The sequence below is a fragment of the Pseudoalteromonas sp. 23_GOM-1509m genome, assembly GCF_000518425.1.
Taxonomy (GTDB): domain Bacteria; phylum Pseudomonadota; class Gammaproteobacteria; order Enterobacterales; family Alteromonadaceae; genus Pseudoalteromonas; species Pseudoalteromonas tetraodonis.
Genome location: NZ_KI912435.1, coordinates 78,570 through 136,240 on the forward strand (window position 1 = coordinate 78,570; position 57,671 = coordinate 136,240).

At 41.0% G+C, this 57,671-nt stretch carries 43 protein-coding genes and 2 tRNA genes (1 of these 45 only partly in view); 18 read left to right on the plus strand and 27 right to left on the minus strand.

Annotated elements, in window-relative coordinates:
* Nucleotides 1-4: 4 nt before the first annotated feature.
* From N523_RS0117915 to N523_RS0117925, 3 genes are all read left to right on the plus strand, one after another.
* Nucleotides 5-80, plus strand: a tRNA-Lys gene (locus tag N523_RS0117915).
* A gap of 150 nt (nucleotides 81-230) precedes the next feature.
* The gene (nadA, locus tag N523_RS0117920; protein WP_016899824.1) at nucleotides 231-1,271 is read left to right on the plus strand and encodes a quinolinate synthase NadA; all 1,041 of its coding nucleotides are present in this window, start codon (nucleotides 231-233) and stop codon (nucleotides 1,269-1,271) included.
* A gap of 170 nt (nucleotides 1,272-1,441) precedes the next feature.
* Nucleotides 1,442-1,531: transfer RNA gene (locus tag N523_RS0117925), tRNA-Ser, on the plus strand.
* Between the two features lie 278 nt (nucleotides 1,532-1,809).
* Here the strand turns inward: N523_RS0117925 and N523_RS0117930 are convergent.
* The 4 genes from N523_RS0117930 to N523_RS0117945 all read right to left on the minus strand — a co-directional run bounded on the left by N523_RS0117930 (nucleotide 1,810) and on the right by N523_RS0117945 (nucleotide 6,427).
* Entirely contained in the window at nucleotides 1,810-3,981 is a 2,172-nt protein-coding gene (locus tag N523_RS0117930; RefSeq protein ID WP_028835785.1) for a M3 family metallopeptidase, read from the minus strand.
* Nucleotides 3,982-4,225: 244 nt separating this feature from the next.
* Nucleotides 4,226-5,107, minus strand: coding sequence for a c-type cytochrome (locus tag N523_RS0117935; RefSeq protein WP_028835784.1), 882 nt, complete (start codon nucleotides 5,105-5,107; stop codon nucleotides 4,226-4,228).
* 287 nt (nucleotides 5,108-5,394) lie between these two features.
* Complete coding sequence (locus tag N523_RS0117940) at nucleotides 5,395-5,784, minus strand: DUF2750 domain-containing protein (RefSeq protein WP_028835783.1); 390 nt, start codon at nucleotides 5,782-5,784, stop codon at nucleotides 5,395-5,397.
* Nucleotides 5,785-5,848: 64 nt separating this feature from the next.
* Nucleotides 5,849-6,427: a TetR/AcrR family transcriptional regulator gene (locus N523_RS0117945; protein ID WP_013464648.1), complete on the minus strand. Its 579-nt coding sequence runs from the start codon at nucleotides 6,425-6,427 to the stop codon at nucleotides 5,849-5,851.
* Between the two features lie 173 nt (nucleotides 6,428-6,600).
* Here N523_RS0117945 and N523_RS0117950 point away from each other — a divergent pair, with 173 nt between their 5' ends.
* Nucleotides 6,601-7,644 carry an alkene reductase gene (locus N523_RS0117950; protein WP_028835782.1) on the plus strand — a complete coding sequence of 348 codons (1,044 nt, stop codon included), beginning with the start codon at nucleotides 6,601-6,603 and terminating at the stop codon, nucleotides 7,642-7,644.
* A gap of 59 nt (nucleotides 7,645-7,703) precedes the next feature.
* On the opposite strand, the gene N523_RS0117955 is transcribed toward N523_RS0117950, so the two are convergent.
* Complete coding sequence (locus N523_RS0117955) at nucleotides 7,704-9,443, minus strand: PAS domain S-box protein (RefSeq protein ID WP_028835781.1); 1,740 nt, start codon at nucleotides 9,441-9,443, stop codon at nucleotides 7,704-7,706.
* A gap of 402 nt (nucleotides 9,444-9,845) precedes the next feature.
* Here N523_RS0117955 and N523_RS0117960 point away from each other — a divergent pair, with 402 nt between their 5' ends.
* The 6 genes from N523_RS0117960 (at nucleotide 9,846) to recD (ending at nucleotide 23,412) form a co-directional block, all read left to right on the plus strand.
* Nucleotides 9,846-12,119, plus strand: a complete 2,274-nt coding sequence (locus N523_RS0117960; RefSeq protein WP_028835780.1) for a TonB-dependent receptor domain-containing protein — start codon at nucleotides 9,846-9,848, stop codon at nucleotides 12,117-12,119.
* A 68-nt stretch (nucleotides 12,120-12,187) separates the two neighbouring features.
* Nucleotides 12,188-13,318: an alkaline phosphatase family protein gene (locus tag N523_RS0117965; RefSeq protein ID WP_028835779.1), complete on the plus strand. Its 1,131-nt coding sequence runs from the start codon at nucleotides 12,188-12,190 to the stop codon at nucleotides 13,316-13,318.
* On the plus strand, nucleotides 13,315-14,376 hold the full coding sequence (locus N523_RS0117970) for an alkaline phosphatase D family protein (protein WP_028835778.1): 1,062 nt from the start codon (nucleotides 13,315-13,317) through the stop codon (nucleotides 14,374-14,376). The genes N523_RS0117965 and N523_RS0117970 overlap by 4 nt, the downstream gene beginning before the upstream one ends.
* 168 nt (nucleotides 14,377-14,544) lie before the next feature.
* Nucleotides 14,545-17,844: an exodeoxyribonuclease V subunit gamma gene (gene recC, locus N523_RS0117975; protein ID WP_028835777.1), complete on the plus strand. Its 3,300-nt coding sequence runs from the start codon at nucleotides 14,545-14,547 to the stop codon at nucleotides 17,842-17,844.
* Nucleotides 17,831-21,397, plus strand: coding sequence for an exodeoxyribonuclease V subunit beta (recB, locus tag N523_RS0117980; protein WP_028835776.1), 3,567 nt, complete (start codon nucleotides 17,831-17,833; stop codon nucleotides 21,395-21,397). The genes recC and recB overlap by 14 nt, the downstream gene beginning before the upstream one ends.
* Complete coding sequence (gene recD, locus N523_RS0117985; protein ID WP_028835775.1) at nucleotides 21,394-23,412, plus strand: exodeoxyribonuclease V subunit alpha; 2,019 nt, start codon at nucleotides 21,394-21,396, stop codon at nucleotides 23,410-23,412. Before recB ends, recD begins: the two co-directional genes overlap by 4 nt.
* 13 nt (nucleotides 23,413-23,425) lie before the next feature.
* Here recD and N523_RS0117990 read toward each other — a convergent pair whose 3' ends face one another.
* The gene (locus N523_RS0117990; protein WP_013464657.1) at nucleotides 23,426-24,058 is read right to left on the minus strand and encodes a trimeric intracellular cation channel family protein; all 633 of its coding nucleotides are present in this window, start codon (nucleotides 24,056-24,058) and stop codon (nucleotides 23,426-23,428) included.
* A 141-nt stretch (nucleotides 24,059-24,199) separates the two neighbouring features.
* Nucleotides 24,200-25,489, minus strand: a complete 1,290-nt coding sequence (locus N523_RS0117995; RefSeq protein WP_028835774.1) for an amidohydrolase — start codon at nucleotides 25,487-25,489, stop codon at nucleotides 24,200-24,202.
* 324 nt (nucleotides 25,490-25,813) lie between these two features.
* Between N523_RS0117995 and N523_RS0118000 the strand changes: the two genes are divergently transcribed.
* Both N523_RS0118000 and N523_RS0118005 read left to right on the plus strand, forming a co-directional pair.
* Nucleotides 25,814-26,872, plus strand: a complete 1,059-nt coding sequence (locus N523_RS0118000) for a hypothetical protein (protein WP_028835773.1) — start codon at nucleotides 25,814-25,816, stop codon at nucleotides 26,870-26,872.
* 64 nt (nucleotides 26,873-26,936) lie between these two features.
* On the plus strand, nucleotides 26,937-28,001 hold the full coding sequence (locus N523_RS0118005; protein WP_028835772.1) for a hypothetical protein: 1,065 nt from the start codon (nucleotides 26,937-26,939) through the stop codon (nucleotides 27,999-28,001).
* A 48-nt stretch (nucleotides 28,002-28,049) separates the two neighbouring features.
* Here the strand turns inward: N523_RS0118005 and ttcA are convergent, their stop codons facing one another.
* The 11 genes from ttcA to ccoN form a co-directional block, all read right to left on the minus strand.
* Complete coding sequence (ttcA, locus tag N523_RS0118010) at nucleotides 28,050-28,964, minus strand: tRNA 2-thiocytidine(32) synthetase TtcA (protein ID WP_028835771.1); 915 nt, start codon at nucleotides 28,962-28,964, stop codon at nucleotides 28,050-28,052.
* 92 nt (nucleotides 28,965-29,056) lie between these two features.
* On the minus strand, nucleotides 29,057-29,983 hold the full coding sequence (gene uspE, locus N523_RS0118015; RefSeq protein ID WP_028835770.1) for a universal stress protein UspE: 927 nt from the start codon (nucleotides 29,981-29,983) through the stop codon (nucleotides 29,057-29,059).
* Between the two features lie 107 nt (nucleotides 29,984-30,090).
* A complete protein-coding gene (locus N523_RS0118020) occupies nucleotides 30,091-30,828 on the minus strand; it encodes an FNR family transcription factor (RefSeq protein ID WP_013464664.1) in 738 nt (245 codons plus the stop codon).
* A gap of 42 nt (nucleotides 30,829-30,870) precedes the next feature.
* Nucleotides 30,871-31,542 carry a sulfite exporter TauE/SafE family protein gene (locus N523_RS0118025; RefSeq protein WP_028835769.1) on the minus strand — a complete coding sequence of 224 codons (672 nt, stop codon included), beginning with the start codon at nucleotides 31,540-31,542 and terminating at the stop codon, nucleotides 30,871-30,873.
* On the minus strand, nucleotides 31,535-31,702 hold the full coding sequence (ccoS, locus tag N523_RS0118030; RefSeq protein ID WP_008109812.1) for a cbb3-type cytochrome oxidase assembly protein CcoS: 168 nt from the start codon (nucleotides 31,700-31,702) through the stop codon (nucleotides 31,535-31,537). Before ccoS ends, N523_RS0118025 begins: the two co-directional genes overlap by 8 nt.
* Complete coding sequence (locus N523_RS0118035; RefSeq protein WP_028835768.1) at nucleotides 31,699-34,071, minus strand: heavy metal translocating P-type ATPase; 2,373 nt, start codon at nucleotides 34,069-34,071, stop codon at nucleotides 31,699-31,701. The genes ccoS and N523_RS0118035 overlap by 4 nt, the downstream gene beginning before the upstream one ends.
* A gap of 8 nt (nucleotides 34,072-34,079) precedes the next feature.
* On the minus strand, nucleotides 34,080-34,571 hold the full coding sequence (locus N523_RS0118040) for a FixH family protein (RefSeq protein WP_013464667.1): 492 nt from the start codon (nucleotides 34,569-34,571) through the stop codon (nucleotides 34,080-34,082).
* A gap of 149 nt (nucleotides 34,572-34,720) precedes the next feature.
* Nucleotides 34,721-35,755, minus strand: a complete 1,035-nt coding sequence (gene ccoP, locus N523_RS0118045; protein ID WP_013464668.1) for a cytochrome-c oxidase, cbb3-type subunit III — start codon at nucleotides 35,753-35,755, stop codon at nucleotides 34,721-34,723.
* Nucleotides 35,752-35,937: a cbb3-type cytochrome oxidase subunit 3 gene (locus tag N523_RS0118050; protein ID WP_010389598.1), complete on the minus strand. Its 186-nt coding sequence runs from the start codon at nucleotides 35,935-35,937 to the stop codon at nucleotides 35,752-35,754. Before N523_RS0118050 ends, ccoP begins: the two co-directional genes overlap by 4 nt.
* A gap of 6 nt (nucleotides 35,938-35,943) precedes the next feature.
* Entirely contained in the window at nucleotides 35,944-36,618 is a 675-nt protein-coding gene (ccoO, locus tag N523_RS0118055) for a cytochrome-c oxidase, cbb3-type subunit II (protein WP_013464669.1), read from the minus strand.
* Nucleotides 36,619-36,630: 12 nt separating this feature from the next.
* Entirely contained in the window at nucleotides 36,631-38,064 is a 1,434-nt protein-coding gene (ccoN, locus tag N523_RS0118060) for a cytochrome-c oxidase, cbb3-type subunit I (protein WP_013464670.1), read from the minus strand.
* Nucleotides 38,065-38,401: 337 nt separating this feature from the next.
* Between ccoN and N523_RS0118065 the strand changes: the two genes are divergently transcribed.
* The 3 genes from N523_RS0118065 (at nucleotide 38,402) to N523_RS0118075 (ending at nucleotide 43,508) form a co-directional block, all read left to right on the plus strand.
* On the plus strand, nucleotides 38,402-38,830 hold the full coding sequence (locus N523_RS0118065) for a hypothetical protein (protein ID WP_013464671.1): 429 nt from the start codon (nucleotides 38,402-38,404) through the stop codon (nucleotides 38,828-38,830).
* A 755-nt stretch (nucleotides 38,831-39,585) separates the two neighbouring features.
* Nucleotides 39,586-42,033, plus strand: a complete 2,448-nt coding sequence (locus N523_RS0118070) for a TonB-dependent receptor plug domain-containing protein (protein WP_028835767.1) — start codon at nucleotides 39,586-39,588, stop codon at nucleotides 42,031-42,033.
* A gap of 107 nt (nucleotides 42,034-42,140) precedes the next feature.
* The gene (locus tag N523_RS0118075; protein ID WP_013464673.1) at nucleotides 42,141-43,508 is read left to right on the plus strand and encodes a hypothetical protein; all 1,368 of its coding nucleotides are present in this window, start codon (nucleotides 42,141-42,143) and stop codon (nucleotides 43,506-43,508) included.
* 23 nt (nucleotides 43,509-43,531) lie between these two features.
* Here N523_RS0118075 and N523_RS0118080 read toward each other — a convergent pair whose 3' ends face one another.
* From N523_RS0118080 to N523_RS0118105, 6 genes are all read right to left on the minus strand, one after another.
* On the minus strand, nucleotides 43,532-43,786 hold the full coding sequence (locus tag N523_RS0118080; RefSeq protein ID WP_013464674.1) for a hypothetical protein: 255 nt from the start codon (nucleotides 43,784-43,786) through the stop codon (nucleotides 43,532-43,534).
* Between the two features lie 16 nt (nucleotides 43,787-43,802).
* Nucleotides 43,803-44,639 (minus strand): peptidoglycan binding protein CsiV, encoded by an 837-nt coding sequence (locus tag N523_RS0118085; RefSeq protein WP_024601382.1) that lies wholly within the window; start codon nucleotides 44,637-44,639, stop codon nucleotides 43,803-43,805.
* The gene (mfd, locus tag N523_RS0118090) at nucleotides 44,639-48,112 is read right to left on the minus strand and encodes a transcription-repair coupling factor (protein ID WP_013464676.1); all 3,474 of its coding nucleotides are present in this window, start codon (nucleotides 48,110-48,112) and stop codon (nucleotides 44,639-44,641) included. Before mfd ends, N523_RS0118085 begins: the two co-directional genes overlap by 1 nt.
* A gap of 50 nt (nucleotides 48,113-48,162) precedes the next feature.
* On the minus strand, nucleotides 48,163-49,056 hold the full coding sequence (locus tag N523_RS0118095; RefSeq protein WP_028835766.1) for a carbon-nitrogen hydrolase: 894 nt from the start codon (nucleotides 49,054-49,056) through the stop codon (nucleotides 48,163-48,165).
* Complete coding sequence (locus tag N523_RS0118100) at nucleotides 49,053-50,108, minus strand: agmatine deiminase family protein (RefSeq protein ID WP_028835765.1); 1,056 nt, start codon at nucleotides 50,106-50,108, stop codon at nucleotides 49,053-49,055. The genes N523_RS0118095 and N523_RS0118100 overlap by 4 nt, the downstream gene beginning before the upstream one ends.
* Before the next feature lie 114 nt (nucleotides 50,109-50,222).
* On the minus strand, nucleotides 50,223-50,831 hold the full coding sequence (locus tag N523_RS0118105; protein WP_024601385.1) for a PilZ domain-containing protein: 609 nt from the start codon (nucleotides 50,829-50,831) through the stop codon (nucleotides 50,223-50,225).
* Nucleotides 50,832-51,131: 300 nt separating this feature from the next.
* Between N523_RS0118105 and N523_RS0118110 the strand changes: the two genes are divergently transcribed.
* Genes N523_RS0118110 through N523_RS0118120 form a run of 3 tightly spaced genes read left to right on the plus strand, consistent with a single transcriptional unit; the run spans nucleotide 51,132 to nucleotide 55,804 of the window.
* Complete coding sequence (locus N523_RS0118110) at nucleotides 51,132-51,689, plus strand: RNA polymerase sigma factor (protein ID WP_013464680.1); 558 nt, start codon at nucleotides 51,132-51,134, stop codon at nucleotides 51,687-51,689.
* On the plus strand, nucleotides 51,686-52,762 hold the full coding sequence (locus N523_RS0118115) for a FecR family protein (protein ID WP_024601386.1): 1,077 nt from the start codon (nucleotides 51,686-51,688) through the stop codon (nucleotides 52,760-52,762). Before N523_RS0118110 ends, N523_RS0118115 begins: the two co-directional genes overlap by 4 nt.
* Nucleotides 52,763-52,771: 9 nt before the next feature.
* Nucleotides 52,772-55,804, plus strand: a complete 3,033-nt coding sequence (locus N523_RS0118120; RefSeq protein WP_028835764.1) for a TonB-dependent receptor plug domain-containing protein — start codon at nucleotides 52,772-52,774, stop codon at nucleotides 55,802-55,804.
* Nucleotides 55,805-55,869: 65 nt separating this feature from the next.
* On the opposite strand, the gene N523_RS0118125 is transcribed toward N523_RS0118120, so the two are convergent.
* The 3 genes from N523_RS0118125 to aceK all read right to left on the minus strand — a co-directional run.
* A complete protein-coding gene (locus N523_RS0118125) occupies nucleotides 55,870-56,313 on the minus strand; it encodes a ferritin-like domain-containing protein (protein WP_024601388.1) in 444 nt (147 codons plus the stop codon).
* A 171-nt stretch (nucleotides 56,314-56,484) separates the two neighbouring features.
* Entirely contained in the window at nucleotides 56,485-57,423 is a 939-nt protein-coding gene (locus N523_RS0118130; protein ID WP_028835763.1) for a LysR family transcriptional regulator, read from the minus strand.
* 16 nt (nucleotides 57,424-57,439) lie between these two features.
* Nucleotides 57,440-57,671, minus strand: the 3' portion of a protein-coding gene (aceK, locus tag N523_RS0118135) for a bifunctional isocitrate dehydrogenase kinase/phosphatase (RefSeq protein WP_028835762.1). It continues 1,487 nt past the right edge of the window; the window shows 232 of its 1,719 coding nt (coding positions 1,488-1,719); the start codon falls outside the window, past its right edge; the stop codon is at nucleotides 57,440-57,442.

A 57,671-nucleotide genomic window follows, 5' to 3' on the forward strand; every position in this document is an offset into this window, starting at 1 on the left:
GAGCGGGTCATTAGCTCAGTTGGTAGAGCAGTGGACTTTTAATCCATTGGTCGATGGTTCAAGTCCATCATGACCCACCACTTCTGGTACACTTTCTTCGATATAAAATATTTCCGACTATCTCCCTAATTTTTATTTATAAACTGCCTTGTTAGATTGCTATTATTTAGTGTTCGTTTCTCGTATAATTTGCGCTATTAATTACACTGTAAATAAAGTGGTCGAGAACAATGAGTTTAGCTCAAACTATTATGCCAGAAGGCTATATTTTTCCTCCTAAGCCAGCCCCGTTAACACAAGACGAAAAAGGCGAATATAAAGCGCGAATAAAACAGTTACTGCAAGAAAAAAACGCGGTGCTTGTTGCTCATTATTACACTGATCCCGAAATTCAAGCACTTGCTGAAGAAACAGGCGGTTGTGTAGCCGATTCACTGGAAATGGCACGCTTTGGCGCTAGACACGAAGCCGACATGATCATCGTCGCGGGCGTACGTTTTATGGGTGAAACCGCTAAAATTTTAACCCCCAATAAAACTGTCGTTATGCCCACCCTTGAAGCAACCTGTTCATTAGACATTGGTTGCCCTGTTGATGAATTTTCAGCATTTTGTGATCAACACCCAGATCGTAAAGTTGTAGTGTATGCGAATACGTCTACTGCAGTTAAAGCGCGTGCTGATTGGATTGTTACCTCATCGTGTGCACTTGAAATAGTAGAGCACTTAGATGAGCAAGGCGAAAAAATTATTTGGGGCCCAGATAAGCATTTAGGCAGCTATATTCAAAAGAATACCGGTGCCGATATGATCATGTGGAACGGCGCATGTATCGTACATGACGAATTTAAAACCAAAGCCTTAAAAGACATGAAGGCATTGCACCCAGATGCGGGCGTACTTGTGCATCCAGAATCACCGGCTGAAATTGTTGAACTCGCTGATGCAGTTGGCTCTACTAGCCAGCTAATTAAAGCCGCTCAAACAATGAGCAATAAAAAGTTTATTGTAGCCACCGATCGCGGTATTTTTTATAAAATGCAGCAACTATGCCCAGAGAAAGAGTTTTTCGAAGCTCCAACGGCCGGTAGCGGCGCTACGTGTAAAACTTGCGCTCACTGCCCATGGATGGCAATGAATGGCTTACAAGCGATTGAGGAAGCACTGATTGATGCTAGCGGCAAAGAAGTATTTGTTGATATGGACTTACGCGAAGGCGCACTTAGATCGTTAAATCGCATGCTTGATTTTACAGCCAATATGGCAAAATAATAAATGGCAATATAACGCATTAGATAAAGGCGATACTCAGGTATCGCCTTTTTTATTTGCTTCTGAGGAGTTAGTTTGATTATTGAGCAGTTAAAAGCGTGATGTTAAAAAGGCCTTGCACCAAGCAAGTGTATTTCATACTATAGCGCGCTGTTGCACTGCAACATTGTGGAGGGATGGCTGAGTGGCTGAAGGCGCACGCCTGGAAAGTGTGTTTAGGTTAATCCCTAACGAGGGTTCGAATCCCTCTCCCTCCACCATTATTTTTATATTAGGGCGCTTTTAGCGTCCTTTTTTGTGCCTGTAATAACACTAAACGTGTTGGCTTTGTACATGGCGTTTGTTTTTACGCTGGTGCTTTAATGTATACATGCTCGGCTAAGGTTAAACAGGTTTGGTAAGTGGGGGGCGTTTAGCTGCTTGGCAATTATTATGTAGGGCATACCCATAAAAATAGGTGAGGGCGTTTGAAGTTTAATGTATTAGCATAAAGCAGAGCTTAATGGCTATGTAGCCATCAAGCTCTACTAACAGCTTGTTATTCAACCGTGGCTGTTAAACCACGACGTTTAAGTAAGGCTGATGTGTCTGGCTCTTGGCCACGGAATGCTTTAAACGATTCCATAAGGTCACGCGAGTTACCGACTTCTAAAATTTCTTTACGGTATTTGTCACCTAGTTCACGTTTTAAGCCTCCTTGCTCTTGTACATAAGCAAATGCATCAGCAGCTAAAATTTCACTCCACATGTAGGCATAGTAGCCTGCAGAGTAACCCCCTCCCATTGAATGAGAAAAGAATGCAGACTTATAACGCGGCGGCACAAATGGCACGTTAACGCCGTGTTTTGTTAAAACATCTTGCTCAAATTTTTCAATATCTTGCAGTGGGGCATCTGCTGGTAATGAATGCCATTCCATATCTAATAAAGCGGCAGATACATATTCTAACGTATCAAAACCTTGGTTAAAGCTTCTTGATTTAATTACTTTTTCAAGTAATTCATCCGGAATCGGCTCGCTTGTTTGATAATGTTTAGCATAGTTAGCAATTACTTCAGGGTGCATTGCCCAATCTTCTTCAAACGTAGACGGGAATTCAACAAAGTCTCTTGATACTGATGTACCAGATAAGGTTGGGTATTTTACTTTTGAAAGCATACCGTGCAGGCCATGGCCAAGCTCATGGAACATAGTGGTTGTTTCATCGTAGCTAATAAGTGTCGGCTCACCTTTGGCGCCTTTTTGAATGTTCATAACATTCACGACAACAGGTTTTTGCCCATGCAAACCAGACTGTTTAACAAACGAGCTCATCCATGCGCCGCCACGTTTACCTTCACGCGCAAAATAATCAGCAAAAAAGATAGCTAGGCTTTCACCATTTGCGTCAAATACTTCATATGCTTTTACATCTGGGTGATACACAGGTAGATCGTTACGTGGCTTAAATGTAATGCCATACAAACGATTCATGGTAAAGAATACACCGTCTTCTAATACACGGTTAAACTCAAAATATTCTTTTACTGCTTTTTCATCAAGGTTGTACTTATCTTGACGAACTTGCTCGGCATAATATAACCAATCCCATGGTTTAAGTTCGAACTGCTCTGCAGATGCATTTATTTTTTCTTGAATATCAGCAGCTTCTAACGCTACATTTTGAGTTAGCCTTGGCACCATGCTAGCAAACATATCAAATACAGCTTGTGGTTTTTTAGCCATTTGCGACTCTAAACCAAATTCAGCCCAGCTGTTGTAGCCAAGTAACTTTGCTTTTTGTGCTCTTAATTTAACTAGTTGCGCAACAATGTCGCGATTACTAAATTCACCATCTAGCGCGCGCTCTGAAGATGCACGCCACACTTTCTCGCGTAAATCACGGTTTTGTAATGAAGCTAAAACAGGCTGGCGAGTGGTATTGGTGATTTTAATTAAATACTGCCCTTCGTGGCCGGCTTCTGCGGCTGCATTAGCAAATTGTTCAATTTGACCTGCCGATAAGCCAGCTAACTCTTTTTGGTCTTTTACGATGACAACATTACTTTTACTTAGCGCAAGTAAGTTTTGTGAAAACTGTGTCGTTAAGGTTGATAGCGATGAGTTAATATCACGTATTTGCTGCTTTTGTTCATCATTAAGCTGAGCGCCTGAGCGCACAAAACGTTTATAGTAAACGTCTAATAGTCGTGTTTCTTGCGCTGTTAATGCTAAAGAGTCTGTTTTTTCAAAAAGTGTGGCTACTTTTTTAAATAACGCATCATTTAAAAAGATGTTGTCTCTGTGCGCTGCAAGCTTTGGTGCAAGTTCTTTTTGAAGCTCACGACGCGCTGGGTTTGAGCTAGAGCCTGCAAGGTTGTAAAAAATGCTGCTTGCACGCGTTAATAACTCGCCACTTTGCTCAAGTGCCACGATGGTGTTTTCAAAAGTCGTAGGGGCTGTATTATTAATAATGTCTTGTACTTGCGCCATTTGCTGCGCCATACCTTGATTAAAGGCAGGTAAAAAATGCTCATCTTTGATGACTGCAAAGTCAGGGGTTTCGTACTGTAGTGTGCTTTTTTCTAATAATGGGTTGGTAGCTTGTTGTGCTTGCGCTGAAATACTTTGCGCAGTTGTTTGTTGTTTGTTGTCAGCGTTTACATTTGGCTCAGAGCAGCCCGAAAGTAATAACGCCGAGCTGATTGCCGTGGCGAGTAAAGTTTTCATATTTACATTCTCTTATTATTGTAACCAGTCGTTACCTTGTCATTAATCAAGTAAGAGTACGTTGACTTAAATGTAACTACACTTAGGTTGCGATAAAGTCTGAATTAACTGCGACGAGCTGTTAAGTTATATGCCCCATAGTGCATTTTTTGACGAGCGAGTAAAATATAAAGCAGTAAATAGGAGGGGCGTTGAGTGACTTAAATACGCCAGTGATGTTTAATTTATTTACTTATCTAGTTACTTATCGACGCACGTCTTTTGGTGCGCCACCTTTTGGCCAGTCATTCGCTTTATTGGCAAAAATAGGGCGTTCTAAATGTGAAAAGTAATAAGCAATATCGACAGCTTGTTGATCACTTAGAATGCCTTCTTGACCCAATGGCATATTGCCCTTTATAAAAGCGGCTGCGGTATACGTACGTGCCATGCCTGCGCCATCGTTAAAAGAATGACTGCCCGCAACAGCAGGGAACATATAGGTATCATTGGGGTATAAACCTTGAGCATCCATTTGATGGCAGCTTGCACAATGTTGTGCGTAAAGGTTTTTTCCGTTATCGGCGTTTGGTATTAGCTCTTTATTAATAGTGACAAAACCTGTGTTGTCTTGCAGATCGTTTTTGTTTTTTATATTTTGTGATAAAAAGTTCATGTAGCTGACAATAGCCTGCATATGCACTGAATTAGTAGGCAGTGGCTGGCCGTTCATGGAACGTTGAAAACAGCCATTAATTCTGTCTTCAATGGTGTTTATTTTTGCATTACGTGAACGATACTTTGGATATACCACATTCATGCCCACATAAGGCGCGGCTTTAGCTACACGCCCTTCATTAAGATGGCAAGTGCTACAATTGAGCTTATTATTTACGTTATTGGGAAGTTGTTTATAGGTATCAATAATTAATAAGCGCCCATAACGAATTAAATCCGACTCAGGGCTGGCATCGAGCTCATTAATAGCGGGCGTTACTAGGGTATTAGGGTGATTTGCTGATAAGTTTATAATTGTGGGCGCATTACTTAACGCTTTTTGCACAAGTGATTGTGTTTGCGCTTCTTGTGAGTATACGGGCAAAGTAAATAACGTCGCGAATACAACACTAAAATGAACTTTAAACATAATTAAAACCTAAATAAAAAAGAGTATTTAAACGACAGTGCTCATTATTACTGTAATGTGGCTGAGTGTTTTTAATACCGCTGAATTGGTAAGGTGAATCAGTAAAACATGACCCGCTATCATTAAAATATAGTTAACGATTACTTAAAGGGTTAATAATTTAGTTGGTTTAATTATTCTATGACTACGTTGAGTCGCAGTTAATACGCGTAGGATTGCTAATAAAAAAGGAGTTTTTTCAGGGGAATTGCAAAGCCATTTTATTTTAAAATGGCTTTGCGGAGAGTTTAATACTTTTTTGGTTTAGCGCTGAGCTGGGCTTGAAACTCATCAGGGAATAAAATTGTGCCGTCGTCTTCTTCGGTAGGGAACACGGCCACCAGTAAGTCGTCTTCTTCAAGGCCAGGTGTCCAGCGGCTAAACCAATCGTTTGTTGGAATTGCTTTAGGTGTACAGCCTTGCCATTCGCCGGTTGCCCAGGCTTGTGCGAACTCTCGTGTTGGCCATACCGGCACGCAATCGTCGTCCTCGTTAGTGAGCATTACGCAGCCGTCGTCATCGTTTAAAATCCACACTTGCTTAAATTGCTGCACGGTTTCGTACATGTATGCGAGTCGTTTTTTTGCGCCAAGGCCTAAAATTACGTCGTCTTGCTTAGATAAATTGTCGGTGGTCATTTTTGGCTCTCTCTCACTGTGGAGTATACAAAGAGCAGCGAGCTGCTGCGCTTTAAAATTTAGTTTAGCTGATGGCTGCTAGTAGCTCATTGGCTAGTTGGTTTAGTGCGTCGGGGTCTTGATTTGTTAATGCGTAGGTGCGTAATCCATATATACCCATAACACAAAATCGTGCCAGCTCTATGGCACTGCGGCCATTGGTAATTTCTTTATTATCAATTGCTTTTTGTAGCTGCTGCGCAAAGGCATGCTCGTATGCAGTTAAATTAGTACGCAGTACGTGGCAAATTTGTGGATCGTTACCCTCTACCTCGCTAATGCTTTTTGTGAGCAGGCACACTTTGGTTGCTTCACCGTCAACGCATTCTTGCACAATGATATTAAGGTATTGTTTCAGCGTATCTAAAATACAACTGCTGTGCTCAAAAAGAGCAGTAAATTGAGTATTACGATCGGTTTGGTATTGCTCAGTAGCGGCTAAAAAAATGCCTTTTTTACTTCCAAATGCCGCGTATAACGAGCCCGGATGTAAATGGGTTGCTTGAGTAAGTTTTTGCATACTGGTTTTTGCATAGCCATGAAGCATAAACATCGCCATTGCTTGGCGCAGTACAAACTCTGTATCAAATTCTGCAGTTCTCATAATGACTCTTCTCGTTGGCAGAGTAGGTAAAGCGAACTCTCAACAATAATCCTACCTTAAGCAGCGTTTAGGTAAAGCAGTTTACGCAATCTTGAACAAAGTTTCAAAATTATACTTGAATATTCATTCAAGTGACCTTATCTTGAATGTACATTCAACAAAGGATAAACATTATGTCGACAGACTTACTTTCACCTTTTAAATTAAATAACAGCATTGAACTGCAAAACCGCGTACTAATGGCACCACTAACTCGTTGTATGGCAGATGACAATTTAGTGCCTACACAAGCTATGGTTGATTACTACGCTCGCCGTGCTGATGTAGGATTAATTATTAGTGAAGCAATTATTATTCGTGCCGATGCACAAGGTTACCCAAATACACCGGGTATCTTCACTAATGAACAAGTTCAAGGTTGGAAAAAAGTCACTGACGCCGTGCATGCCAATGGCGGTAAAATGTTCGCGCAATTATGGCATGTTGGCCGTGTTGCTCACCCTCACTTTTTTGGTGGTGATGTTCTGGCGCCATCGGCGATAGGGGTTGAAGGTTCAGTACCGCGTATGCGTGAGCTAACTTATATTACGCCAAAAGCTGCCACTAAAGATGATATTAAAGGCTTAGTGGCTGACTACGCTAAAGCGGCAGAAAACGCGATGGAAGCAGGTTTTGACGGCGTGGAAATTCATGGTGCTAATGGTTATTTAATTGACCAATTTTTACATTATGCGGCAAATGAGCGTGATGACGAGTATGGGCAAACACCAGAAAATATGTCTCGTTTTGCACTGGAAGTAACCGATGCAGTTATTGATGTTGTAGGTAATGAGCGTACCGCTATGCGTTTAACACCAGGTGCCTACTTTAATATGAGCGAAGATAACCGTGATAAAGCAGTATTTGACTACTTATTACCTGAGCTTGAAAACCGCAAACTAGCCTATTTACATGGCGGTATTTTTGACGACAGCATGCGTTTTGATTCACTAGAAGGTAAATCAACCTCTGAATTTTTACGAGCTGGTTATGCAAGTACCTTAGTGGGTGTAGGTAGTTATAGTTTTGAAACTGCCAAACAAGCGATCAACGATAATAAATTTGATTTAATTGCCATTGGTCGCCCGCTTATTGCTAACCCAGACTACATTAGTAAAATTAAAAACGGCGAAGAAGTGACACCTTATAGTGATGAGATGCTTGCTGAGTTAGTTTAAGTTTTAAAGAGTTCTCACTAATAAGCCCACAAATGTGGGCTTATTACTTAAAAGCGGATTCATGAATCTATCTTTTTGGATAATTCTGCAAGCTCTTGAATTTTAGTAACCGTTTCTTTTATGTAGCCGTTTATTTCTTCAGAAGATGCCTTTGAATTACCTGCAAGAGTTCTTACCTCGTCAGCAACAACGGCAAAACCGCGTCCCATTTCACCTGCTCTTGCGGCTTCAATAGCAGCATTGAGTGCAAGTAAATTTGTTTGCTCTGATATTCCATTAATTGTTTCTACTATTTTGCTGATGGTTTGGCTTATATCTAATAATTCTTTCATTGATATTTGAGTTTGATTAACTGCTTTTTTTCTTTCCGTTATGTTTAAACCTATAAACATATAACTAGTGGTTTGACCATTAACATCACGAAGAGCACATATTCTCGCATCAAAGGCACTGTATTGATTATTTTTTTCAAGTTCAAAAGTTTTTGAGATATGTTTGTTTTTGTCTAAAAATGCTTTTTCTTCAACGCTGAGATCAGAAATCAGATTTTTAGCAAACTCTTCTACAGAAAAATTGGGTTTTAATGCCGTTTTTAGTAATTCGTTACAATCAAGTACTTCACCATGAAGAGACACTTGCAACATAGCTATAGACTCGCCGATAGTTTCTAGTTTGTTTGTGAAATCAAGCGCCATTTGCTTTACTTCAGATATATCAGCTTGAATTGCAATGTAATTTTCTAATTTCCCTTCTCTTATTACTGGGTTGATAGATAGCGAGGTCCAGTAAGCACTCCCCGATTTTTTATAGTTTAATATTTCTCCATAAAAAGGAGTTCGATTTTTAAGATGTGTGCGTATCGTTTCTATCATGTTTTTGTCAGAATCTTTGCCTTGTAAAAAACTGCCTGGTTTCTTACCTTTTACTTCACTTAAAGCGTATCCTGTTAAACGTTCAAATCCATTGTTTACATATTGAATATAGCCGTTAGGATCGGTGATTATTACCGCGTTGTCTGTTTCGTTTGCAACAAGTGACAACATCCGTTGTTCTTCTCTAGTTATTACTTCTTGCGTTACATCTTTGATAAAAGCCGTGTAAATAACGCGATTAGCTAATTTTATTTTCGATAGCGATAATCGCCCCCACACGGTTGTTCCATCTTTGCGTTCAATTTCAACTTCTCTACTGGTACCAACTATTTTATCGACACCTGTGTCTCGGTTTGCATTTACAAGCTCATCATGGTTATGTTGTATTGCATGGGGTACTAGCATTTTTACATTGTTTCCCATTACTTCTTGTTTACTGTAACCCCACAGTGTTTCTGCGGCTTTGTTATACAAAGTGATACAATTATTTTCATCAATACATACAACTGCATCAAGGGCTTGCTCTAACGATTGCTCATTGATTTCTTTTGCTTCACGCTCTGCTGATATATCTCTTATAAAAGCGGTGTAATGTTTGTTGTTATTTACTTTCACCTGAGAAAGCGCTAATTCGACCCAAATGCGACTTCCCGATTTAGTTTGTAACTCAACTTCTCGGTAGCTGCCAACAATTTTGTCTTGCCCGGTTTCTCTATGATGATTTACATAGTCGTCGTGGTTTGTTTTATGTTCGTCAGGGACTAGTTTTCGTATGTTGTGACCGAGTACTTCATCTTCTGTGTAGCCCCATAATTTTTGCGCGGCTTTGTTATAAAAGACAATATTGTTTTTTTCATCTATGGAAACAATTGCCGTAATAGACTGTTTTAATGCTTGCTCAGCGCTATTAGCGAAAAAATTAAACATAGTGCAGCTACCTGTAATTAAAGCGTTAATAAAAAGATAGCCCAGGAAAAGCTGATTGCAAAATTGGTTTTTAACTTTGTATAAAACCGTGTTTTTGGGCTAAAAGTTATCACTTTATGGGCTCTTAACTCTTTATATCTAAGTTAAATAAGATTTTGATCAATTGCAGTTAGAAAGAGTGAGAAAATTTTATGACTTTAGAGAGTCCCTTGGCTTTTGGGTGCTGTTTTAGTCTGATTGCTCTTAATTACGATGTGCTTGATTTGATTACTTTACGTCATAATTAACTCATATTTGTTTAACCTGTTTGTCAATAAAATTGCCCCTCGTTGTCATACTTAAAAAATAGACTGTGCCCGCTTTCATAATTACCTTTTATAATTAGAATCAAATGGGACAACAATGTACGCTTTAAAAAATAAATCGATTTTGAGCATGGCTGTGGCCATGGCGGTATCAACTTCAGCTTATGCTAACGATAACGTGATAGAAGAAGTAACTGTTACTGCAAAACCAACCAGTTATGCAAACAACGTTATTGAACCTGCGATGCTAGAACAACAAAGCTCGGTATCGAGTGTGTTATCGGTAATTGATAACCTGCCAGGTATTAGCATAAACGAAGGCGACGCATTTGGTGGCGATGATTGGTCAACAACCATTACCATGCGTGGTTTTAGTATTGACTCTAACCAACAGCAATTAGGTATGACGATAGACGGCATTCCTAATGGTGGCTCTAATTATGGTGGCGGGGCTAAAGCGAATCGTTATCTCGATAGCGAAAACTTGGTGACAGTGGAAGTTGGCCAAGGTACCTCAGACATTAAATCGGCCTCATTAGAGGCATTAGGCGGTACTTTTAATTTTGTAAGTAAAGCACCGAGTTTAGATAAAAGCACCACCTTTGCTTATACCTCAGGCAGTCACGATGCTTCGCGTTATTATGTTAAGCACGAAACTGGCACCATTTTCGATAATACCCAAGCGTACGTGAGTTACTCACAAACCGATACCAGCCGCTGGATTGGCTCAGGCAGCAATGGCGGAAAAGATAACCAACACGCTGAAGCGAAATTTGTTACCACCCTTGATGAGCTAACTATTACAGGGCGCTTATCGTATGACGATGTAAGCGAGAGCAACTACAATAGCGTGAGCCTAGAGCAATTTGAACAAACCCCTGATTGGGATCAGCTAACATGGAACTGGACAGGCGTTCCGCACTTTGACCAAATGTTTGCAGAAGGTTGGGGCACCTTGCGTGAAAATACTCTAGGCTATTTAAAATTTGAATACGCGATTTCTCCAACATCATTATTAACCGTTAGCCCGTATTATCATAAAAATTCTGGTCGTGGCGATTGGATCCCACCTTATTTAACGTCCCCTGTAGATGAAAATGGCAACCCAACCACCGAGGGGGGCACAAACGCAGGCTCTTATGGCTTTACAGATAGCAACGGTAATCCACTTGCGCCGAACGCAGGTTGTATCGCAAGTTTAAACTGGCCGTGGGAGTCGGGCCCTGAGCTTAATCCTGCGTGTTACGACGCTGATGCAACGCCTGTTATGTCTTATCGTCATACTCATTACAATAAAGATCGTTTAGGGGTAACTGCTAATTATCAAGCTAGCTTTGGCATGCACGATATAGAAGCGGGTTTTTGGTATGAGCAAAGTGACCGTGATGAGTCGCGTGATTGGCATAAAGTAATCGATGCCCGTATTTATCATCATTTTGATAGCACCCCATACTGGACGCAATACAAAAACACCTTTGAGACTGATACGCTTAAATGGTATGCACAAGACTCAATGGCATTTGGCGACCTTACCTTAAACCTAGGGGTAAAAAAATACTTAGTGGATATAGAAAAGTATGACCACTATAAAAACGCCACAACAGCTAAAGTAAACAGTGATTCAGACATTCTATTTAGTGGTGGTATTTTGTATCAGCTAAATAGTAATACTGAGTTATTTACCAGCTATAGCGAAAACTTTGCCGCCATTAAAGACGGTGTGCTTGAACGCGATAGCTCTGACTTATCAGCAATTAAGCCAGAAACCGCTGAAAATATTGACCTGGGTGTGCGCTATCAAAATAATGCACTTAAATTAACAGCAACGGCCTATTCAATTGAGTTTGATAACCGCATCACCTTTATAGCACCTGGCAGCGACACGGGCGGTATAGACTACACCATAGGCACAAACGGCTCGTACCTCAATGTGGGCGGTATTGAGTCCAAAGGTTTAGAGCTGTCAGCAAGTTATATGCTTAATAATGAGTGGAATGTATATAGCTCATACACCAATAATAGCTCTGAATACAAAGGCGATGCGCCAGGCTTTGAAGCTGGAGGCAAAGTAATTGACTCAGTGGATGATTTATTTGTGCTATCAACCGATTACTACAGTGGCGATTTCCGCTTTGGTTTATCGGCTAAATACACCGGTGAGCGTGGCGATGTAGATAGCTACACCGTGCTTGATTTAAACGCAGGTTATTCAGCCGAAGTTAACGCAGGCCCGTTTAAAGCCGTTGATATTGCCTTTGTGGTTTATAACATTACCGATAAAAGTTACTTGGCAGGTGGTACGGGCAATGGGAGTACTTACTTTATCGGCTCGCCACGCACAGCAGCGGTTACATTAACGGCTACTTTTTAAACCTAAAGTAATCTTATATAAGCCCATCATCGATGGGCTTTTTACTATATAAAGTTGATGAGAACACCATGAAAAGCATGATAAAAATTATCGGGTTAAGTTTAATTTTATTGTTTAATAATGTGGCATTGGCTGCTCAACAAAATGTAGTGTTAGTCACCCTTGACGGCGTGCGCTGGCAGGAAGTATTTAATGGTGCCGATAAAAACCTGCTCAATAATAAAGAATTTGTTAAGCAACCAGCACAGTTAAGCAATGAATTTTGGGATGAAAGGGTGCAACAGCGCCAGCAATTATTAATGCCGTTTTTAACACAAACGATTGCCACTCAAGGCGTAATTATGGGCGACAGAGCAAACGGCTCAGCGATGTCAGTGAGTAATCCATGGTATTTTTCATACCCTGGTTATAACGAAATTCTTACCGGCGAAGTGGATGAAAACATTAACAGTAACGATAAAGTATTTAATCCAAATAAAACCATTTTAGAGCGATTAGATGCGCAGCCTGAATTTAAAAACAGCACGGCTTTATTTGGTAGCTGGGATGTGTTTCCTTACATTGTAAATACTAAGCGTAGTCATGTGTATGTAAATGCAGGATTTATGCCTATTGCCGATGATTTATTTGCCGATGCGCCCCTGTTAAACGCATTACAAACAGAAATCCCCAGCCCATGGCACAATGTGCGGCTTGATAGTTTTACCTATCGATTTGCTAAAGCCTATATGCTGGCTAAAAAGCCAAGATTATTGGTGATTAGCTTAGGGGAAACTGACGATTTTGCTCACGATGGCCATTACGATGCTTACTTAAAGTCGGCCAAACAAAGCGATGCATTTTTAAAAGATTTATGGCAAACCATTCAAAGCACAGCAGGTTATAAAAATAATACTACGTTAATTGTTACTACCGATCACGGCCGTGGCAGCTACGCAAACGATTGGCAACATCACAGCTCTAAACGGGCATTAGCAAAGTCGGAGCAGGGTAAAAAGGCATTTCCTGAGGGAATTATTGGCTCAGAGCATATTTGGCTTGCTGCCATTGGTCCTACAATTAAAGGTAATGGCTTAATAAAAACCGATAATGAGCTTAAACAAGCGCAAATTGCCGCCACCGTTTTAAAAGCACTTGGGCAAAACCCAAACACGATTAACCCTAATATGGCACCGGCTATTAACGAGATTTTAAAATGAAACAGTTACTAAAAACTTTTAATCATTCAGCGCTGTTACTTACTTTTGTTATTAGTGGTGGCGCAATGGCTGCGCCGTCTAAAATATTGTTTGGCTCGTGTGGGCATCAAGATAAAGACATCCCCATCTTTAATGCGATTAATAAAGAGCAGGGTGATTTATTTATATTTTTAGGCGATAACATTTATGGCGACACTAACGACATGGCCGTGCTTAAAAATAAATACCAACGATTAGGGGCAAAGCCTGGCTTTAAAACCTTAAAAGCAAATACACCATTAATAGCCATGTGGGACGATCACGACTATGGTCAAAACGATGCGGGTAAAGAGTACCCGCATAAAGAAGCATCACGGCAAATTATGCTCGATTTTTGGGATGAACCGGCAAACTCAGCGCGCCGCACTCGTGCTGATGGTATTTATACCTCGTACATGTATGGCGAAGGCGAGCAAACCGTGCAGGTGATCATGCCTGACTTACGCTTTAATCGCGATAAACTTAATTCAGTGAGCGAACTTGAGTATTTCACCAAGCGTAAAGCAAATAACCAAGGACCGTACAGTCCAACCGAAGTAAAAGGCGCGTCTATGCTTGGGGAGGCGCAGTGGCAATGGCTTGAAGCCGAACTTAAAAAACCAGCAGCGATTAAACTAATTGCATCAAGCTTGCAGTTACTGCCTGATTTTACTGGCTGGGAATCGTGGGCAAATTTTCCAGAGGATAGAAACCGTTTATTTGCGTTAATTAAAAAACACCAAATAAATGGCGTGGTGATCATCAGCGGCGATACCCATTGGGGGGAAATTTCAAGGTATCAACACAATCTTGATTACCCACTCTTTGAAATGACCAGCTCAGGCCTGACTGAAAAATGGAAAGACGTTAGCCCCAATAAACATCGTGTCGGTGATTACACGCACAATGTTAACTATGGCGATTTAACCATTGATTGGCAGCAAGCAGATCCAGGCTTGTCACTTAAGCTCAAAGGCATTGATGGTAACGTAATAATGCAAAGTGACTTTAGCTTATCTAGCATAAGCCCATACCAATAGTTGGTTTAATATAAAAACGCACAGTGACTAAAGTGAGTCCTGTGCGTTTAAAAAATCAGCTAGCTACTGGCTAACATGCTGATTTATTAACGCCAATTCCTCCTTAGCGCTACCGCTTAAATTGAAAATATCTTACACTGGCTTTATCTCAAGTAAGGCTGGTATCGTATGCTCAATATTATTCAATCAAACCGTATGGAAGCCCTGCAAGCGCAGTTTCATCAACTGTTAAAGGTAAACCCGTTGCAAAGCCCATTTGATAAAGAAGTGGTGTTAGTGCAATCGCCGGGGATGTCGCAGTGGCTAAAAATTGGTTTAAGTGAAAATTTAGGCGTGGCTGCGCAGGTAGACTTTCCGCTGCCGTCGAGCTTTATTTGGCAGTTGTACCAGCAACTATTGCCAAACGTGCCTAAAGAGTCGGCGTTTAATAAACCGAACCTTGCTTGGAAACTGTTTGCAATTTTACCTACTTGTATTGACGAGCCACTGTATTTACCCCTAAAAACCTATTTAGAGGGGGATATTGACGGCCAAAAAACCTTTGCCCTATGTGAAAAAATAGCCGATGTGTACGACCAATATTTAATGTATCGCCCCCATTGGATAGCCACTTGGGATAGCGGTGTTGATACGCTTGACGATGTAGATATCAGCATTGCTCCTTGGCAACCCGATTTGTGGCGCCGCCTTGTCAAATTAAGTAAAACACTTGGGCAAAGCCAATTTCACCGCGCCAACATGCAAGGACAATTACTCAGCGCCCTTGAGAGTATGGATGGCAGCTTATTGCCAAAGCGTATTAGCCTATTTGGTATATCTGCGATTGCCAGCTCACAGCTTGACGTGTTTGAAGCCTTGAGTAAAAAAACTGAGGTGTTTTTATTCTTTTTTAATCCTAGCGAGCATTATTGGGGCGATATAATCGATGAAAAAACAGCGGCTAAAATCACCGCTAAATACGCCAAAATGCCGCTGGTGGAAGCGCAGCAAAAAAAGCAAACGAATCCTGATGAAGAATACTATTTTATTGGTAATCCGTTGTTGTCGTCGTGGGGTAAACTCGGCCGCGATTATTTTGAGCAACTGGTGCAGCTTGATGCCCGTTGGATTGATGGTTTTATTGATGCGTTTGACGATACCTTACTTGGGCAAGTGCAAAGCGAAATATACCAACTTGCCTTTAAAGGTGAATCGCTTACCGATAACAAAGAATGGTTTATAAACGATGAGGGTAAACTGCCCATAAGTGCAAACGATACCAGCATTACGTTAAGTGACTGCCACACACCATTAAGGGAAGTCGAGCGCCTGCACGACTACTTACTCAATTTGTTTAATCAAAACCCAACGCTTACCCCCAAAGATATCATTGTGATGATGCCTGATGTAGGTACTTATAGCCCTTACATTGAGGCCGTTTTTGGTGGTGCGCAGGGCAGCCGATTTATACCATACGCCCTTGCCGATTTAGCCATAGAGCAAGAAAAACCAGTACTGAGCTCGTTTGCCAGTTTAGCTAATTTACCGTTTTCGCGCTTTGGCGTGTCGGATATTCTTGATTTATTACAGGTTACGCAAATTGCCGAAAAATTTGGCCTAGAAGCCCATGAATACGAGCAAATACATTATTGGCTTGAGCGAGTAGGGGTAAAGTGGGGCATAAACGCTGAGCATAAACAAAGCTTTGATTTACCCGCCATTGATTTAAATACCTGGCAACATGGCTTGAACCGTTTATTACTGGGGATTGCCATGCGCGACGAACAGTGCCCATTTAATGGTATTTATAGCGCCGATGAAGTAGAAGGTATGGCGCTTGATACTCTCAATAAGCTGGTGCATTTTATTGATGTGCTTCAAGACTTTAAAGCGAAACTCATCCCTGATGATACGCTTTCTAATAAAGCCCATATATTAAGTGAGCTACTCAATGCTGTGTATGAGAGCGAAAGCGATGATAGCTGGGATTTATTAGTGCTGCAAAAGGTGCTCGAAGACATTGCGAAGCACCACGACAACGGCGACTACAGTAAAGCCGTTTCGCAGCGCATAGTGAGCTATCTAATCAAGCAAGGTATACAAGAAAAAGGTGTAGGTCAGCGCTTTTTAGTAGGACAAGTGAACTTTTGTACGTTAATGCCAATGCGCGCCGTGCCGTTTAAGGTGGTGTGTATGCTAGGCTTGAACGATGCCGATTACCCACGTACCGTGCAGCCTATCGGTTTTGACTTAGTACCGTATTCTAAAAAGCAAAAAGGTGACCGTTCACGTAAACTCGATGACCGTTACCTCTTTTTAGAAGCGCTCTTAAGTGCCCGAGATAATTTATATATGAGCTACATTGGCCGCTCGTGTTTTGACAACCAGCCGCGCATGCCATCAACGCTTGTCAGTGAGCTTTTAGAATACATTGGACGCAGTTTTAAACTTAGCGAACCCAGTGATAAACCCTTGCCTGAATGCCTTATTATGCAGCAGCATTTGCAGCCTTTTAATAGCCTGTATTACTCAGCTCCTAGCGATGAACAGGCGGGAGTAAATAATCACAGCTATAACCCAATTTGGCTGCCTAGCGAGGCTATTGAGCCAAAAGCAATCACTGCGCTTGATGTAACACCCCCAGAGCTACTTGATCTTGATGTGTTTATTCGTAGTGTATGCCATGCCCAAGAGAGCTTTTATCAACAAAGTTTAGGGTTACGCTTGCCGCAATTTAACGATATAGCGAAAGACGAAGAACCGTTTAGCCTAGATGCGCTGCGCCGTTATTTTTACCTTGACGAAATACTTGAAGCAAACATTAACAATACGCCGCTCAGTACCGAGCAAATCCTGCAGCGCGGTGAGTTGCCCCAAGCCAATGTTGGCAGCTTAATTTATGAGGGTATGCAGCACCGAGTTGATGCGCTTGCAGGGCAAGTAAAAGAGCAAATAAAAGCCGGTAAAAGCGAACCGATAGAAGTGTTACTTGCGCTTGAAAATACCACCATTGAAGGTTGGCTTAACCATGTGTATATGCATAAACAAGTGTTTTACCGCAGCGCCAGTATTAAAGCCAAAGATTTAATAAAGGGCTTCCTTTATCATCTGGCAGCTCAGAGCATGGAACAAGAGGTTGAAACCTTATTACTGGGTTTAGATAAACAAATTAGCTTTGCACCTATGAGTAAAGCCAATGCCGACTTGCTGCTTGCAGATTGGTTTGAGCTATACAAAGCACTGCGAAATGCGCCGGTGGCGTTTTTTCCGGTGAGCGGTTATGAATACGTGAAAAGCGGTGGCGACATGGCAAAAGCCAACAGTAAATTTAGCCCACAGTATATTGGCCGAGGTGAAGGGGAAAACCCTTATATTCGTCTCACGGTGCAATCGCTCAATGATTGCCAAGAGGAGTTTATACAATGGAGCGAAAAATTACTCGCCCCGTTATTTGAGCACGCCAAGGAGAGTGACTATGCAAGCGCTTAACCCACTCACTATGCCATTAAAGGGCCAAAGCTTAATTGAAGCCAGTGCTGGCACAGGTAAAACCTACACGATCACGGGTTTGTATTTACGCTATTTATTAGGCATGCAAATACCCGGTGAGCTGAGTACGCCATTGAGTGTTGAGCAAATTTTGGTGGTAACCTTTACCGATGCCGCTACCCAAGAGATTAAAGACCGCGTACGTAGCCGTATTATTGCCGCGCGCGATGCTTTATTGGGGCAACAGCCAAACGATGAACTCATTGAAGGTGTGATAGCGGGCGTTGATGATAAACATCGTGCGTTTGACTTACTCGATGCAGCAGCTAAATCAATGGATGAGGCGGCTATTTTTACCATTCATGGTTTTTGTCAGCGGATGCTAAAACAACATGCGTTTGAGTCGGGGGTCGCATTTAACTTAGAGTTTATTTTAGATGAGCGCGAGATACTGCTTGAGACCATAAAAGATTTTTGGCGCGCGTTTGTCTACCCGCTTAATAAGCAAAAAACAAATGCGATTTTAGAGGTGTTTGTCGCACCTGAATCATTATTTAGCCAAGTAAGCAGTATTTTAAATAAAGCCAACGCCGAAATAACACCGCAAGTAAATTTAGAGGATGTGTGGCAAGCGCGAGATGAATACTTGGAGCTTGTACCCGCCTTTAAAAAAGCGTGCCTAGAGCAAGAGTTTATTGGTGCTGTGAAAGCATCCGATTTAAGTGGCTCAAAAACACCCGGGCGAAAAGGCAGTTTAGCGGCGCTTGAAGCATTTTGCTTAGGCAATGATGACTTTTTTGAATTTGGTACTAACAAATATTCGTTTGAGGTATGGAGCAGCGAGAATTTAAGTAATACCGCTAATTATAAAAAAAATGGCACATTACTGACTCATCCACTTATTAGCCAATTCGATGCCTTAGCCGCACTTAACAATACCATTAAACAAGGGTTAAAAATTGCGATAGTGCAATATGCGGCAAGTTGGGTAAAAGCGGCCATAGTTAAGCGCAAACAAGAGCAAAGCGTGATCACCCCTGATGACCTACTCACTAATTTACATACAGCCCTTAATAGTGAGCAGGGTGACGTATTGTCGCAAAAAATTGCGCAGTTATTTCCGGTGGCAATGATTGATGAGTTTCAAGACACCGACCCTATTCAGTACGGTATTTTTAGTAAAATTTATGCTCAAAGCAATACCACTTTAGCCATGATAGGCGATCCCAAACAAGCTATTTATGGTTTTAGGGGCGCAGATATATTTACCTACATTGGTGCCAAAGAGGCCGTAGAGCAGTCGCAACAATTTACCCTAGGCACTAATTTTCGCTCCAGCAGCGATATCGTCAACAGCGTAAATAGCTTGTTTAGTAAATACGACAACAGCTTTATTTATAACGATGCCATTCCTTTTAATAAAGTGAAAGCCAAGGGTAAAAAAGCCGAAGATACATTTTTAATTGCTGGCAAGCCGGCCACCGCCTTTGAGTTTAATGTGTTTGTAGATGAAGCCGGCGATGAAAAAGGCAAACCGACCAGTAAAGGCTTAGGGCAAGCTCATTTAGCCACCCATTTTGCCAATAAAATTGTTACGTTACTAGAGCAAGCAAACCAAGGAATAGCCTGTATTGGCAGTACGCCGGTAAGCGCTGCTGATATTTGTATTTTGGTGCGCGACCGCGTTGAAGCGCAAATAATGAAGCAGGCCTTGAGCAAAGCCAATATTGCCAGCGTGTATTTGTCTCGTGATAGTGTATTTAGCCAAGAGCTAAGTCACCATTTACTCAACTTTTTAACCGCATTGCACGGCCAGTACGACGAGTCGCTACTACGAGGTGTACTCGCAGGGCCATTATTTTGTTTAAGTTATAACGATATTTTTGCTTTGGCCGATGATGAAAATGCATGGCAAGAACACTTAAACTTTTTTGCCCAACTTAGCCATATTTGGCACAAGCAAGGGGCTATGGCGATGCTTGAGCGCTTACTGAGTCATAATCAGCTCAATGCTAAATGGCAAGGCTTGGGCTATAACGTGGAGCGTTGGCTTACCGACTTTAGACACCTTGGCGAAATACTGCAGCAAAAACAAATAGAGCTTGAAGGGACACTTCGTTTATTACGTTGGTTTGCGCAAAAGGTGAGCCAGCAAGATGGCGAAACTGTGCAAGTACGTTTAGAGAGCGACGCAAATTTGGTTAAAATTGTCACTATGCATGCCTCAAAGGGGCTTGAATATCCATTGGTATTTATGCCCTTTGCCAGTGGCTATCGTGAAACTAAAGACGCGCTTTATCACCATAACGGCAAGTTAATTTTTGATTTAAGTAAAGACGAAGACGCCTTGCAACAAGCAGAGCAAGAGCGCCTAGCCGAAGATTTACGCCTATTGTATGTCGCATTGACCCGTGCAGTGCATTTTTGTGCCTTGGGTGTATATAACATAGGGCAAGGGCAAAGTAGCCGCTTAGCGATTCAAAGTAGTGCGCTTGGGCATGTGTTGTTCTCAGGGTTAGCGTTAACCAGCAGCCAAATATGGCGCACTCATTTAAGTGAGTTTTGTGATGCCAATGATTCGATGGAATATCTGCAATTTACCTCGGGTGAATTACTCGAGCAGGGCATACTTCGCTTTAATAATGAACACGTTGAAAAGCAGGCGCTGAGTATTAATACTGTAACCACGCAGATTGAACGCGATTGGCGGGCAACCAGTTTTAGTGCCTTAAGCTTTAAAAAGCATACTGACCAACTGGCACCTGGGCGCAGCGATGAAGATCATCAAAGAGATGAGTTTGCGGTGCAACAAGATGAACTTCTCTCACCGTATAGTTTTCCAAAAGGTGCAAAAGCAGGAAGTTGCTTACACGAAATATTCGAGCAACTTGATTTTACCAGCCCGCTTGTTCACCCCTCAAATCCAGAGCAAAACTTATCGGCAGTAATTAAACGTGCCTTTGAAAAATACCATATTGATGAGCAATGGCAGCAAATTACCGAGCAATGGATACTCGATGCGCTTAATTGCCCGTTAAATAGTGAAAATAATTTAAGCTTGAGTCAATTATCACCGAGTGATTGTCTTGTTGAAATGGAGTTTAACTTACCGCTTGCTAGCCTAAGTGCGCCTAAACTCAACGAAATGCTGATTAAACACTTTGATTTTAGCCGAAGCAAACTTGAATTTGCCCATGTAAAAGGCTTACTAAAAGGCTTTATAGATTTAATTTTTTGTTACCAAGGCAAGTATTATATTTTAGATTATAAATCGAATTATTTGGGCAGTACCCCCGCAGATTATGAGTCAGAGCAGCTTGAGCAAGCCATGACCAGCCACCAATATCATTTACAGTATTTAATTTATACCGTAGCGCTGCATCGATTACTTAAACAACGTATTCCTGACTATGCCATAGAGACGCATTTAGGCGGCGTGTATTATACCTTTTTACGCGGTATGCCAGCGGGTGAAGGGGTGTACTTTAAACAGTTAAGTGCAGAGCAAGTTATTATTTTAGATGGTTTGTTTAGCCAAGGAGCGATGCTATGAGTGATTTAAACCAACAACCTGGTTTGTTTGATGACTTTGACGACGCGCTTGTTGATGAGTCGGCGCTACTCAATGAACAACCAGCGGACTCTGTTACTCAAACACCTAAAGTTGTGCCGCTGCTTAGCTATTTAACTGAGCAGCATCGCGTACGTGTTGTGGATGTAAAGCTGGCCGAATTACTCAGTGGTAACAATACTGAGCATGATTATGACGAATTATTTTATATTATTTTAATGCTGTGTTTATCACAGCAAAGCCAGCATAGTTGTTTAACTCTAACAGAGGTTGATTGGGCTAATCCGTTTAATTTACGCCAAAGCGACTTTACTAAATTAGAAGGCACCGTACCTGACACTCTCACCCCATTTAGTGACGATTTTACGACTGAGGCAGCAATAAGTTACTTACACGCGCATCACAGTGTGGGGGATCACAAGCCGCTGCAATTGTTTAATCAGCGGTTGTATTTTTCGCGTTTAGCAGGGTATGAGCAAACTTTAGCGCAGCGATTACTGGCAATGAGTGAGCGACAACTCAATATTGATGATGAAGTCCTTACTGAGTTATTAACACGCTACTTTCCTGATAATCCAACGCTTGATATTGATTGGCAAAAGGTCGCTTGTGCCATTGCTGCAACAAAGGGCTTTAGTGTGATCACAGGCGGGCCTGGCACAGGTAAAACCACCACGGTGACAAAGCTGTTAGCTATTTTACAGTCGTTATATCAGGCTGCACCATTGAGCATAAAATTGGTGGCACCGACCGGTAAAGCAGCGGCGCGATTAACAGAGTCAATTTTAGGGGCTAAAAATAAGCTCACAGAAATACCGGCTGATATTAATGCGTTGATCCCGCAAAGTGCGCAAACCATTCATCGTTTGTTGGGAGTTAAGCCATTTACCAATAAATTCAGGCACGATAAAAGCAATCCGTTGCATGTTGATGTATTGATTATTGATGAGGCCAGTATGGTCGATTTATCGCTCATGGCTAAATTAATTGAGGCCTTGCCAGCGCATGCCCGATTGATTTTACTCGGCGATAAAGACCAACTCGCCTCGGTTGATACCGGCAGTGTAATGAGTGATTTATGCCAAGGTTTAGTACTTGGGCAAACACCGCAGTATTCAAAAGCACGCTGTGAGCAATTAAATAAGGTGTGTTTTAATGGCGCAGCTAAACTTGGCGCGCAAAATCAGAGTGAGTTTAAACTGGCTGATTGCATTGCCTTTTTACAACATAGTTATCGCTTTGATGCCCAAAGTGGCATAGGCCAATTGGCTTTGGCTGTTAATACCAATGATCGGGGTATTTTAAATTATGTTGAACAACACAGTACGCAAGGGCATTTTAGCGATGTTATTTTAGACTACGATTTTGTCTCTACACCGATTGAAAAGCTTATAAACAGCGCGGCAAGTCACTACGGTGATTATTTAACACTGATTGCCCAAGGAGCTAGTGTTGCCAAAGTGCATGAGGCTTTTGCCCGCTATCAATTACTTGCAGCAGTGCGTGAAGGCGATTACGGCGTTAATAGTTTAAATCAACGTATTGAGCGGGTATTGCAACAGCAAGAGTTAATTAGCGTTAACCCTAATCAGCGGCATTACACGGGTATGCCTATTATGATTAGCCAAAACGATTATCAACTTAAACTTTTTAACGGCGATATAGGTATTTTAATGCCTGATGACAGTGGCCAACTCAAAGCACTGTTTATTGATGAGCAGGGTAATGAACGTGCATTTTCACCTGCACGACTCCCAGCGCACGATAAAGTGTATGTTATGACCATTCATAAATCGCAAGGCTCAGAGTTTAGTTACACTGCTATGGTATTGCCACCACTTAAACAAGCGAGCGTCGGTATTAACCGGCAATTAGTGTATACCGGTATTACCCGTGCAAAGCAGACCTTTGAGCTGGTAGCAGATAAAAAAGTGCTGCAACTGGCGATGGGTAAAAGTGTGTCACGGGCATCAGGACTCTATGAGCGATTAGTGTAACGCAATGCTTATACTAATCGTTTATTTTTGGTGTTCTTTTTCTAAATAGATTGGGCTGCCAGCCAAAATGGAGCGCGCCCAATCTTAAAAAAACACTGACCAACAGCGAACCAAGAATGCACCATAAATAAGGGGCTTCTAATAAAAATAGCGCGGCATAGGTCAAGCCTCCTGCAAAACAGGCGGTGGAGTAGAGCTCTTCTCGCATCACCAACGGCACTTCTCGACAGATCACGTCGCGTATTAAGCCACCAAATATCCCCGTAGTCATGCCCATTGTAAGTGCAACCATCATGGTGGTGCCTTCAATTAATGCTTTTTCGATACCGACCACATTAAAAATAGCCATACCAATTGCATCAACCAACAACATGTAATAGTTAGACACATCGGGTAAGTGGCGAATAAACATAACAGTGACAAAAATAGCGCCATAGGTGACATATAAAAAATCGGGGTTGGCTATCCAAAAAACGGGTTGGTTAAGAAGTATGTCTCTGAGCGTGCCACCGCCAAGCGCAGTGACTGAGCCAACAACCACCACTCCAAATCCGCCAATATCTTTATCATGGCCTAATAACGCACCTGAAATTGCAAAAAAAGCCACACCAATTAGGCTTAAAAAATTAAAATATTCTGCTGTCACTAAGGTGTCCTTACCTGATTGAGAATTTATAATTAAAGGTAAGCGAAAGGGGATTTATATTAGCTGAATAACACTCTCTAATAACACTCTCTAATAAAACAAGCACAAGGTTATTACCCCTGTGCTTGTTACGTTGAGTTGTTATTGTAAGTAGTCAACAACCAGTTGAGATAATGATTCTACGCCGAGTTGTAAGGCGCTTTCGTCAACATAAAACTGAGGTGAATGATTACTTGCTGCCGTTTTAGCGTTTTGATCTTTTAGAGTGACGCCTAAAAAGTAAAATAGCCCAGGGGTTTCAAGCGCATAATAACTAAAGTCTTCTGCGCCGGTAATTAAATCGGTGGTAATAATGTTGTCAGCACCAGCAATACGGGCAAGCGTTGGGGTCATTTTTTGGGTGAGTGCTACATTGTTTACTGTGACAGGGTAGCCGTGATCTATATGCACATCGGCTTTAGCACCAGCGGATTCGGCAACCAGCTCAGCGGTTTTAGCTAAACGTTTTTTAATATCGGCGCGCATAGTTTGATCAAAGGTTCTAATGGTACCAATCAGCTCTACATTATCAGGGATTATATTTGAGCGTATGCCGCCATTAATTGCGCCAAACGAAATGACTGAAGGTGCTTTTGTTACATCAACTTGGCGAGAGGCGATTGTTTGAGTTGCCATTATAATTTGTGATGAAGCAACAATTGGGTCTACGCCATTCCATGGACGTGAACCATGTGTTTGACGCCCAGTAACGTTAATTGTGAAAGAATCTTCACTGGCCATTAGTGGCCCTTCACGAAAGCCAATTTGCCCTGTATTGAGTGAGCTGGTGACATGTAAACCAAACACGGCCTCAGGCTTTTGCTTAAATAAGCCTTCTTTTAACATCAGCTCAGCGCCACCTTCTTCTCCCTCGGGGGCACCTTCTTCAGCCGGTTGAAATACAAACAGTACTTCGCCCGCTAACTGATCTTTTATTTTTACCAGTGACTCTGCCACGGCCATTAAAATAGCAACATGGGTATCGTGACCACAGGCATGCATTACGCCTACTTCATTGCCACGATAGGTTGATGTTTGTTTAGAGGCAAAGGGTAAATCAACTTGTTCGGTAACCGGTAAAGCATCCATATCAGCACGCAATGCGATTAGAGGGCCTTTTTTACCGCCACTTAATTTAGCCACAACACCGGTATGCGCAACACCAGTTTGCACTTCAAGACCTAGTGATTTTAAATGTTCAGTAATGTACTTGGCGGTTTCAAATTCGCGATTACTCAGCTCTGGATATTGATGTAAGTGACGACGCCATGTAATGACTTTTTCACTCACACTTTGTGTTGCTTGTTCAAGTTGGGTGTTAACACTCGCGGCAAAACTAGGGGCGGAAATGGCGGTTAATAAAAAGCCACCACATATTATTTTTTTTATCATTATGATTCCTTGGTTGTTCGTATGTAACTAACTTACGCTATTACGCTGATAAAAAGTAGTGCCGTGCGATAGTTAACAAAGAAGTTCATGGTGTTTTCAATGGCGGCTTATAAAACTTATAAACTGTTCCAAATAGCACAATAGTTTAGCGCTTTTGTCGTATTTTAACGCAGATATTTAGCCTTAACAGCGAAAGTGATAACAAAATGTTGCATTTTTTAACTTTGTTCCCAATACTGGTCAATGCGTTGCTTTTACCATGCACCGACAACAGCGTGTAACAAGCTAAGCATAATAAAAATATTGAATCAGTTAAGGATTAATATGAACAACACACACATATTCAAACGCGTCTCTTTATTTGCAGCAGCATTAAGCCTGCTAATGAGTTTTTCTGCGCTCAGTAAAGAGTATAAGGTAATTTTAATTCATGGTTTGCAGGTATCACAACTTACCAATAGAGCAGCCAGTGATGTGGTAAACGATGGACAAAGCTATTGGCAGTCTTATTGGGTGAACCGCGCAGATGAGCGCATCGATTGGCCTGCATATGAACGAATAGAAGGAAAAATCACCACCGATTGGGTATGGCCTAAACTACAGCAAATTTCTCGCTCAAATCTATGCGAGCCAGGCTGTGTATTTGTGACTCATTCAACCGGTGACTTAGTTGCCCGATATATTATAGATAACCAAGAAAACTGGCTTGAAAATGCCGGATTACAGCCGCTTAATATTATTGCCACCTTTGATTTAGCCGGTGCTGGTGGCGGCAGTGAATTGGCCGACTTAGCGGTGAGTACATTAACAGGCGCATCGTGGAATTTTGCTGTAGATGCCGCGCTAACGTGGTGGTTAGGCAGTGAAGTTAATGAGGCGGTAGGCGTATTGCACGATTTAAAAGTAAATAATGCACGCAGAATTGCGCCATTACCTGATGCACGCACACCTCGTTTACGTTTTGTAGCCGATGGTAATGCTTACTTAGGTTTAACGGCTGGATTTTTACGCGGTAATGACGATTCGGTAGTGGCTACTCACTCATCATGTGGTGCAAGCTCAGTAAACTCATTTGGTAGCTGTAGCACCAATATTGACACTAATGGGCGTTTAAAATCGCAAGGTGATGCTGTTAATAGTTTTATGCCATATCATTATCCATTAATGATGACTAACAGTTATAGTCATAACGAGATTCAACAAGCGCAGCGCCAAGGAAATGTAACGATTGCGATGAATAACATTACGGTAGCTGGCGACACGCTAGGGTTTGAAACCGTAGATGAAACCACAGGTAGTTGGTTTTGGAAGAAACAATATCGTTATGTAAAAGACTCAGATAATTTGAGTGCATCGGCACTTATATATAATGTGATCCCGTGATATAAACATACTTAAAACATCGTGTAGTATACGTACTACACGTTTTATATTGGATAACTAACCGATGAAAAAGTCCTACGTGATTGGCTTTGCTATCAGCATGGGCCTACTTATGTGGTTTTTAATTGATGAGGGTCATGCAAGTTACCCCCTAAAACAAGCCCCTCTCAATGATAAAAAGCCGATATCGGCACCTCCTGCTCAGCAGCGCACGCTAAGCCAACCTGTGACAAAGGCAACAACAAAAACCAGCTCAGTAACTCAGTCAGCATTTGATGAAGACTTAGCCAAAGCGGCATCGGCGGTGGCACAACAGTATCAACAAAGTTTGGCGTTTCCGCCTTATTCACAACCATTAACGGTATATGATGAGGACAGACTTAAGCCAAATCAGTTCTTTCCCGTTAGCAGCCCAGTGGGTGAGCAAGGCGGGGAGTTAACAGTCAGCTTGTCTCAATATCGGTATGTGTATCCACAAGCTATAGAGCTAACCGTAAGTGCCCCAAATTTAGGTAAGGTGGTAGTAACACTCAGTGATACAGACACCAAAAAGTCGCTAAAAACGCAAAGCGGTGTGGCTCGTCAAAACGAGCTGGCAATGACATTTAAAGGTGAAGAAGACTATCCACGTAATTTACAATTATTAGTTGAAGCCGATATCGCGGGTAAAATAGTCCCGGTGGTGGCACAAATACATTATATGCCGCCTAGTGCAACCTTAACTGGTTTTGAAAACGCCTATCCACGTAATGAAAACATGATAGTACCGGCCAATTTAACAGTTATAAAAAGTGGCTTATACCGTTTAAGAGCTAACTTATACAGTGGAACTTCGCCATTAGCACATTTAGTTGCTAAAGCACGTTTAAATGAGGGCAGTCAGCAAATTGACTTTAAAGCGCATTGGTCTGTTTTGCCCAAGCAAACGAATGACTTACGGTTGAGGGACTTTGTTATTGAACGTATGTCGCCAAGCCCAGGTGAGCTTAACAGTTTTGGTGAAAGTGAAATTAGCGAGTTTACTATTGAAGATTTTGCTTACGACAGCTTACAGCAGTTGCCTTATCAGGCAAACAAACAAGAAATGCAGAGTTTAGAGTTTTTACAAGGATTAGCTGCTGGTCAGTAGCAGCATAGAACAAAGTGAAGGGTTTGCATTACTGCAAACCCTTAAAAATTAGCTTAAATTAATGGTAACCACGTCGGCTTGGTTTGTTTCATCTTGTTCAAGATTAACTGGCACTTTTGGAATATCTGGTTTATCGAGCGCGATATCGCCCCCATCAATAACGTCACCCGTTTGCAAGTTGGTAAAATCAAATAATTGATTATCAGCTAAGTGTGAAGGCACAACGTTTTGCATGGCGGTGAAAATACTCTCTATACGGCCTGGGTGCTCTTTATTCCATTGCTCCAGCATATTTTTAGTGTGTTTACGCTGTAAGTTTTCTTGTGAGCCACATAAATTACACGGAATAATAGGGTAGCCTTGGCTGAACGCATATTTGCTTATATCGGCTTCTTTACAATATGCCAGTGGGCGAATAACCATATGCTCACCGTTATCGCTCATTAGTTTAGCCGGCATACTTTTTAGTTTTCCGCCATAAAACATATTTAAAAACAAGGTTTCTATCATATCATCGCGGTGATGACCCAGTGCAATTTTAGTCGCACCTAACTCTTTAGCCGTGCGATATAAAATACCACGGCGCAAGCGAGAGCAAAGCGAGCAGGTTGTTTTACCCTCAGGAATAATATCAGTAACAATACTGTAGGTATCTTCTTCTACAATTTTGTATTCAATATTTAAATTATCAAGATACTCAGGAAGCACATGCTCAGGAAAACCAGGTTGTTTTTGGTCGAGATTTACTGCAAATAAATCAAACTTGATAGGTGCAACACGTTGTAAATGTTGCAACATGTCGAGCATAGTGTAACTGTCTTTGCCACCCGATAAGCACACCATAATACGGTCACCTTCTTCAATCATGTTAAAGTCCATGACAGCTTGACCTGTGAGGCGGCGTAAACGCTTTTGAAGCTTATTTAAGTTGTATTGAGCTTTGGCTTGAGCAGAATGAGACACTACGCCCCCTTGTAAATAGTACGGCAAAATTAATTGCTAAAAATAAAGGGGCGTATTATATGCCATATGTAATATGGGAGCTACTGCAAACGCTAACTTTCTGCGAGCGGGCTTACGTACCCATCAGGTTTAAGTGCAAGTACATCACAATCAAGGCTGTCAATAACATGCTCAGCAGTGTTGCCTACTAAGGCAGCGCTTAAGCCAGTCCGTCCCACAGTGCCAATAACCACTAATTCGCTGTTTAAGCGTTTTGCAACATCCGGTATCACATCTTCTGGCAATCCCTCTTCAATAAAGCATTGATCAGAGGTTAGGTTAAACTCATTAGCGAGTTCAATGGTTGATTCAATATGATGTTTTTTAACTGATTCGTTATATAACCCTGGGTTAAACTCAGGGATCTCTATGGCTATATTAACCGGTGTAGCAGGGTATGCATTGACTAAGTTAAGTTTAGCATTAGCCAGTTCACATAAAAATTGTGCATCTTTAATTATGCGTTTATTCAGTGACAGGTGCTGATCGTTTTCACTGACTGCATTAACAGCCGCTAAAATATTCCCATGTGCTGGCCACGCCATATCTTTTACAAATAATACAGGGGTTGGGCATTTTCTGACTAAGTGCCAGTCTGTTGGCGTGAAAATAACCGCTTTAAGCGCACCATGCTGATGAGTACCTTTGATCACTAGGTCATATTTATCATTAATAACGGTATTAATAATGGCTTCGTAAGGGCGGTTATGCCAAATGACTTGGGTATTAATATTAATGTTTTGATAAGGAGAGACAAGATCTTTTAACCATAGTTCGCGATCTTTTAACACCGCTTTACGCATTGCTTCACGTTCATCACCAGAGAGCATAGTAGTCATTTCGTAAGAGAAATCGTACACCGTCATAAAGGCGGTAATGCTAGCCCCTGATTTTATGGCTAAATCTATTGAACGCGCGAGGGCATTTTGATCGTCTTTAGTTGGGTCAATAACCGCGATAATACGTTTAATCGTTTCCATTGTGCTACTCCATTCACTTAACAGTTATACCTTGAGTGTAACGCAAATACACAACAGTTAAAGGGGTAGCACTAATATTCTTGTTCTATATCAATTTATTGATTTAATTAACGAGGCTTAACAATCGCAGCCGTTTTGGCTAAAGCGTCATTATCTAAAATAGTAATAAATTTACCTTCTACTTTAATTAAGTCGGCTTTTTGAAAACGGCTTAATAAACGGCTGATAGTTTCTACGGTTAAACCTAAGTAGTTACCAATTTCGCCGCGAGTCATAGTAAATCTAAATTCTTTTCGTGAAAAACCACGCTCACCAAAACGCTCTGATAAGTTATAAATAAAGCTAGCAAGACGTTCTTCAGCTGATTTTTTATTCAGTAATAATAGCATTTCCTGATCGTAGGTTATTTCACTACTCATTAAACGCATTATTTGTTGGCGCAATTTAGGCAGTTTACCGGCTAGTTCGTCAAGAGTTTCAAAGGGAATTTCACATACCATTGACGTTTCTAGTGCTTGAGAAAAACTTTGATGTTGCATTTTATTGATGGCGTCAAAGCCAACAAGGTCACCCGCTAAATGAAAGCCTGTAATTTGTTCATCGCCTTGCTCTGACAAGGTATACGATTTAAACGACCCCGAACGAACTGCATAAATTGCATTTAAAGGTGCGCCCGACTCAAATAAGTAGTCACCCTTGTGTAATGGTTTTTTTCGCTCAATGATCTCATCAAGTTTATCCATTTCTTGGCCATTTAAAGAAAATGGTAAACATAACTGGCTAATACTGCAGTTATTACAGCTAATGGCACAATTACCTTTAGCACGACTTTGAGAAAAATCCATAAGTTCAATCCGTTAAATTTCTATGCACAACATTTACCAATGTTAATGCACTAGCTTGTCTGTTGCAATGATCAGAAGGTAGATACCATACCAAATGATAACACTGCCTAATATTATTCGCGTCCAAGGGTGATTAAAAAGCATATTGAGCTTTTGTGCAGCCACACCTAAGGTGATCATGGCAGGGAACGTCCCTAGGGCAAATGCCAGCATAACCAGAGCACCATTTATGGCAGTGCCACTGGTCATCGCCCATGTGAGCGCAGAATATACTAAGCCGCACGGTAACCAGCCCCATAGTGCGCCATAACCAAGCGCTTTTAATGGGGAATCAATGGGCATTAAATATTTATTAAGTTTAATTAAGTGCTGCCAAATGAGGGTTTTGCCAAGTTTTTCGAGCCATTGTAATGTCGCGGCTAAGCGCATGATATAAACGCCGACCAGTAACATAAACACGCCCGCTAAAAATGATAAAAACAGCGCAAAGGCCGAGTTTTGTGTGGCAAATTGACTACTAATACCGGCAACAAGGGCACCAGCCAGCATATAACTTAGCGCTCTGCCGCTATTATAGGCTAGAGAATATAACCAAGTTTGGCGCTTGTTACTGGCTAACTGTAATGAGCTGGCAATGCCGCCGCACATAGCAATGCAATGGCCACTGCCAATCAACCCCATTAAAAAAGCACTAACAAAAATCGGGTCAATCATTACTTTTATTATGTTGCTCTTTATCGTCTTCAAATAAAATACTGTGGCCTTGCTTGTTTAAATCAGAGAATTGCTCGCCTTTTACTGCCCAAAAAAACACGCCAATGGCAATTAGTACAAACAAGATAGCGATAGGAACTAAAATATAAATTATGCTCATAACTTTAATAGCCTTAGTGAATTACATATCACAATAATAGAGCTGGCAGACATACCAATTACCGCCATCCAAGGCGCAACTAAACCCATAGCAGCAAGCGGTAATATAGAGCCATTATATAATAAAGAAAGCGCTAGGTTTTGCTTAATTATACGCCGTGTTTGCTTAGCAATCGTCAACAAATGATCAATAGAGGCTAAATCACTGTTAAGCAGCACAACATCGGCACTGTTTTTAGAGATATCAGCTCCTGTTTCCATGGCGATTGATAAGTGGGCGCTGGCAAATACTGGGCTGTCGTTTACGCCATCGCCAACCATAGCAACAACTTCACCTTGAGTTGACCAATGATCAACGGCGTCTTGTTTATCTTTTGGACTACAACTGGCTTGTACTGAATCAAGCTTTAATTTTTTTGCCACCTTGGCACCGGCATCTGAGGCGTCACCTGTTAGCATATGACAACTTAGATTGGCAGCCTTTAACGAGTTAATGAGTTTATCGGCATCTGTTTTTACTTTATCAACAAAATAAAAGCGTGCAACGGGTTGCTTGTTTATGTAAAGGGTAGCTTGCGCATTGGTTTTTTTGGTATCAAACCAGCCACTTTTACCAATGGCGTAATGCGTATTATCGTATTGAGCACTGATCCCAACCCCTGGATGGAGCTGTACATCGTCAAATTTACGCTGACCTTTAAACTCTTTAAAGGCACTAGCAATAGGGTGCTCAGAATAGCTCTCAAGCTGTGCTGCAATATCAAGAATTTGCTCTTTGCTGTAGTTATCATCAAGTATGTCAACAACATCGAGGCTAAATTTACCTTGCGTAAGCGTACCGGTTTTATCAAAAGCAACTAAAGTAAGCTTTGAGAGTGTTTCGAGCACATGTGCTTGCTTAATTAATATTCCTTTACGAGTTAAGGTAGCCACAGCACACGTTAACGCGGTTGGAATAGCTAAACTCAATGCGCACGGGCAGGTGGCCACTAACACCGATATAGTGATCCAAAAAGCGACATCAGGGTCAATTTGATACCAGCCAATGGCGGTTAGAGAGGCAAATACCAGTAACACGGCAACAAACCACTGCGCGACTTTGTCGGTAATTTCTACTAACCGTGGGCGTTTTGTTAGGGCATTATGTTGCAGGCGAATAATTTGATTAAGCAGGGTATTTTGGCCCAGCTTATTGATTTTTATTTCAATAATACCATCATGATTAACCGTGCCCGCATATACGTTATGATCAATATACTTTCGTACTGGCTGATGTTCACCAGTCATCATAGACTCATCAACACTGGTGCTGCCTTTGACTAAGATGCCATCGGCAGGGATAGTTTCGCCTGCTTTTATTAAAACGATATCGTTAAGCTTGAGCTTTTTAGCGGCAATTATGTGCTCTTTGCCGTTTTCATCGAGTGTACGGGCAGTCAGTGGCAGTAGCTTTTGTAAGTTGGCTGTAAATTCACTGGCCTTTAAGCGCGCTCTAAATTCTAAGTATTTACCTAATAAGAGTAAAAAGGTAAACATACAAATAGATTCAAAGTAAACTTCACCGACTTCCATTACGGTGGCGTAACAGCTTGCACCATAGGCACCAAAAATCGCCAATGATACCGGTAAATCCATATTCAGTTGTTTTGCTTTTAAGCCGTTAATTGCATTACTTAAAAAGGGCAGGGCGCTGTATAAAATAACGGGCGTTGCAAGGATCAAGCTGATCCATCTAAAGTACTGTTCAAAGTTGCTGTCCATCCCAGAGAACATGCCAAAGTACATAGCAAAGGCAAACATCATCACTTGCATGGTCATTAAGCCTGCCACGCCGAGGCGGCGAATATAGGCTTTAGCTGTTTGTTGTTTTTGCTGGGCTTCTACATCTGATTGGAATGGATAGGCTTTGTAGCCTATTTCAGCCAGTGAGGTGATTAGCTCACTTAAAGGGGTTGCGCTTTTATCCCATTGGATCATAGCGCGATTAGTTGAGGTGTTTACATCAACGCGCTTTACCGATTTAAGGTTAAGTAATTGCTTTTCAATAAGCCAGGCACAGGCGGCGCAGGTAATGCCCTCAACACTGAGAAGCACCTCAGAGTTGTCGTTATGCGTACTGATAAACTCATCTTGAATATCTTCATTGTCATAGCTTTTAATAAAAGCGAGTTGTTCAGGGACGAGTTGCTCTACTTTACCGGCACTAACAGTGCGATATTTGTAGTAGTCGGTCATCCCTTGGTCAATGATATTTTGTGCAACAGCTTGGCAGCCAATGCAACACATTGGCTCAGCGGTATTGTCTATAACAACATGTGCACTAAATCCAGCAGGCACACTTTCAAGACAATGAAAGCAATTTTTAGACATACTAAATACTACTTATAGTTAGGAGTCACTAAAACGGTGGCGGTGGTTGGTAAACTAACGTTTTCTTTCATTTTCCAACTGTTATCAACGGGTTCAATAAACACCGAATATGCGCCTGGTGTATAGCTTTCTAATAATGCAGTGAACTCTTGATTAGCATTTGGGGTGAGAGTGGCCTCAAAATCGTGCGCTTTTATGGTACGGTGAAAAAACGACAATCTTAATGCGTGTATATTACTGGTATCGCCTTTGGTAAATTTAAAGCTGACACGCTCATCTGATACATTTAGGTCGCCATGTAAATACAACGCTTTTGCTTTATCAAACTTAACGAGTTCTAAGTTGATTGCTTTGCCTTTTTTATAGTAATCATCTACAACCATATCTGGGCCGTTACCAATGGCTGTAATAAATAAACTAATGCAGCCAATAATTGCAGCTAAAGGAAAGAAGATTAAAAACCAAGGCCAAAAATTTTTATACCACGGAGTCGGTTGCATAGTCGCTCTAAAATTAATTAATGTGCGGCTATATTATAATAAATAGAATGAAAAGACTAAAAAAAAGCCTCCGAGTGGAGGCTTTTTTGATCTGAATTAATCTACTGAAATAAAAAGATTAAAACTGAAACGTTTTGTTAACTTTATCGTTATTTATCTTGCGATAAGCTGTAAACGTAAGCAGTTAATAGGTGAATTTTATCTTCGCCTAAAATCTCTTTCCATGCAGGCATTACACCAGCACGGCCATGGTTAAGTGTTTCTTCAACAGCGCGTTGAGAGCCACCGTATAACCAAATGTTATCAGTTAAGTTTGGTGCACCAAACGGTAGGTTATGGGCAACTGAACCTTTACCATCTGGACCATGACACGCGGCACACATAGCAAATTTTGCTTTACCTGCATCGGCATCTTTTTGGTTAACAGTACGACCAGATAGGCTAAGTACGTAAGCCGTCATTTCTTTAACGCCTTGCTCACCTAATGCATCACCCCAAGGTGGCATTGCTGCAACACGACCTAAAAGTAATGTTTCTCTTATCTTGTCAGGAGAACCACCGTACAACCAATCGTTGTCAGTAAGGTTAGGGAAGCCAGTACCACCACGAGCATCAGAGCCATGACATTGTGCACAGTTTTGTGAGAACAAACGTTGACCAATTTCAACTGCGAGTTGACCTTGAGTTTGCTCATGCTTAGTGCCGTTTTCTAGCGCAACTTGCTGTGCTGCATCACCAGCAAATTTAGACTCTACTAAATCTAGAACAGGTATTTGAGCCAATTCATTAAAAATAGGACCAAAACGTTCTTCAGCAGCGCGGTATTCAGCATCTAGCTTTACAAAACGGCCATCTTCTTTCGCTTCAATGACTGCTTCTTTCGATTCAGTTAAAGAGGTAATACCTTGGTTTGAGCTTGTCCATTTTGCTAAACCTTCCCAATTACCTAAACCTGGGTAGGCTGCTAAGTAATAAACAGACCACACAAACGTTGCGAAGAACATGTAAGTCCACCATTTTGGTAGTGGATTGTTTAATTCTTGAATGCCGTCAAACTCATGTCCACAGCTTTCACCTTCTTTTACGCCTACATAGTTTTTTAAGTTCCAAACTAGTAGACCAAAGATAATGATTAAGCATGCAAGGGTTAATACAATAACCCATATACTCCAAAAGCTAGTCATTTCTCAGACCCCTTTTCCTCGTTAGAGAGTGTATTGTTGTGTTTTTTTTCATCTTCAAATATGACATTGGCAGCGTCTTTAAAACGACTTTTACTACGCTTGCTATATGCCCATCCAACAATCACAATAAATAATACTAAAATTACCAGAGTCAAAATGCCTCTGTATGTCCCGTAGTCCATAATAATCTACTTCAAATGTGTGCCAAGTTGTTGCAAATAAGCGATAAGGGCTTGCATTTCTGTTGCACCTTTACCGTCATTCATTGCATCAACTTTAGCAATGTCAGCGATTAATTCCTCGTCACTGCCATAACCTAGACCCGGGTGTTTTGGGTTTTCTGGATTGATAGCAAACGTGTCACGGAAAATTTGTAGTTTTTTCAGAGTCAGACTTGTATCAAGCGTGTTCTCTGCTAACCAAGGGAAACCTGGCATATTAGACTCAGGAACCACGGCACGTGGATCCATTAAGTGCGCATAATGCCAATCATCTGAGTAACGTTTACCTACTCGTGCTAAGTCAGGGCCAGTACGTTTAGAACCCCAAAGGAAAGGGTGATCCCATACTGACTCGCCTGCTACAGAGTAGTGACCGTAACGCTCAACTTCATCACGAAATGGACGGATCATTTGAGAGTGACAGTTAGCACAACCTTCACGTACATAAATGTCGCGACCTTCAAACTCTAGTGCGTTTAACGGGCGTAACCCATCCACTGGCTTGGTTGTATCGTCTTGGAACATTAGCGGCGTAATTTCTACTAATGCACCGAAGCTGATTGCGAAAACAGTCAAGATGGCCATGAGGCCAATGTTTTTCTCGATAATTTCGTGTTTGTTTTGTGAATTTTTATTGCTCATTATCTAACTCCGTTATGCTAACTGCGCTTGTTCATCAAGTTCTAACGAGTTATTTTTCGCTGAAACTGTACGATAAACGTTATAAGCCATAACCAGCATACCTGTAACGATGAACACACCGCCTAAGAAACGCATAACATAGAAAGGATGAGAGGCTTCTAACGACTGTACAAAGCTGTACATTAATGTACCGTCAGAGTTAACTGCACGCCACATTAGACCTTGCATTACACCTGAAATCCACATTGCAACAATGTATAAAACAACACCCACTGTGTGTAACCAGAAGTGTGTATTGATTAATTTAATGCTGTACATACGACCTTGCGAGAATAACGCAGGGATAAGGTGGTAAATAGCACCGATAGAAATCATCGCAACCCAACCTAATGCACCTGAGTGAACGTGACCTACAGTCCAATCTGTGTAGTGCGATAACGCATTAACAGATTTAATTGCCATCATCGGGCCTTCAAACGTCGACATACCGTAGAAAGACAATGAAACCACTAAGAAACGTAAAACTGGGTCAGTACGTAGCTTATGCCATGCACCTGAGAGCGTCATAATACCGTTGATCATACCACCCCAAGACGGTACGAATAAGATAATAGACATCACCATACCTAAGCTTTGCGTCCAATCAGGAAGCGCAGTGTAGTGAAGGTGGTGAGGACCTGCCCAAATGTAAAGAGAGATAAGTGCCCAAAAGTGAACAACCGACAAACGGTATGAATAAACAGGGCGACCCGCTTGCTTTGGTACAAAGTAATACATCATACCCAAGAAACCCGCAGTTAGAAGGAAGCCTACTGCGTTGTGGCCATACCACCACTGAACCATTGCATCTACGGCACCTGCATAGATTGAATATGATTTAGTCAATGAGACTGGGACTGCCATGCTGTTAACAATATGTAGAACAGCAACGGTAATAATGAAACCAGCATAGAACCAGTTAGCTACATAAATATGCGCTACTTTGCGTTTTGCAATAGTGCCCATAAATACAATAGCGTAAGTTACCCAAACAACAGCAATTAAGATATCGATTGGCCACTCAAGTTCTGCATACTCTTTAGAACTTGAAATACCCATAGGTAGAGTAATTGCTGCTAGAACAATAACTAACTGCCAACCCCAAAAGGTAAAGGCGGCTAATTTGTCTGAAAGAAGGCGCGTTTGACATGTACGTTGTACGACGTAATAAGACGTCGCAAAAAGTGCACTTGTACCAAATGCGAAAATTACTGCGTTCGTGTGTAACGGACGAAGTCGAGAGTAAGTTAACCATGGTGTGTCAAAGTTAAGAGCTGGCCAAGCTAATTGGGCAGCTATCAGAACCCCAATACCCATGCCAACGATGCCCCAAATCACTGTCATAATAGCGAATTGGCGTACAACTTTATAATTGTACTCAGTTTGTGATGCTACTGTTTGGCTCATTTTCTGGCTTCCGCTGCAATAAATGCGTTTAGAAATGAATTACCTACTTGTAAAAGTAGGACCTACTATTATTCCAAAGTATACTATCTAAAACCCACAATATGTGGTTGTTAAAGATAATAATCTCAAGAAATACTTGTTTTATTTGCGGTTGAAATGATAAATTTTTTGGCCTTAAAAAGATAGGTCAATTGCGTAATAATATGACATCAATCAAACTTTATTAACTTGCTGTCTATTTTTTGAGGTGATTTGTACCTTACTTGCCCATTAAAGCCGATAATCAACCAACGTGCCCAAATGTTGGGCTAATACATTAGATACTTTGAGAACCTGCATGTATATATATAGAGTATGTTTACTTTCTTTTCTACTATTCTTACTAGGTTGTGACTTTTCTGGATCAACATCAACACCAAAAGTAAATCAATCACAAACAGAGTGTAAAAATAACAACCCGTGTATTTTTCCAAATCAAGTTAAAGTTTGGCTAAGCGAAGAAACCCTATCACCAGAGACACCGTTTTCAATTTACACTCAGTTACCGACTGGTGTAACAATAACTGCAGCTAAATTAGAAGGCGTTAGCATGTATATGGGTTACATTCCCGTACAATTTAAAAATCAGGGCAGCGTTTGGGTAGCTAATACTATGGTAGGGATTTGCTCAGAAAAAAACATGGTGTGGAAGCTTATTCTTACTACTGTCGATACAAACACTGGCATAAGTGAAAATGTTGAATATTTTTTTAACGTTACCTATTAAAGGCTTTCTACTCAGGCGTGGTTTTTAACTGCGCCATTCCCGTAAAATTATAGCGGCAAAGCCAAATGCCTCACATTTAATAGTTATCTGCAATTAAAGTCTATCTGATAAAATAACCATTCTTAATATAGCTTTTACATATCCATTTACCTTCCAAGTTTATAACTTAAGCTCTGCTTGGCTTACTTATTCAATTGTGCTCATACGTGCAATAAAGCACCCATGTCATTAATATGTAGATTTATCTAATGGATCCACTTTGATAGCCGTTTTTAGTTTAATTGGCAGCCCGTCTTAAACCTTCAATACACATAAAATTTGCATGATTAAAACTTATGACAAAAAAATTCAGACTAAATAAACAATCTACTTGCATAAATATGGTTAGTAATTAACACCTAGTTTTACCGTTTTAATAACGAGCTGTGATTAACATGTTAATTTTCCTGTTTAGGGCACATTATTGTAATAATTACATTTGATTACAAACTCTACTCATTTGATTTCAGCTGTGTTTTTTATGTGATTGCTTGGTCTTTAGTTTATGATTTTTAACTGTTTTTATTAATTAACAATGAAACATACTGTAACCTTTGTTCCTTTCGTGGGACGTCTTAATTTTCATTGATTGCATAGTGATCGTTCGTTAAGTTTTCGTTCAGTTAAAGGCGCCTAAGTTGCTCCCGCTCACTCAAAATTCTCATAAAAGTGAGCATTACCAATTTAGGTAAATTTTCAACAAGTAGGGTTCATCCATGAAAAAATCAACTCTTGGTTTAGCTGTAATTGCAGCGATCCCAATGTTCTCAAGTGTTCAGGTTTTAGCTGCAGACGAAGCAGCAAAGTCAATTGAAAAAATTCAAGTAACGGGTTCTCGTATTAACCGTACCGATATGGAAACGGCTAGCCCAATCACAGTAATTGGTGATGATTTTATTGCTAAGAGCGGCTACACCTCAGTTGCAGATGTACTTTCAAACCAACCGTCAGCGGCAGGTATGAGCTTAGGTGGGACTAGTAACAATGGTTCTGGTGGTTCTGCTACAGTTAACCTTCGTGGTATGGGCGCACAGCGTACCCTAGTTCTATTAAACGGCCGTCGTATGGTTTCATCAGGCACTGGCGCTGATTCTTCTGTTGATTTAAACACTATTCCTGTTGCCATGATTAAATCAATCGAAATCTTAAAAGATGGCGCATCGGCTGTTTATGGTTCAGATGCTATCGCTGGTGTTGTAAATATCATCACGAAAAAAGATTTTGAAGGTTCTGAAGTCAATGTTGAAGGTAGCCAAACTACCAAAGGTGACGGCACAAACTATGGTGTTAGTTTACTTCATGGCATGCAAGTGGCTGACGGTAACCTAGTATTAGGTGCTCAGTACACAAGCCGTGGCGATATTATTCAGTCAGACCGTAAATTTGTTGAGCCAGGTTGTTCGTCTTACATCCCAGAAGGGACTTTAGGTGGTAAAGCGCCAAATGGTCAAGGTGGATTCAAAGACCGTGATACATGTTATGACTACACACCGTCAAGCTATGCACAAACACCAAGTGACTTATACAGCGTCTTTACTAGCTTTAATAAAGAACTTGATTCAGACACAACATTTAATGTTGATTTAATGTACACACGTCGTGATTCAAGCCAACAGTTAGCACCACAACCTGCAAGCATTGATTTAGACACTTCAAAGCTAAGTAATGCATACACTAATGCATTTATCGATGAAGATGGTGTATTAGCCGATTCATTAGAGTACCGTCGTAGAATGGTTGATGCGGGTCCACGTATCTATGAGCAAAAAACAGATACATACAGAGCGTCTATTGCATTGCAAGGTCTTTTAGATAACGATGCAAGCTGGGACATTAGCGCAACTTACGGTCGTAATGACTCAGAAGATAAGGTTCAAAACTCAATCCATGCGGGTAACATGGAGCAAAGCATTTATGGTGACCAAGCGCTTTGGTTTAGTGGCGATGCAATTAATCGTGACCTATTAGTATCGAGCAACTCTCTTTACACAGAGTCAAACGAAGGTGGTAATGAGCAATTCATCCTATCTGCGGGTTACAGTGCTGTTACAGAGAGTGATATTGGTTACGCAATTGGTGTTGAGAATAGATTCGAAAGTGGTTTTTATACACCAGATTTAATTACTCAAAGAGGCGAAAGCACAGCTTCACAACAAGATCCAACAGACGGTGATTACTCTGTTCAATCTGTATACTTTGAAGCATCTATGCCAGTGCTTGAATCAGTTACTCTAGAAGGTGCTGCACGTTACGATAACTACTCAACATTTGGTGGTGAAACAACGTGGAAACTTGGTGCTACTTGGAATGTAACAGATAGCTTTATGGTTCGCTCTGTACTTGCTACTGGTTTTAGAGCTCCAAATGTTGCTGAATTATTTGGTGGTAATACAGGTTCATTCGATTACCTAGAAGATCCATGGGGTAACGAGCAAGATCCACAAATCGAAGTTAACTACACAAGTGATGATAATCTTCAAGCAGAAGAGAGCAGATCATTCACATTCGGTTTAGTGTGGGAAGTTGCTGACGGTTTATCAACTACATTAGATTACTGGAAGTTTGATATTACTAATGCAATTACGCGTTTAGACGTACAAAACGAAATGCGCAACTGTTTTGCTGGAAATACGCAATCATGTGCAGCAGTAAACATTACAGCTGATGGTGATTTATCTGAATTAAGCTCAGCATTAACAAATGTAGGCGCACAAGATACATCAGGTATTGACTGGAATATCTCTTATACAGCTGATAACTACCGTATCAACCTAGATACGACTTACTTAATTGAATTTGAGCAAGACGAAATTGATTACACAGGCACTATTGATGGAAACATTGGTGGTTACTCTGAAATTAAGTCAAACCTTTCAGTTAACTACGATATTAATGATGATATCAGCGTGCTTTACAACGCTCGTTATATCAAAGGTATGGACGGTGAGTACTATGGTGAATTCTTTAGCACAGACGACACTGTTTACCATGATATCTCTATGAGCTATAACTTAAACGACGATGTTCGTTTAACTGGTGGTATGAATAATATCTTTGATAAAGAGCCTGAGTCAGTGCTAGGTGGTAATGATATGGGTACTGTCCCAGAGCTTTACGACGTAATTGGTTCTCGTATCTTTGCAAGCGTAAACGTTAAGTTCTAATTTTAATTCATTAGAACTACTAAAAGGCCTAGTTTTTACTAGGCCTTTTTTGTTGAACAAAATTAAAGAGGCACGTAAACTCAGGTAGGTAACCGAAGGAGGCATCATTGTTAAAGCAAGACGAAAATTTATCGTTTGTTATTGAACCGCAACTATCACCGCGTGCAGAGCAGCGTCTCGATCTTTATTTTTCTATCCCAAACGAAATGGGTATTAACGCGCAAACACTCAGCGAAGAGTCTTACTTTAATAACCAATTTAAATCTTTTGTAGCCTATAACGCGAATAACATTCATCTTCCATTGGTACGAAGCCGTTTTGTTAGTAAGAACAAAGGTGAGCAGCAAGATTACCGACAAAATTTAAATTTATATTGTTATCAAGTGCGTCTGGCAATTGATGCCGATATTAAAGATGCGTTAAAAATTCAAGAAAGCGATGAGTTTTATCAACGAGCCATGGAGCTCTGTGAACAAAGCCAAAGCCTACTTAGAAAACTCAGACGTTACACCCCGGATAACGAAAAGCTGATCCCGTTTTATACTAATGCTGATAACTACCTAAGCTGGCAAATTGAACAAACTTTTTTAAAGCTACTTGATGAAGGCCCGCGTAGTAGCGATCACGCTAAAGAGCGAAATGACTTATTAAACTTTTGTAAGTCAGAGAGTGAGTATCGAGCAGAGCAGCAATATAATTCTGACTCAACGCTTAAAGACGCCAACAGAATTACTAATAAGATGCGTTTACTCCAGCGTTTAATAGAGCATGGAGTGATTTTACAGCGCCAAACACGCTATCTTAATAGCTATTTAAAGCGGTTGGTAAAAGGGTCTGTAACGGCTGTTATAATGGCTTTTGTGATGGTGGTAATACTCAATGCGCGTTCTACCTTCACTGAAATAACCGCTTCATTAATTCTAATTTTAGGGGTTATTTACGGGCTAAGAGAAATATTTAAAGAAGATATTACCCGTATTATTTGGCGTGCTATTGTGCGAGGGCGGCCAAAATGGCGCTTTATTTTTAAAAACAGTATCACAAAAGATAAAGTGGCGAGTCAGTTTATTTGGTTAGAGTACACCCGGTTTAAAAAAATCCCCAAAGAAGTGAGGAAAATTTTTTCTAAGCGTCGTCAGCAAAACAAACAGGCGGCGCAATGGCTGCATTTTGCTAGTGAAACCCGGGTAAGTGCTAAAGAATTTTTGCCAGGCTACGATAGCTTGCAGCAAACGCTGCAATTTAATCTCGCGCCGTTTGCACGTTATTTAAAAAAAGGGGAAGGGAAGCTCTATCATTTAGAAAACAATAAAATTTCTAAACAGGGAGTAGAAAGGCGCTATCAGTTAAACATGGTATTGGTTCTAACCGAACCGGATAAAACGCTCTATCAGCGTTACAAAATCACTTTAAACCGCAGTAAAATAGTCAACATAGAGCTTATTTACACCAGCGATGCAAAAAAAGAGGAATAACATACGTTATTCCTTTGTTGTCCTTATTTATCCGTTAGCCCTTTTTTGCTGTAAAGCGTTACTTTGTCTGATACCAGGGTAATTTCGATGTTTTTAGCGTCATCACCCCAAGTACAGCTAGTATGTAATGTTTTTTCTACACAGTTATCAGCACTGCCTAAAAGTGCTTCAACTTCTGTTTTGTCCATACCAATTTTAATTTTTTCGTAATTTTCCATACTTACTTTTGAACAAGCAGCAAGACTCAGTGCTGCAGCAATTATTAGGAGCTTCTTCATTATTATTTTCCTACTGTTAATGGTTAAATTTTCGAATTTGTACAATCATACCCATACGAGGATGATCAAAGTAATGAATATCTTCGCTGAAAACGCGTCTAAATTGTGAAAAACGGGCTGATTCTAGCTCACCATTATCTTGCTTTTCACTAATGTCGAAATCCGCATTAATGTATAAATAATGGCGTAAATGTATTTTCAATAAGCCATCTAACTCCCATTTCATGGTCGGAGACTGTGCTTCATTAAACAATGGCTCAGGAGTATCAAGTAAGCTAATAAAGTCGGAATTGGCGTAACTAAAACCGGTGTTCATATTGTTTTTTAATTGGTTGCCTGCAAATAAGTGCATACTAGGGGAGCGTGATTTACTTGCGCCTTCAAACCGCCAGCCGGTATGTAATATAGGGGTGAGTCCTTTGCGGTCTAAAGCTTGGCGTTGTTGTTCAAACTGCAGTTGTTCAGGAGCGAGCAGATAAGTTTGCTCCATCGTATCTTGTACTGGTGCTTGAGGGGTTACTGGCAGCACATCGTAACTTTTTACATAATCAATGCTGTCGTTACACGCTGCAGACTGTGGGTTTGAATTAACCAAAGTGTCAGCAAATGTACGTGTTTGAAAGCGTGGGTCACCGTTTATACACGCGTCCATTGCTTGGTTTTTATAAGCAGAGGCCAATAAATCTAAGGTGTTTTTATCTTCAATGGCGTCATGCTTTAAGCTAAAGTCTTCTTGTAAGTAAGGAGCAGGGCGCTGTTTAAATATTAACACCTCTACTTCAAACCAGCGCTCTGCAAATGCAGTACTGCTAAATAAGCAGCATAAAATAACCAGCGATTTTTTCAGCAACATTAATGGCTAACCTTTTTTTCGAAATCTGCAATCATAGCAGTGATCATTTTTAAGCGTTCACGGGCATTCGCCTCGCTAATGGCAAAGCGTAATTTATTTGCGCCATCCATTTTATAAATGTGTGGCGCACTTTGTATCAAACCAATAATGAAGCTAGGATTAACCTTGGTATTTTGACTAAACTCAAAGTAGCCTCCTTTCGGGTTAGCTTCTATTTTGGTTATGCCCAAATTGCTCGCCTGCATTTTTAGTTGTTGTAAACTAAATAGGTTTTTAGCTGCATCAGGTAATAAACCAAAGCGATCTATCAATTCTACTTGCAGTTCATCAATATCAGCAAGGTTAGCACAACTTGCTACACGCTTGTACATACCTAAACGCGCGTTAACATCATGAATATAATCATCAGGTAACAAAGCAGGTAGCTTTAAATCAACTTCGGTTTGTTTTTGTAATAGATTTTCAAGGGTTGGCTCTTGACCATTTTTAAGTGCGTTAACGGCCTGTTCAAGCATTTCCATATACAAATTAAAGCCAATGGTCTGCATTTGTCCAGATTGATCGTCTCCTAATAGCTCACCGGCACCACGAATTTCTAAATCGTGGGTTGCTAAGGCAAAACCTGCGCCTAAATCTTCTAATGAGGCAATGGCATCTAAACGCTTTTTCGCATCTTTAGAGAGAGCTTTAGGGTTACCTGTGAGTAAATAAGCATAGGCTTGGTGATGACTTCTACCAACACGTCCGCGTAATTGATGCAGCTGAGCAAGACCGAGTTTATCGGCTCTGTCCATAATAATGGTATTTGCTGTGGGTACATCAATGCCGGTTTCAATAATCGTAGTACATACCAGTACATTGTATTTTTGATGATAAAAATCGGTCATAATCTGCTCAAGCTCTTGCTCTCGCATTTGCCCGTGGGCTGAGGTAACTGTTGCCTCAGGCACCCATTCGCTAATTTCTTGAGCAACACGCTCAATGGTTTCTACATTGTTGTGTAAAAAGTACACCTGGCCGCCGCGTTTAATTTCACGCAGTACCGCTTCGCGAATAAGCTCTTCGTCGCGTTGGCGCACAAAAGTTTTAACGGCTAAGCGTTTAGCCGGTGGGGTAGCAATAATAGATAAATCGCGCATACCACTCATGGCCATATTTAAAGTACGGGGGATGGGGGTTGCGGTCAGGGTGAGTATGTCAACATCAGCTCTCAGGGCTTTAATTTTTTCTTTTTGGCGCACCCCAAATCGGTGTTCTTCATCAACAATTAACAGGCCTAAATCTTTAAAGTTGATGTCTTGTTGAATTAGTTTGTGCGTGCCAATAACCACGTCAAGCTTGCCATTACTCATTTTTTCAAGGGTTTCTTTTTGCTCTTTAGTTGAGTTAAACCGAGACAATACGCCCACTTCAATTGGAAAATCAGCAAAGCGGTCTTTAAAGTTATCGTAGTGTTGTTGAGCAAGTAGGGTGGTAGGGACTAAAATAGCCACCTGCTTATTATCGTTAACCGCAACAAAGGCTGCACGCATGGCTACTTCGGTTTTACCAAAGCCTACATCACCACAGACTAAGCGATCCATGGCTTGTTTTGATTGCATATCACCCAGTACAGCTTCAATGGCGTTACGTTGATCATCCGTTTCTTCAAACGGGAAGCTATCACTAAATTGACGATAAGCTTGGCCATCCAGCGTAAATTTATTACCCGGCTTTGCTTGGCGCTGAGCGTAGATATCGAGCAATTCAGCAGCGACATCGCGTACTTTTTCAGCGGCGCGTTTTTTTGCCTTATCCCACGCATCAGAGCCGAGCTTATGCAGTGGGGCACTGGCTTCTTCACCGCCAGAGTAACGGCTAAGCATATGAAGCGCTGATACCGGCACATAGAGCTTTGCTTCACCGGCATAAATAATGGTTACAAATTCAGTAACCACACCGGCAGCATCAATTGTTTGCAGTCCTTGATAACGGCCAACACCATGGTCAAGGTGCACAACCGGTTGGCCTTCTTTTAACTCTGCTAAATTACGAATTAGCGCATCTTGGCTTGCTTCATACTTGTGCTTACGGCGTCTGCGTTGTGATACTTTAATTCCAAGCAATTCTTGCTCAGTAATAATGCTCAGGCTAGGTTTTGTGCTAAGCACGACACTTTGTTCAAGTGGGCTTACAATTAAACCAACGTCACTACTGCTGTTGGTAAATTGCTCAAAAGTATCAAATTCTTTAAATTTTAAACCGCTGGGTTTTAATATGCTCAGTAACGATTCACGTCGACCATCCGACTCAACACTAATGACAACTCGGCCTTTTTTCTTTTTTTGCTCTGCCACATAGCTAATGAATGCGTTATAGGGTTCATGTTGTTTATGATCAATGCGGACATTGGGTAATTCATTCACGGCAAGGTTTTTATTGCCCGCTTTAGTACCTAATTTTGCTTGTGATAAACGAATACGGCCATAATTGCCCAGGTTTGAAAATAGCTCATTGATTGGCTGATACAATTCATCCGGCGGTAAAAGTGGGCGTAAGGGATCCACACGGCGGTTTTCATAGCGTACATTAACGTCGTGCCAAAAGTTATCCGCCGCATGTTCTAAATCGCCTAATTGCATCACGGTCGTTGATTCAGGCAAATAGTCAAAAATAGTCGCCAAGCCATCAAAAAATAATGGCATGTAGTATTCAATACCTCCAGGCCAGTTACCTTTACTAACTTGCATGTAGACAGAGTCTTGTTCTGCGCTTGCGCCAAACTTTTCACGATAGTTTATTCTAAAGCGTTCAATATCCGTGTCGTTAGTGGGGAATTCATGGGCTGGAAGTAACTCAATTTTTTCAACTTTTTCGTCTGAGCGTTGTGTTTCCACATCAAATAAGCGAATGGTATCAAGCTCGTCATCAAAAAAATCGAGCCTAAATGGGTGTTTACTGCCCATCGGGTATAAATCAACAATAGAGCCACGTATTGCATATTCGCCATGCTCCATAACTTGTTGCACGTGCATGTAACCCGCTTGCTCTAAGTTTTCACGCAAAGCGTGGGTGTCTAATCTATCGCCCACTTTAAAATTAAGCGTTGAACCGTATATAAACGAAGCTGGGGCCGTGCGCAGCATCAGCGTTGATACAGGCATAATGAGCACGCTTTGTTGCTCGTTTTTCAGGGTATTAAGCGTTGCTAAGCGCGCGGAAATAATATCTTGATGGGGCGAGAAGTGGTCATAAGGCAATGTCTCCCAATCCGGAAATATCATTACCGGGTTATCCGGAAGCAAATACTCTAATTCAGTTTCAAGGCGCAAAGCACTTGGTGTATCTGGCGTAACTATTAACACTAAGTTATCTTGTTGTTTTACACCTTGTGCAATGGCAATGCTTAAGCCACTGCCTAAAAGCTCGCCCCATTGAATTTTATCTTTTTGAGATTTTACCCAAGGCAAGGCTGCCCATTGCTCAAACGCCATTAATTACTCCATTAAATTAGGCTCTTAGCTGCTAAGAGCCATACTATTATTTAGTCGCGATAGATTTTTGTTAAATCTTGATAATGATCAATTCTGCGGTCGCGTAAATACGGCCAGATACGTCTTACGTTCTCGCTGCGTTTTTGATCAAGTTCAACCATTAATATTTGTTCACTTTGATTATCGGCTTGTGCCAATATTTCGCCTTGGGGACCTGCAATAAACGAGTTACCCCAAAATTGAATGCCGTCACTTTGTCCACTCGGGTCGCGCTCAAGACCAACACGATTACAGCTAATCACCGGAACGCCATTGGCTACCGCATGGGCTCGTTGGCTAATAACCCAAGCATCTTTTTGACGGGTTTGCTCGTCTTTATCATCGCGTGGATCCCAGCCTATGGCCGTTGGATAAATTAAAAGCTCGGCACCTGCCATCGCCATTAAACGCGCCGCTTCAGGAAACCACTGATCCCAACACACCAGTACGCCAAGTTTGCCCACTGAGGTTTGAATAGGCTCAAAGCCTAAGTCGCCTGGGGTAAAGTAAAACTTTTCATAAAAGCCAGGGTCATCCGGTATATGCATTTTACGGTATTTACCGGCAATACTACCGTCTTTTTCGAGCACCACTGCGGTATTGTGGTAAAGGCCTGTAGCGCGCTTTTCAAATAAAGACGCGACAATCACAATACCAAGCTCTTTAGCAAGTTCACCTAACGTATTACTACTCGGCCCAGGTATTGTTTCGGCTAAATCAAAGACGTCGACATCTTCGGTTTGGCAAAAGTATAAACTACGGTGTAACTCTTGTAGCACAACAAGTTGTGCACCTTGACTGGCTGCATCGCGAATGCCAGCAATTGATTTTTCAATATTGTGTTCAGCGTTGTCACTGTTGCTTTGTTGCACTAAGGCAACTGATAAATTTGCAGGGCTTGTCATTGTGCTGCTCCAGCTAAAAATCCACGAGGTAATTGCATTGTAATGCAGTGAAGACTGCCAAATTGCTCAATAATAGGTAAACAATTTACCCCAATAATTGTGTGATCTGGGTATGCTTTTTGAACCTGTGCTAACGCGCGTTGGTCGTTTACATCGTTATAAGTAGGCACTAATACCGCATTGTTAATAATTAAGTAATTTGCATAGGTGGCGGGTAAGCGCGTGTTTTCATCATCGTACACGGCTTTTGGCCATGGCAACTCAATTAGCTTATATGGGGTGCGATCGGCAGTTTTAAAGCTTTGTAGTTGCTTTTGCATGGCATTAAGCGCGCTGAAGTGCTCATCGCTTTTATCGTCACATTGCACATACACAAGGGTATTATTTGGTGCAAAACGCACTAAGGTATCAATGTGGCTGTCGGTGTCGTCACCTGCTAAATAGCCATGATCAACCCATAAAAAATCTGTTGCGCCCAAGTGCGCTTTTAAAAGCGCTTCTATGTCACTTGGGTTTAAATTTGGGTTACGGTTTTTATTAAGCAAACATTCGCTGGTTGTTAGCAACACACCATGCTCGTTTATTTCAATACCGCCACCTTCAAGTACCATATCGAGCGCTTGATAGTGGTTTTTTTTGCTACTTAACTCTTTTACCAAAGTACGATTAATTTGATTATCTAATGCGCTTTCAAATTTATTGCCCCAACCATTGAAAGTAAAATCATATACTTTTAGTTGCTCGGGTGAGTCAATAGCGCTACAAGTAAGCGGGCCATGATCGCGAGCCCACGTATCGTTGGTAGGGGTTACTACAAAATGAACACGATTCAAAGAGATGTTAGCGCTATTTAGCAATGCTGTAATATGCATTTTTAAGGCACTATTATGCGCCACAATAACAAGCTTTTGCTGCGTTGTTATATGCTTAGCAAGCTCAATATATACAGGTTCTACACGGGCTAAATTATCAGCCCAATCTGTGTCTTTATGCGGCCATGTAAGCATAACAGCGTCTTGCTCGGCCCATTCAGGTAAAAGTCTAAAGTTCATGGATTTTTAATACAAATAAAGATGGGGCTAGTTTAGCAGTTCAATTACTGCTAAGTCACTTCTAAATGAGCGTTTGGCTCACAATTTTAAAGCGATTTGAGAAGTTAATAAACGCTAGCTTTTATCGTTTGTACTCTCTTTGGCTTTTTCAAGTTGCTGGCGCTTTTTAAGCTGGCGAGTTTGCGCATGTAAGCTGGCTCTTACAACCAGCTCTTGGTCGCTGTCTCTTATTGATACAAATAACAGAGTATATTGGTAGTGCTCATTATCTTGTTTTTCAATGGCAACCACTTCGCTATAACAATACACCGCAGAGGCCTCGTGTTGTAAAAAAAGTTTAGTACGAAACTTTTGCCCTAATGTATACAAATGTTCACTGGTAAACTTAATGCCGCCACCGCCGTAACTGTCGCAATAGATTGAGTTATCTTCAGGTTGTTCAGAGGCTAAAATATGACTCATGATCAAATCTATTTTGCGTGACTGGGCTTGTAAAAAAGTAGTTAGTTCTTGGGCAATATCACCTAAATTACGCAAAGGGCCTAAGGCGCTTTGCTCTAAACTGCTTACTTCGTTAGCAAGTTTAAATAAAGGCGGAATATCAGCCTCAAGTTCAGCTAAGCTTTTTGGCACAGCCGAATCATCTACGGCAAACAGATTGACGCGATTACTTTCATCAATTTGAAAATAAAGCTCAAAATCTGATAATTTTTGATTATTCATATGTAACTCCTATCCGTTAATAGTAGCGTTGCGACTACTAAATTACTACACAACACGCCAATAAAATTAAGCTAAATATCTGTTTGCCCTCATTATAAAAAGCCAAATCAACTAAAATTGCGCTAACTTTCAATATTTACCAAACAGGCATAATGATTAAAAAAGTTTTAAAAGGTAATACGTTTACATTGCACTATGTATGTTAGCAACTAATAAATAACCAATAATTAACAAAACTCCTTGTAATTAGCCCTAAAACTCGTAATCTTACGGTAATAATAATAACAAGGGACTACCCACGTGGCTCGAGGACTTAAATTAGCCAGTACATTCTCAGACATATCCACGCAACTGCGGCGCTTCGTGTCTAAAATTGTGTTGCCTGACGATGTTGATGATATTGTTCAAGAAACCTTTGTTAAAAGTTATGAAGCTGAATTAAAGCAAGATATTCAATACACCCGTAGCTACATGTTAAAAACAGCTAAACACCTAGCACTTAATCATATAGCTAAATGGGATAATAAATTTAGTACCCCTTTAAATCACGAAACTGAACTCCCTAAATTGCTTAAATCAATGCAATTAGAAGACGAATACACCTCTAAAGAGCGTTTTTTATTATTTTGTCGGGCGACTGAGCAATTAAGTCCTGTTGTAAGAAAGTGCTTTATTTTAAAAAAAGTCTATGGAATGAGCCAAAAAGAGATCGCACAGCAAATGCAGCTAAGTCAAAGTACGGTAGAAAAACACATTGCCAAAGGGTTATTAAATACCATGCTATATATGCGCGAACAGTCACACGATGAGAGCGACCATTGCCAACAAAGTGCGGACATAATGAGGGCAGCAAAATGAATAACATCCATCAATTTACCTCAAAAGAATTAATATTAGAAAAAGCATCGCAATGGATCAGTGCTATTGACCGTGGCCTTACAAAAGAAGAGCAAGAACAATTTAAACTGTGGATGCTACAAAGTACTGCTCATCAAAATGCGGTGTATGAATTAGCTCAGCTTTGGGATGACCTGAGTGTACTTAACGAACTCAGCGTATTATTTCCAAATAAACAACCGGCTAATAGCAAAACAAAGCCTGCGTATGTATTTGGCATGGCAGCAAGTATTGTTGCTGCATTAATGATGTGCAGCTATTTATTGCTAAATATAGATAGCAATTTCAACAAAAATTTAGCCAAGGTAAATTATACAAAAATTTATAAAACAAAAGTTGGCGAGCAAGCAACCTATGTTTTACCAGATGGCACAATTGTACAACTTAATACCAATAGCTCATTGGAAGTCGCTTATAGCCAAGGCCGTAGGCAATTGTTACTAAGTCGTGGCGAGGGGCGTTTTAATGTTGCTAAAGATGCATCACGCCCATTCAGCGTGATGGCCGGTGATAAAAGCTTTACCGCTCTCGGTACTGTATTTAATGTGCAGCGCAATACTTCGTCAGATCTCGAGCTGGTTGTTACTGAGGGTAAAGTGATGATCACCGATCCTAGCGTTGCTGTTAATGCTGATGATTTTAAAGCGTATCAACAAGCTGATAATAACAATCATGAAATTCGTCAAATTAATGCCAATATTGTGATTTCCGGTGAAAAAGCCATTATTGAACAAAGCGTTACCAAACCAATCACACAGTTATCGGTTGATGATGTACAGCGTGACTTAGCTTGGCAAAATGGCATGTTGATATTTAATGGTGAGCAACTGGTTGATGCCTTAAACGAAGTCAGCCGTTATACCGCTACGCGGTTTGAACTATCATCTGATGAGTTAGCCCGTATAAAAGTGGCCGGTGTTTTTAAAGCGGGTGATGTGGCAGGGCTGTTAGAGAGCTTACAAAATAATTTTTCGATTGAACATGAACGTTTAGGCGAGCATGTTGTTAGCCTAAAATATCAAAAAAAATCATAGGTAATCGTAATGAAAATCACACCATTGTTAATCAATGTTGCTCGTAAGGGTGTAAAAAGTAATTTAAAGATTAAAAAAATGATAAAAAAATATAGAGGATTTTTGTTTGCTAACTGTTTATATAAGTTGCGCAGTAACCATACGTGCCATTTAACTCAATTTGGCCTTGTTGCACCGCTGTTTTTAAGTATCAGTGTGTATGCAAGTCAAACCGAGGGACAAATGATGCAATTTGATATAAAAGCGCAACGAGCAGACAAAGCCTTAATAGAATTTGCGAAGCAAACAGAACAAACTGTGGTTTTTTCGTATGAACTTGCCAAGCAATACGAAGCAAATTCGTTGTATGGATTTTATTCTCAACTTGATGCACTAAAAGCATTACTGGCTGAGACACAGCTCGATGCGGTTGTTGATCAAAATGGTTTACTGAGTATTAAACTCAAACAAATCAATAGGAAAGATAACAACATGATGAAGCTTTCAGGAGTTAGTGCAGCTGTATTACCTGCTTTACTTGCAGTTAATTCACAAGGAATCAATGCCGCTGAACAAAGCGCAGAACAAAACATCGAAAAAATTGCTATTGTAGGTAGTCGTGTGGCAGGGCGCTCAGTTGAAGACTTACCTGTCCCCGTTGATATTTTAAGTGCAGAAGCACTCGAAAATACCGGCCAAACAGAAGTTGGCCGCATGCTTCAAGCTATTGCACCTTCTTTTAACTTTTCAAGTTCATCTATCAGTGATGGTACTGATGCATTAAGACCAGCAACGCTACGTGGCCTAGGGCCAGATCAAACGTTGGTATTGATCAATGGTAAGCGTCGTCACCAAGCCAGTATTATTCATATTAATACTTCGGTGGGGCGTGGTACGGCGGGTACCGATATGAACGCTATTCCAGCCTCAGCAATTAAACGTATTGAAGTACTGCGTGATGGCGCTGCGGCTCAATATGGTTCTGATGCAATTGCCGGTGTTATAAATATTGTGCTCAAAGATGGCAGCGAAGGTGGTAAAGCCGCTATTAACTACGGTGAGTATTCAGAAGGTGATGGCGAAACTGTTAACATCGACTTTAATAAAGGCTTTGCTTTAGGTGACAATGGTTATTTAAATACAACTATAAACTACCGTGACCGCGCACCAACTAACCGTGCAGGGCTTCATGGTTCATGTCAATTTTATGGTTGTACTGAGCTCAGTGACGGCACGTTACTGGCAGGCGACCCGCGTGAACTAACCGCGCCACGCGATACATTTAGAATTGGCGATGCCGACTCTCAACAATTTGGTTTAACCGTTAACACCGGCTACGAATTAGGAGCGGGTGAACTATACGGTTTTATTACCTATTCAACGCGTGATAACGAATCAGCAGCATTTTTCCGTCATAATGCCAATGCCGGTGGTAACCCAGTATTACAAGATGGTGATGCGACAGTTCCGGCTGGCTTTTTACCAAAAATAAACACTACAATTGACGATATTTCATATAACTTTGGTTATAAAACGCAGTTTGATAACGACTCAAGCTTAGACTTATCGTACACCTATGGTGAAAACAGCATTGATTACACCACTAGCGATACGATTAATGCCTCTTATGCTAACTTCTTACGTTACGACCAAGGCTTAAGCGCTGCAGATATTCGCGCCACTATTCCACGTGAAGGTTACGCGTATGGTATGGAGTTATCACTGCAAACGATTAATCTTGATTTTACTCAAAATTTTGATGATTACTCATTAGCAATGGGCGCAGAAATACGCACCGATGAGTACCGTATTTTAGAGGGCAGCGAATACGCATACCGCGATTACGATACCAATAATGGTGTTAATATTTATGATGGACTAAGCGGTGGTATTGGTAGCGAAAATGCATCAGGTGGCACACAAGGCTTTGGTGGTTCATCGCCAGCATCGTCGGTTGATGAGTCGCGCGATGTGATCTCGTTTTACTTAGACGCTGAAGCTTACGTTATTGAGGATGTGATTATCTCAGGGGCGTTACGTTACGATAATTACAAAGGATTTGGCGATACAGTTAACTTTAAACTCGCGGGTAACTGGTCACTAACCGAAGATATTTCACTTCGTGGTGCATTAAGCTCAGGATTTAGAGCGCCTTCAATGCAGCAGTTGTACTTTAACAATATCAGCACGCAGTTTGTTGTTGGTCCTAATGGCAATTTAGTGGCTGAAGAAGTGGGCACGTTTAGAAACGATTCAACACTGGCGCAAAGTTTAGGTATTCCTAAGTTAACAGAAGAGAAATCACAAAACCGCAGTTTAGGTATTGTTTATAATGTAAGCGATAATATTAATGTAACGCTTGATTACTACTCAATCGATATTGACGACCGTATTGTAATTAGTAATCGCTTAGGCAAAGGTTTATCAAACAGTCTTGATGCAGCGTTACTGAGCTCGGGTGCTGGTGCAGGACAGTTTTTCTTAAATGGTGCTGACACAGAAACGCAAGGTATCGACTTTGTAGCTACATGGAATACAGAAGGCCTAGGCGGCACGCTTGATTTTACATTAGCGGCCAACTTTACCGAAACCGATGTCGTGTCGTTATTTACACCTGCAGGTTCTGGTCTTGAAACCGTGCCAGTCGATGATGTGTTTTCTGATCAAGAAATTTCTATCATTGAAGAATGGCAACCAGAAGATCGCATTAACTTAAGTGCGCTTTATCGCCGTGACGATTGGACTGTTAATTTATCACTTAATCGTTTTGGTGAGTATACAGTTGAAGATGGCGGCCGCCAGACTTACGGTGCTGAAATTTTAACTGACATTAAAGTTAATTACTTTGTAACTGATAATTTATCGGTAAATATTGGCGCAAATAACTTATTTGATGTTTATCCAGATGAAAACACCATAGGTAATTCACGTTCGGGTACTATTGTAGATGCTCAAGGTAATACCATTGTCAGCAGTGATGGGGTATTTAAGTACTCTCGTCGTTCAGCGCCATTTGGTTTTAACGGTGCTTACTACTACGTAGGTGCAGAATACCGCTTTTAATTAATAACTCTCCTATTGTTATTTAACAACCAAAGGGCCGTAAGGCCCTTTTATAGTTTTTAAACTTAATGTTTTTGCATTTTACTCATTTCAGCATGACAGCTTTGCATGGTAAGCAATACCTTTGACAGCGCCGCTTCACAATCATGTGATTGAGGCTTTTTTAACGCTGTTTTAATTTCTTCTAAGGTTTTATCTTCTACTTCTTCAAGCTCTTTAATGTAGGTTTGGTCGTTATCGCTAGTGAATGTACTGAGCAAAGCGGTAAATGCTCTGCGTGCTTCTACCGCGAACGAAGAGCCATCTTCACGTGCACCTTGTTGATTAATTGCATAGGGTTGTAAGCTTTCAACACTTACTTTGCGGGCGTCGATCATGCGCTGAAATAATGCACTTACGCTAGGATCTTGTACTTTATCTTGTGCTTTTTCGTAAAAGTCGATACCGCTATTCATTACTTGGATAATGTCGGTGATATGATTTATCTCTTGTCCTTGATGGGTGCTCATAATAATGACCTCTGTTAATTTAAAATACATAGATAACTAAGCAAGCGGCATTCCAACGCGGTTTTATTTTTAACTAATTGTTTTTAATGGTTTTATTATTGTGGGGAGGTCTAGGTAAGCTTGCTAACATGCTGCTAGCAAGCAAAATTTACATAAAAGCATGTAAGAAGGTTATTTAAGCTCTTCAGCTACTTCGGCCACTTTTTGACGTAACCAAATATGGCTAGCATCTCTGTGTAACAAAGGGCTCCATATCATATCAAGTTCAAATGGTGGAATTGGAAAGGGTGGTTCAAGTATTTTAAGCCCCGGATCGTCTACATAAATATTGGCCGCTTTTGAAGGTAAAGTCGCCACGAGGTTTTTTTCTTTCGCTAAATGAATCGCAACATGGTAGTTACGAGTAAACGTGGCAATATTTCGATGCTTCCCAAAATGTGCGAGCGCTTCGTCAACCCAACCCAGCTTTTGCACATCTTTTGGATCCATGCCAACCCCAACACCAAAGCCTGTTTTACTTACCCAAATATGACGGGCTTTTAAATAGCTATCTAGGCTAAAGTTTTCAATAATAGGGTTGTCGGATCTTACTAAACAGCAAAAGCTATCTTTCCAAATTCGCTTATGATGAAACGATTGCGGTAAGTTCTCGAAGCGGTTAATTGCCATGTCTACTTTACCGTTTTCTACATCATGAAAAGTTACATCGCTGGGCGTTAAAATATCTAATGTGGTGTCTGGGGCTTCTTCATGTAATTTCCCTAACAAACGCGGTGCCATGGTACTGGCTGCATAGTCACTGGCCATAATTCTAAACACGCGTTTACTTTGTTTAGCTTCAAATTCGCGATTAGGTGCTAGCGTTTCTTCAAGCGTCATCAAAATACCGCGAATAACAGGCTGTAACTCAATAGCGCGCTCGGTCGGCACCATACCATCGCTGGTACGCACTAAAATAGGATCGTTAAAAAGGTTACGTAGGCGTTTAAGTCCATTACTCATTGCCGGTTGAGTAATACTAAGCTGGTTAGCGGCACGAGTAACGTTACATTCGCGCAGTAACGTATCGAGATAAACCAGTAAATTTAAATCTATTTTACTTATATTCATTGTGTGTCCTTAACGTTTACCAGTAATGGATAAAACGCTGTGCTGTAGGATAGGGATAAATATGACTCACCTTTCCATTTTTTATATTTTGTTGTGCTTGTTTCCAAAAGCTCACATCAAGTAGTTCTGGGTGCGTACTGGTTAAAAATTGTTTATATGTTGGGTTAGGCATTACAAAGGTACATAATTGCTCTGGAAATACATCTTGCGGAGCAACCGAGTAACTTTGTTCATCCATCAAATAATCA

Excerpts from the sequence above, each read along its gene's own strand:
- nadA (WP_016899824.1), top strand. The coding sequence starts at position 231 with ATGAGTTTAGCTCAAACTATTATGCCAGAAGGCTATATTTTTCCTCCT.
- N523_RS0117930 (WP_028835785.1), bottom strand. The coding sequence starts at position 3,981 with ATGAAAACTTTACTCGCCACGGCAATCAGCTCGGCGTTATTACTTTCG.
- N523_RS0117935 (WP_028835784.1), bottom strand. The coding sequence starts at position 5,107 with ATGTTTAAAGTTCATTTTAGTGTTGTATTCGCGACGTTATTTACTTTG.
- N523_RS0117940 (WP_028835783.1), bottom strand. The coding sequence starts at position 5,784 with ATGACCACCGACAATTTATCTAAGCAAGACGACGTAATTTTAGGCCTT.
- N523_RS0117945 (WP_013464648.1), bottom strand. The coding sequence starts at position 6,427 with ATGAGAACTGCAGAATTTGATACAGAGTTTGTACTGCGCCAAGCAATG.
- N523_RS0117950 (WP_028835782.1), top strand. The coding sequence starts at position 6,601 with ATGTCGACAGACTTACTTTCACCTTTTAAATTAAATAACAGCATTGAA.
- N523_RS0117955 (WP_028835781.1), bottom strand. The coding sequence starts at position 9,443 with ATGTTTAATTTTTTCGCTAATAGCGCTGAGCAAGCATTAAAACAGTCT.
- N523_RS0117960 (WP_028835780.1), top strand. The coding sequence starts at position 9,846 with ATGTACGCTTTAAAAAATAAATCGATTTTGAGCATGGCTGTGGCCATG.
- N523_RS0117965 (WP_028835779.1), top strand. The coding sequence starts at position 12,188 with ATGAAAAGCATGATAAAAATTATCGGGTTAAGTTTAATTTTATTGTTT.
- N523_RS0117970 (WP_028835778.1), top strand. The coding sequence starts at position 13,315 with ATGAAACAGTTACTAAAAACTTTTAATCATTCAGCGCTGTTACTTACT.
- recC (WP_028835777.1), top strand. The coding sequence starts at position 14,545 with ATGCTCAATATTATTCAATCAAACCGTATGGAAGCCCTGCAAGCGCAG.
- recB (WP_028835776.1), top strand. The coding sequence starts at position 17,831 with ATGCAAGCGCTTAACCCACTCACTATGCCATTAAAGGGCCAAAGCTTA.
- recD (WP_028835775.1), top strand. The coding sequence starts at position 21,394 with ATGAGTGATTTAAACCAACAACCTGGTTTGTTTGATGACTTTGACGAC.
- N523_RS0117995 (WP_028835774.1), bottom strand. The coding sequence starts at position 25,489 with ATGATAAAAAAAATAATATGTGGTGGCTTTTTATTAACCGCCATTTCC.
- N523_RS0118000 (WP_028835773.1), top strand. The coding sequence starts at position 25,814 with ATGAACAACACACACATATTCAAACGCGTCTCTTTATTTGCAGCAGCA.
- N523_RS0118005 (WP_028835772.1), top strand. The coding sequence starts at position 26,937 with ATGAAAAAGTCCTACGTGATTGGCTTTGCTATCAGCATGGGCCTACTT.
- uspE (WP_028835770.1), bottom strand. The coding sequence starts at position 29,983 with ATGGAAACGATTAAACGTATTATCGCGGTTATTGACCCAACTAAAGAC.
- N523_RS0118020 (WP_013464664.1), bottom strand. The coding sequence starts at position 30,828 with ATGGATTTTTCTCAAAGTCGTGCTAAAGGTAATTGTGCCATTAGCTGT.
- N523_RS0118025 (WP_028835769.1), bottom strand. The coding sequence starts at position 31,542 with ATGATTGACCCGATTTTTGTTAGTGCTTTTTTAATGGGGTTGATTGGC.
- ccoS (WP_008109812.1), bottom strand. The coding sequence starts at position 31,702 with ATGAGCATAATTTATATTTTAGTTCCTATCGCTATCTTGTTTGTACTA.
- N523_RS0118035 (WP_028835768.1), bottom strand. The coding sequence starts at position 34,071 with ATGTCTAAAAATTGCTTTCATTGTCTTGAAAGTGTGCCTGCTGGATTT.
- N523_RS0118040 (WP_013464667.1), bottom strand. The coding sequence starts at position 34,571 with ATGCAACCGACTCCGTGGTATAAAAATTTTTGGCCTTGGTTTTTAATC.
- ccoP (WP_013464668.1), bottom strand. The coding sequence starts at position 35,755 with ATGACTAGCTTTTGGAGTATATGGGTTATTGTATTAACCCTTGCATGC.
- N523_RS0118050 (WP_010389598.1), bottom strand. The coding sequence starts at position 35,937 with ATGGACTACGGGACATACAGAGGCATTTTGACTCTGGTAATTTTAGTA.
- ccoO (WP_013464669.1), bottom strand. The coding sequence starts at position 36,618 with ATGAGCAATAAAAATTCACAAAACAAACACGAAATTATCGAGAAAAAC.
- ccoN (WP_013464670.1), bottom strand. The coding sequence starts at position 38,064 with ATGAGCCAAACAGTAGCATCACAAACTGAGTACAATTATAAAGTTGTA.
- N523_RS0118065 (WP_013464671.1), top strand. The coding sequence starts at position 38,402 with ATGTATATATATAGAGTATGTTTACTTTCTTTTCTACTATTCTTACTA.
- N523_RS0118070 (WP_028835767.1), top strand. The coding sequence starts at position 39,586 with ATGAAAAAATCAACTCTTGGTTTAGCTGTAATTGCAGCGATCCCAATG.
- N523_RS0118080 (WP_013464674.1), bottom strand. The coding sequence starts at position 43,786 with ATGAAGAAGCTCCTAATAATTGCTGCAGCACTGAGTCTTGCTGCTTGT.
- N523_RS0118085 (WP_024601382.1), bottom strand. The coding sequence starts at position 44,639 with ATGTTGCTGAAAAAATCGCTGGTTATTTTATGCTGCTTATTTAGCAGT.
- mfd (WP_013464676.1), bottom strand. The coding sequence starts at position 48,112 with ATGGCGTTTGAGCAATGGGCAGCCTTGCCTTGGGTAAAATCTCAAAAA.
- N523_RS0118095 (WP_028835766.1), bottom strand. The coding sequence starts at position 49,056 with ATGACAAGCCCTGCAAATTTATCAGTTGCCTTAGTGCAACAAAGCAAC.
- N523_RS0118100 (WP_028835765.1), bottom strand. The coding sequence starts at position 50,108 with ATGAACTTTAGACTTTTACCTGAATGGGCCGAGCAAGACGCTGTTATG.
- N523_RS0118105 (WP_024601385.1), bottom strand. The coding sequence starts at position 50,831 with ATGAATAATCAAAAATTATCAGATTTTGAGCTTTATTTTCAAATTGAT.
- N523_RS0118115 (WP_024601386.1), top strand. The coding sequence starts at position 51,686 with ATGAATAACATCCATCAATTTACCTCAAAAGAATTAATATTAGAAAAA.
- N523_RS0118120 (WP_028835764.1), top strand. The coding sequence starts at position 52,772 with ATGAAAATCACACCATTGTTAATCAATGTTGCTCGTAAGGGTGTAAAA.
- N523_RS0118125 (WP_024601388.1), bottom strand. The coding sequence starts at position 56,313 with ATGAGCACCCATCAAGGACAAGAGATAAATCATATCACCGACATTATC.
- N523_RS0118130 (WP_028835763.1), bottom strand. The coding sequence starts at position 57,423 with ATGAATATAAGTAAAATAGATTTAAATTTACTGGTTTATCTCGATACG.